At 64.9% G+C, this 49884-nt stretch carries 72 protein-coding genes and 1 tRNA gene (2 of these 73 running past the window's edge); 35 read left to right on the top strand and 38 right to left on the bottom strand.

Annotated features, from left to right (window positions below; all coding sequences use genetic code 11):
• The 5 genes from ACFPFG_RS11065 to ACFPFG_RS11045 form a co-directional block, all read left to right on the top strand.
• Positions 1-167, top strand: the 3' portion of a protein-coding gene (locus ACFPFG_RS11065; protein WP_183018847.1) for a DUF3311 domain-containing protein. 40 nt of this gene lie to the left of the window's left edge; the window shows 167 of its 207 coding nt (coding positions 41-207); its start codon lies beyond the left edge, outside the window; its stop codon occupies positions 165-167.
• 13 nt (positions 168-180) lie between these two features.
• A complete protein-coding gene (locus ACFPFG_RS11060; protein ID WP_380106529.1) occupies positions 181-1563 on the top strand; it encodes a sodium:solute symporter family protein in 1383 nt (460 codons plus the stop codon).
• Positions 1564-1576: 13 nt separating this feature from the next.
• On the top strand, positions 1577-3241 hold the full coding sequence (locus ACFPFG_RS11055) for an amidohydrolase (RefSeq protein WP_380106527.1): 1665 nt from the start codon (positions 1577-1579) through the stop codon (positions 3239-3241).
• A complete protein-coding gene (locus tag ACFPFG_RS11050) occupies positions 3238-4218 on the top strand; it encodes a CobW family GTP-binding protein (RefSeq protein WP_374620144.1) in 981 nt (326 codons plus the stop codon). Before ACFPFG_RS11055 ends, ACFPFG_RS11050 begins: the two co-directional genes overlap by 4 nt.
• 77 nt (positions 4219-4295) lie before the next feature.
• A tRNA-Gln gene (locus ACFPFG_RS11045) sits at positions 4296-4372 on the top strand.
• Positions 4373-4418: 46 nt separating this feature from the next.
• Here ACFPFG_RS11045 and ACFPFG_RS11040 read toward each other — a convergent pair.
• Entirely contained in the window at positions 4419-5405 is a 987-nt protein-coding gene (locus ACFPFG_RS11040) for an NAD-dependent epimerase/dehydratase family protein (RefSeq protein WP_380106524.1), read from the bottom strand.
• Positions 5406-5506: 101 nt separating this feature from the next.
• Here ACFPFG_RS11040 and ACFPFG_RS11035 point away from each other — a divergent pair, with 101 nt between their 5' ends.
• Positions 5507-6400, top strand: coding sequence for a LysR family transcriptional regulator (locus tag ACFPFG_RS11035; protein WP_380106522.1), 894 nt, complete (start codon positions 5507-5509; stop codon positions 6398-6400).
• A gap of 26 nt (positions 6401-6426) precedes the next feature.
• On the opposite strand, the gene ACFPFG_RS11030 is transcribed toward ACFPFG_RS11035, so the two are convergent.
• The 4 genes from ACFPFG_RS11030 to xsc form a co-directional block, all read right to left on the bottom strand.
• On the bottom strand, positions 6427-6732 hold the full coding sequence (locus ACFPFG_RS11030; protein ID WP_183018853.1) for a hypothetical protein: 306 nt from the start codon (positions 6730-6732) through the stop codon (positions 6427-6429).
• Between the two features lie 141 nt (positions 6733-6873).
• The gene (locus ACFPFG_RS11025) at positions 6874-7920 is read right to left on the bottom strand and encodes a YeiH family protein (RefSeq protein WP_183018854.1); all 1047 of its coding nucleotides are present in this window, start codon (positions 7918-7920) and stop codon (positions 6874-6876) included.
• Positions 7917-8891: a bifunctional enoyl-CoA hydratase/phosphate acetyltransferase gene (locus tag ACFPFG_RS11020; RefSeq protein ID WP_312379628.1), complete on the bottom strand. Its 975-nt coding sequence runs from the start codon at positions 8889-8891 to the stop codon at positions 7917-7919. The genes ACFPFG_RS11025 and ACFPFG_RS11020 overlap by 4 nt, the downstream gene beginning before the upstream one ends.
• A 223-nt stretch (positions 8892-9114) precedes the next feature.
• Positions 9115-10926, bottom strand: a complete 1812-nt coding sequence (xsc, locus tag ACFPFG_RS11015) for a sulfoacetaldehyde acetyltransferase (protein ID WP_380106519.1) — start codon at positions 10924-10926, stop codon at positions 9115-9117.
• 131 nt (positions 10927-11057) lie between these two features.
• Here xsc and ACFPFG_RS11010 point away from each other — a divergent pair, with 131 nt between their 5' ends.
• The 3 genes from ACFPFG_RS11010 to ACFPFG_RS11000 are packed head-to-tail and all read left to right on the top strand — an operon-like array spanning position 11058 to position 14536.
• A complete protein-coding gene (locus ACFPFG_RS11010) occupies positions 11058-11885 on the top strand; it encodes an IclR family transcriptional regulator (RefSeq protein WP_012203918.1) in 828 nt (275 codons plus the stop codon).
• A complete protein-coding gene (locus ACFPFG_RS11005; RefSeq protein WP_197957187.1) occupies positions 11878-12855 on the top strand; it encodes an AAA family ATPase in 978 nt (325 codons plus the stop codon). Before ACFPFG_RS11010 ends, ACFPFG_RS11005 begins: the two co-directional genes overlap by 8 nt.
• Complete coding sequence (locus ACFPFG_RS11000; protein WP_380106516.1) at positions 12845-14536, top strand: cobaltochelatase CobT-related protein; 1692 nt, start codon at positions 12845-12847, stop codon at positions 14534-14536. The genes ACFPFG_RS11005 and ACFPFG_RS11000 overlap by 11 nt, the downstream gene beginning before the upstream one ends.
• An 82-nt stretch (positions 14537-14618) precedes the next feature.
• Here ACFPFG_RS11000 and ACFPFG_RS10995 read toward each other — a convergent pair whose 3' ends face one another.
• The gene (locus tag ACFPFG_RS10995) at positions 14619-15383 is read right to left on the bottom strand and encodes an alpha/beta fold hydrolase (RefSeq protein WP_197957185.1); all 765 of its coding nucleotides are present in this window, start codon (positions 15381-15383) and stop codon (positions 14619-14621) included.
• 103 nt (positions 15384-15486) lie between these two features.
• On the opposite strand from ACFPFG_RS10995, the gene ACFPFG_RS10990 reads away from it, so the two are divergent.
• The 4 genes from ACFPFG_RS10990 to ACFPFG_RS10975 all read left to right on the top strand — a co-directional run bounded on the left by ACFPFG_RS10990 (position 15487) and on the right by ACFPFG_RS10975 (position 20671).
• On the top strand, positions 15487-15855 hold the full coding sequence (locus tag ACFPFG_RS10990; protein ID WP_183018859.1) for a DUF2946 family protein: 369 nt from the start codon (positions 15487-15489) through the stop codon (positions 15853-15855).
• A gap of 134 nt (positions 15856-15989) precedes the next feature.
• Positions 15990-16655, top strand: coding sequence for an SCO family protein (locus ACFPFG_RS10985; protein WP_183018860.1), 666 nt, complete (start codon positions 15990-15992; stop codon positions 16653-16655).
• The gene (locus tag ACFPFG_RS10980) at positions 16652-18694 is read left to right on the top strand and encodes a TonB-dependent receptor family protein (RefSeq protein ID WP_380106513.1); all 2043 of its coding nucleotides are present in this window, start codon (positions 16652-16654) and stop codon (positions 18692-18694) included. Before ACFPFG_RS10985 ends, ACFPFG_RS10980 begins: the two co-directional genes overlap by 4 nt.
• 138 nt (positions 18695-18832) lie before the next feature.
• Positions 18833-20671, top strand: coding sequence for a sensor domain-containing diguanylate cyclase (locus tag ACFPFG_RS10975; RefSeq protein WP_380106511.1), 1839 nt, complete (start codon positions 18833-18835; stop codon positions 20669-20671).
• A gap of 63 nt (positions 20672-20734) precedes the next feature.
• Here ACFPFG_RS10975 and ACFPFG_RS10970 read toward each other — a convergent pair whose 3' ends face one another.
• The 22 genes from ACFPFG_RS10970 to ACFPFG_RS10865 all read right to left on the bottom strand — a co-directional run bounded on the left by ACFPFG_RS10970 (position 20735) and on the right by ACFPFG_RS10865 (position 33569).
• A complete protein-coding gene (locus tag ACFPFG_RS10970) occupies positions 20735-21502 on the bottom strand; it encodes a hypothetical protein (protein WP_380106509.1) in 768 nt (255 codons plus the stop codon).
• Positions 21503-21524: 22 nt separating this feature from the next.
• Positions 21525-22052, bottom strand: a complete 528-nt coding sequence (locus ACFPFG_RS10965; RefSeq protein WP_465251920.1) for a low molecular weight protein-tyrosine-phosphatase — start codon at positions 22050-22052, stop codon at positions 21525-21527.
• Between the two features lie 24 nt (positions 22053-22076).
• Complete coding sequence (locus ACFPFG_RS10960) at positions 22077-23147, bottom strand: tyrosine-type recombinase/integrase (RefSeq protein ID WP_380106507.1); 1071 nt, start codon at positions 23145-23147, stop codon at positions 22077-22079.
• 1 nt (position 23148) lies between these two features.
• Positions 23149-23358, bottom strand: coding sequence for an excisionase (locus ACFPFG_RS10955; protein WP_380106505.1), 210 nt, complete (start codon positions 23356-23358; stop codon positions 23149-23151).
• Between the two features lie 445 nt (positions 23359-23803).
• Positions 23804-24601: a hypothetical protein gene (locus ACFPFG_RS10950; protein ID WP_380106504.1), complete on the bottom strand. Its 798-nt coding sequence runs from the start codon at positions 24599-24601 to the stop codon at positions 23804-23806.
• Positions 24598-24792 (bottom strand): hypothetical protein, encoded by a 195-nt coding sequence (locus ACFPFG_RS10945; RefSeq protein ID WP_380106502.1) that lies wholly within the window; start codon positions 24790-24792, stop codon positions 24598-24600. The genes ACFPFG_RS10950 and ACFPFG_RS10945 overlap by 4 nt, the downstream gene beginning before the upstream one ends.
• Positions 24782-25123, bottom strand: a complete 342-nt coding sequence (locus ACFPFG_RS10940) for a hypothetical protein (RefSeq protein WP_380106500.1) — start codon at positions 25121-25123, stop codon at positions 24782-24784. The genes ACFPFG_RS10945 and ACFPFG_RS10940 overlap by 11 nt, the downstream gene beginning before the upstream one ends.
• 36 nt (positions 25124-25159) lie before the next feature.
• Positions 25160-25573: a hypothetical protein gene (locus ACFPFG_RS10935; protein WP_380105560.1), complete on the bottom strand. Its 414-nt coding sequence runs from the start codon at positions 25571-25573 to the stop codon at positions 25160-25162.
• A 2-nt stretch (positions 25574-25575) separates the two neighbouring features.
• Positions 25576-25803, bottom strand: coding sequence for a hypothetical protein (locus ACFPFG_RS10930; protein WP_380105558.1), 228 nt, complete (start codon positions 25801-25803; stop codon positions 25576-25578).
• Entirely contained in the window at positions 25800-27320 is a 1521-nt protein-coding gene (locus ACFPFG_RS10925) for a hypothetical protein (protein WP_380106498.1), read from the bottom strand. The genes ACFPFG_RS10930 and ACFPFG_RS10925 overlap by 4 nt, the downstream gene beginning before the upstream one ends.
• Positions 27317-27919 (bottom strand): hypothetical protein, encoded by a 603-nt coding sequence (locus ACFPFG_RS10920; protein ID WP_380105554.1) that lies wholly within the window; start codon positions 27917-27919, stop codon positions 27317-27319. Before ACFPFG_RS10920 ends, ACFPFG_RS10925 begins: the two co-directional genes overlap by 4 nt.
• A 164-nt stretch (positions 27920-28083) precedes the next feature.
• Positions 28084-28575, bottom strand: coding sequence for a hypothetical protein (locus ACFPFG_RS10915; RefSeq protein ID WP_380106496.1), 492 nt, complete (start codon positions 28573-28575; stop codon positions 28084-28086).
• A gap of 7 nt (positions 28576-28582) precedes the next feature.
• On the bottom strand, positions 28583-29077 hold the full coding sequence (locus ACFPFG_RS10910; protein WP_380106495.1) for a siphovirus Gp157 family protein: 495 nt from the start codon (positions 29075-29077) through the stop codon (positions 28583-28585).
• A gap of 43 nt (positions 29078-29120) precedes the next feature.
• On the bottom strand, positions 29121-29792 hold the full coding sequence (locus ACFPFG_RS10905; RefSeq protein WP_380106494.1) for a hypothetical protein: 672 nt from the start codon (positions 29790-29792) through the stop codon (positions 29121-29123).
• A gap of 49 nt (positions 29793-29841) precedes the next feature.
• On the bottom strand, positions 29842-30492 hold the full coding sequence (locus tag ACFPFG_RS10900; protein WP_380106492.1) for an ATP-binding protein: 651 nt from the start codon (positions 30490-30492) through the stop codon (positions 29842-29844).
• Positions 30493-30691: 199 nt separating this feature from the next.
• Positions 30692-30991: a hypothetical protein gene (locus ACFPFG_RS10895; RefSeq protein ID WP_380106490.1), complete on the bottom strand. Its 300-nt coding sequence runs from the start codon at positions 30989-30991 to the stop codon at positions 30692-30694.
• Entirely contained in the window at positions 30988-31203 is a 216-nt protein-coding gene (locus ACFPFG_RS10890) for a hypothetical protein (RefSeq protein WP_380106488.1), read from the bottom strand. Before ACFPFG_RS10890 ends, ACFPFG_RS10895 begins: the two co-directional genes overlap by 4 nt.
• On the bottom strand, positions 31200-31565 hold the full coding sequence (locus tag ACFPFG_RS10885; protein ID WP_380106486.1) for a hypothetical protein: 366 nt from the start codon (positions 31563-31565) through the stop codon (positions 31200-31202). Before ACFPFG_RS10885 ends, ACFPFG_RS10890 begins: the two co-directional genes overlap by 4 nt.
• Positions 31562-31864, bottom strand: a complete 303-nt coding sequence (locus ACFPFG_RS10880) for a hypothetical protein (RefSeq protein WP_380106484.1) — start codon at positions 31862-31864, stop codon at positions 31562-31564. The genes ACFPFG_RS10885 and ACFPFG_RS10880 overlap by 4 nt, the downstream gene beginning before the upstream one ends.
• A gap of 67 nt (positions 31865-31931) precedes the next feature.
• Positions 31932-32993, bottom strand: coding sequence for a hypothetical protein (locus ACFPFG_RS10875; RefSeq protein WP_380105536.1), 1062 nt, complete (start codon positions 32991-32993; stop codon positions 31932-31934).
• Positions 32994-33007: 14 nt separating this feature from the next.
• Entirely contained in the window at positions 33008-33205 is a 198-nt protein-coding gene (locus tag ACFPFG_RS10870; RefSeq protein WP_312374907.1) for a hypothetical protein, read from the bottom strand.
• A complete protein-coding gene (locus ACFPFG_RS10865; RefSeq protein WP_312374908.1) occupies positions 33195-33569 on the bottom strand; it encodes a hypothetical protein in 375 nt (124 codons plus the stop codon). The genes ACFPFG_RS10870 and ACFPFG_RS10865 overlap by 11 nt, the downstream gene beginning before the upstream one ends.
• A 185-nt stretch (positions 33570-33754) precedes the next feature.
• Here ACFPFG_RS10865 and ACFPFG_RS10860 point away from each other — a divergent pair, with 185 nt between their 5' ends.
• Positions 33755-34153, top strand: a complete 399-nt coding sequence (locus ACFPFG_RS10860; protein WP_380106482.1) for a hypothetical protein — start codon at positions 33755-33757, stop codon at positions 34151-34153.
• 224 nt (positions 34154-34377) lie between these two features.
• On the opposite strand, the gene ACFPFG_RS10855 is transcribed toward ACFPFG_RS10860, so the two are convergent.
• The 9 genes from ACFPFG_RS10855 to ACFPFG_RS10815 all read right to left on the bottom strand — a co-directional run bounded on the left by ACFPFG_RS10855 (position 34378) and on the right by ACFPFG_RS10815 (position 39631).
• On the bottom strand, positions 34378-34575 hold the full coding sequence (locus ACFPFG_RS10855) for a hypothetical protein (RefSeq protein ID WP_380106480.1): 198 nt from the start codon (positions 34573-34575) through the stop codon (positions 34378-34380).
• Complete coding sequence (locus ACFPFG_RS10850) at positions 34572-34757, bottom strand: hypothetical protein (RefSeq protein ID WP_380106478.1); 186 nt, start codon at positions 34755-34757, stop codon at positions 34572-34574. Before ACFPFG_RS10850 ends, ACFPFG_RS10855 begins: the two co-directional genes overlap by 4 nt.
• An 88-nt stretch (positions 34758-34845) precedes the next feature.
• Positions 34846-35025: a hypothetical protein gene (locus ACFPFG_RS10845; protein WP_380106476.1), complete on the bottom strand. Its 180-nt coding sequence runs from the start codon at positions 35023-35025 to the stop codon at positions 34846-34848.
• Positions 35022-35342, bottom strand: a complete 321-nt coding sequence (locus ACFPFG_RS10840) for a hypothetical protein (protein WP_047219106.1) — start codon at positions 35340-35342, stop codon at positions 35022-35024. Before ACFPFG_RS10840 ends, ACFPFG_RS10845 begins: the two co-directional genes overlap by 4 nt.
• 907 nt (positions 35343-36249) lie before the next feature.
• Positions 36250-36882: an NYN domain-containing protein gene (locus tag ACFPFG_RS10835; RefSeq protein WP_016449467.1), complete on the bottom strand. Its 633-nt coding sequence runs from the start codon at positions 36880-36882 to the stop codon at positions 36250-36252.
• A gap of 162 nt (positions 36883-37044) precedes the next feature.
• Positions 37045-37245, bottom strand: coding sequence for a hypothetical protein (locus ACFPFG_RS10830; protein ID WP_380106474.1), 201 nt, complete (start codon positions 37243-37245; stop codon positions 37045-37047).
• Positions 37246-37330: 85 nt separating this feature from the next.
• Positions 37331-38056: an NYN domain-containing protein gene (locus ACFPFG_RS10825; protein WP_380106472.1), complete on the bottom strand. Its 726-nt coding sequence runs from the start codon at positions 38054-38056 to the stop codon at positions 37331-37333.
• Positions 38057-38402: 346 nt separating this feature from the next.
• Positions 38403-38966, bottom strand: coding sequence for a hypothetical protein (locus tag ACFPFG_RS10820; protein WP_267179295.1), 564 nt, complete (start codon positions 38964-38966; stop codon positions 38403-38405).
• A gap of 14 nt (positions 38967-38980) precedes the next feature.
• A complete protein-coding gene (locus tag ACFPFG_RS10815) occupies positions 38981-39631 on the bottom strand; it encodes a LexA family transcriptional regulator (RefSeq protein ID WP_012205934.1) in 651 nt (216 codons plus the stop codon).
• A 76-nt stretch (positions 39632-39707) separates the two neighbouring features.
• On the opposite strand from ACFPFG_RS10815, the gene ACFPFG_RS10810 reads away from it, so the two are divergent.
• The gene (locus tag ACFPFG_RS10810; protein WP_380106469.1) at positions 39708-39950 is read left to right on the top strand and encodes a hypothetical protein; all 243 of its coding nucleotides are present in this window, start codon (positions 39708-39710) and stop codon (positions 39948-39950) included.
• 851 nt (positions 39951-40801) lie between these two features.
• On the opposite strand, the gene ACFPFG_RS10805 is transcribed toward ACFPFG_RS10810, so the two are convergent.
• Positions 40802-41050, bottom strand: coding sequence for a hypothetical protein (locus ACFPFG_RS10805; protein ID WP_380106467.1), 249 nt, complete (start codon positions 41048-41050; stop codon positions 40802-40804).
• Positions 41051-41168: 118 nt separating this feature from the next.
• On the opposite strand from ACFPFG_RS10805, the gene ACFPFG_RS10800 reads away from it, so the two are divergent.
• The 20 genes from ACFPFG_RS10800 to ACFPFG_RS10705 all read left to right on the top strand — a co-directional run.
• On the top strand, positions 41169-41399 hold the full coding sequence (locus tag ACFPFG_RS10800; RefSeq protein WP_074923716.1) for a hypothetical protein: 231 nt from the start codon (positions 41169-41171) through the stop codon (positions 41397-41399).
• A gap of 27 nt (positions 41400-41426) precedes the next feature.
• Positions 41427-41642, top strand: a complete 216-nt coding sequence (locus tag ACFPFG_RS10795) for a hypothetical protein (RefSeq protein WP_252652698.1) — start codon at positions 41427-41429, stop codon at positions 41640-41642.
• 29 nt (positions 41643-41671) lie between these two features.
• Positions 41672-41836, top strand: a complete 165-nt coding sequence (locus tag ACFPFG_RS10790; protein ID WP_380106464.1) for a hypothetical protein — start codon at positions 41672-41674, stop codon at positions 41834-41836.
• A 142-nt stretch (positions 41837-41978) separates the two neighbouring features.
• On the top strand, positions 41979-42704 hold the full coding sequence (locus tag ACFPFG_RS10785; RefSeq protein ID WP_380106462.1) for a hypothetical protein: 726 nt from the start codon (positions 41979-41981) through the stop codon (positions 42702-42704).
• Positions 42701-43075, top strand: a complete 375-nt coding sequence (locus tag ACFPFG_RS10780) for a hypothetical protein (protein ID WP_380106460.1) — start codon at positions 42701-42703, stop codon at positions 43073-43075. The genes ACFPFG_RS10785 and ACFPFG_RS10780 overlap by 4 nt, the downstream gene beginning before the upstream one ends.
• Entirely contained in the window at positions 43053-44024 is a 972-nt protein-coding gene (locus tag ACFPFG_RS10775; RefSeq protein ID WP_380106458.1) for a DnaB-like helicase C-terminal domain-containing protein, read from the top strand. The genes ACFPFG_RS10780 and ACFPFG_RS10775 overlap by 23 nt, the downstream gene beginning before the upstream one ends.
• Positions 44021-44506 (top strand): hypothetical protein, encoded by a 486-nt coding sequence (locus tag ACFPFG_RS10770; protein ID WP_380106456.1) that lies wholly within the window; start codon positions 44021-44023, stop codon positions 44504-44506. Before ACFPFG_RS10775 ends, ACFPFG_RS10770 begins: the two co-directional genes overlap by 4 nt.
• Positions 44503-44706: a hypothetical protein gene (locus ACFPFG_RS10765; protein ID WP_380106454.1), complete on the top strand. Its 204-nt coding sequence runs from the start codon at positions 44503-44505 to the stop codon at positions 44704-44706. The genes ACFPFG_RS10770 and ACFPFG_RS10765 overlap by 4 nt, the downstream gene beginning before the upstream one ends.
• Complete coding sequence (locus ACFPFG_RS10760; RefSeq protein WP_380106453.1) at positions 44703-44882, top strand: ClpX C4-type zinc finger protein; 180 nt, start codon at positions 44703-44705, stop codon at positions 44880-44882. The genes ACFPFG_RS10765 and ACFPFG_RS10760 overlap by 4 nt, the downstream gene beginning before the upstream one ends.
• Positions 44879-45658, top strand: a complete 780-nt coding sequence (locus ACFPFG_RS10755; protein ID WP_380106451.1) for a hypothetical protein — start codon at positions 44879-44881, stop codon at positions 45656-45658. The genes ACFPFG_RS10760 and ACFPFG_RS10755 overlap by 4 nt, the downstream gene beginning before the upstream one ends.
• A complete protein-coding gene (locus tag ACFPFG_RS10750) occupies positions 45655-46053 on the top strand; it encodes a hypothetical protein (RefSeq protein WP_016449449.1) in 399 nt (132 codons plus the stop codon). The genes ACFPFG_RS10755 and ACFPFG_RS10750 overlap by 4 nt, the downstream gene beginning before the upstream one ends.
• Positions 46050-46487 carry a DUF3310 domain-containing protein gene (locus ACFPFG_RS10745; protein ID WP_380106449.1) on the top strand — a complete coding sequence of 146 codons (438 nt, stop codon included), beginning with the start codon at positions 46050-46052 and terminating at the stop codon, positions 46485-46487. The genes ACFPFG_RS10750 and ACFPFG_RS10745 overlap by 4 nt, the downstream gene beginning before the upstream one ends.
• Positions 46484-46822 (top strand): hypothetical protein, encoded by a 339-nt coding sequence (locus tag ACFPFG_RS10740; protein ID WP_380106447.1) that lies wholly within the window; start codon positions 46484-46486, stop codon positions 46820-46822. Before ACFPFG_RS10745 ends, ACFPFG_RS10740 begins: the two co-directional genes overlap by 4 nt.
• On the top strand, positions 46819-47151 hold the full coding sequence (locus ACFPFG_RS10735; protein WP_012203863.1) for a hypothetical protein: 333 nt from the start codon (positions 46819-46821) through the stop codon (positions 47149-47151). The genes ACFPFG_RS10740 and ACFPFG_RS10735 overlap by 4 nt, the downstream gene beginning before the upstream one ends.
• On the top strand, positions 47148-47732 hold the full coding sequence (locus ACFPFG_RS10730) for a recombination protein NinG (protein WP_380106445.1): 585 nt from the start codon (positions 47148-47150) through the stop codon (positions 47730-47732). Before ACFPFG_RS10735 ends, ACFPFG_RS10730 begins: the two co-directional genes overlap by 4 nt.
• Positions 47725-48090, top strand: coding sequence for a hypothetical protein (locus tag ACFPFG_RS10725; RefSeq protein WP_380106443.1), 366 nt, complete (start codon positions 47725-47727; stop codon positions 48088-48090). The genes ACFPFG_RS10730 and ACFPFG_RS10725 overlap by 8 nt, the downstream gene beginning before the upstream one ends.
• 351 nt (positions 48091-48441) lie before the next feature.
• On the top strand, positions 48442-48759 hold the full coding sequence (locus ACFPFG_RS10720) for a hypothetical protein (protein ID WP_380106441.1): 318 nt from the start codon (positions 48442-48444) through the stop codon (positions 48757-48759).
• 2 nt (positions 48760-48761) lie between these two features.
• Positions 48762-49019: a hypothetical protein gene (locus ACFPFG_RS10715; RefSeq protein WP_380106439.1), complete on the top strand. Its 258-nt coding sequence runs from the start codon at positions 48762-48764 to the stop codon at positions 49017-49019.
• A gap of 9 nt (positions 49020-49028) precedes the next feature.
• Positions 49029-49325: a hypothetical protein gene (locus tag ACFPFG_RS10710; protein ID WP_380106437.1), complete on the top strand. Its 297-nt coding sequence runs from the start codon at positions 49029-49031 to the stop codon at positions 49323-49325.
• Between the two features lie 18 nt (positions 49326-49343).
• Positions 49344-49884, top strand: partial view of a putative metallopeptidase gene (locus ACFPFG_RS10705; protein WP_380106435.1) — the 5' portion only. The gene runs 92 nt beyond the window's last position; 541 of the gene's 633 nt are visible here — the first part of the coding sequence; it begins with the start codon at positions 49344-49346; its stop codon lies off the right edge, out of view.

Here is a 49884-nt window from a genome sequence, read left to right as displayed (position 1 = left end):
CGGTGATCGGCCTGCTTCCCTGGGTCGCGTCGGTCGATCGCCATCTGCTCGGCGTGCCCTTCATCTACCTGTGGATCTTCGTGTGGTTCGTGCTGACCTCGTTGTGCATGCTCGTGTGCTGGCTGGTGTTCGACCGCCACGAAGCCGACGACGTGCAGTCGGCCTGAAGGGAGCGCTGCCATGACCACCGCAGTCTTTCTGGGCTTCATCGCACTGTCGCTGTACCTGGCCATCCGCTCGCGCACGGGCAAGGGTGCGCAAAGCGTGCATGACTTCTTCGTCGCCTCTCGCCAGTTCGGCGCCTACCTGGTGTTCTTCCTGGCTGCCGGCGAGATCTACAGCATCGGCACCATGGTCGGCTTTCCGGGCGGCATCTACGCCAAGGGGCCGACCTATGGCGTCTGGTTCCTGGGCTACATCCTGCTGGCCTATCCGCTGGGCTACTTCCTGGGCCCCATGATCTGGAAGGCAGGCCTGCGCCACAACGCCATCACCCTGCCGGACCTGTTCAAGGGCCACTTCGGCAGCCGCGCGCTGGAGCTGATCGTGGCCGGCTCGGCCATCCTGTTCCTGCTGCCCTGGGGCCAGCTGCAGTTCACGGGGCTGGTGGCGGCGCTCAAGGGGCTGGGCTGGAACTTCCAGCCGCTGCACCTGCTGCTGATCTCGGCGGGCCTGGCCTTCACCTACATCGCCATCTCGGGCGTGCGTGCCTCGGCCTACATCGCCATCCTCAAGGACATCCTCATGGTGGTGGCCATCATCGCCACGGGCGTGGCCGTGGGCTGGCATGCCGGGGTGGGCGATGTGTTCGCCGCCGCCAGCGCCAAGGTCAGCAACCACATGACCGATACGCAGCTGCGCTTTTCCATGAGCACCATGCTGTTCCAGGCGCTGGGCTTCTACATGATGCCGTTCGCCGTGCAGAACTTCTTCACGGCCAAGAGTTCGCACACCATCCGCCGCACCCAGATCGCCATGCCGCTGTACATGCTGATGTACCCGTTCCTGGTGCTGGCCTCGTACTACGCCATCAGCCAGAACCTGCAGCTGGCATCGCCCAACGAGGCCTTCTTCGCCGCTGCCGTGCGCCTGCTGCCCGACTGGCTGCTGGGGCTGGTGGCCGCAGGCGCCGCCCTGTCGGGCCTGCTGGTGCTGGCGGGCATCTGCCTGGCCATCGGCCCCATCGTGGCGCGCAACCTGCTGCCCGGCCTGCCCGAGGCCAAGCAAAAGCAGGGCGCCAAGGTGGTGATCGTCATCTACCTGCTGCTGTCCATCGTGATGACGCTGCTCACCCCCAACCTGATGCTGACCCTGATCAACACCACCTACTACGGCGTGACGCAGTTCTTCCCGGGAATGATGGCCATCCTGTTTGGCTGGCGCATCCGGCCTCTGGCCATTGCGCTGGGCGTCGTCTGCGGGCAGGCGCTGGCCATCGTGCTGTACCTGCAGCAACCGGACTTCGGCGGCATCAACCTGGGCTTCATCAGCCTGGCGCTGAACCTGCTGGTCACGGCCATCGTCCACTGCCTGCCGCGTGCGGCACACGTCAAGACCGCCTGAGGGAAACATCCCCATGAACCACGAAACCAGCGGGCGCGTGCGCATCTTCGCGGCGCGCACCATCCTTACCATGGACCCGGCCCGGCCGCAGGCCACCCACGTGGCCGTGCGGGGCAGCACGGTGCTGGCGGTGGGCGGGGAGGCCGAGATGGCCGCCTGGCCCGATGCCGAACGCATCGACCGCCTGCGCGGCAAGGTGCTCATGCCCGGCCTGATCGAGGCCCACAGCCACCTGATGGAAGGCGCCATGTGGGATGCGGTCTACCTGGGCTACTTTGACCGCCGCGATCCCGACGGGCGGCTGTGGCCCGGCCTGCGCACGCTGGAAGCCGTGCTGGCCCGCCTGGCCGAGGCCGAGCGCGCGCTGCCCGATGCGCAGGCCACGCTGCTGGCCTGGGGGTTCGATCCCATCCTCTTTGGCAGCAGCCGGCTGTCGGTGCGCGAGCTGGACCGTGTCTCCGCCACGCGGCCCATCGTCATCCTGCACGCCAGCGTGCACCTGATGAATGTGAACTCGGCCATGCTGGCGCTGGCCGGCATCGACGAGGACACCGACATCGACGGCATCCACAGGGACGCCGAAGGCCAGCCCACGGGCGAGCTTCAGGAGTTTGCCGCCATGTACCCCGTGCAGAAGGTGATCGGCAGCGCGCTCTCCCTGGCCGCAGCCGAGCAGCGCGAGGCGATCTGGAAGTTCGGCCGCGTGGCCCAGCTCGCGGGCGTGACCACGGCCACCGACCTGGTCAGCGATCTCTCGGCCCAGGGCCTGGCCGCGCTGCGCGAGGTGACGGGCGACGCGGCCTATCCGCTGCGCATCGTCCCGGCCTTTGCGCCGCAGCGCAACCCGGAAGGCGGCGCCGCGCGCGTGCACGCCGCTGCGGCGTCCTCGGCCAGCGACAAGCTGCAGTTCGGCCCCGTCAAGTTCATCGTGGACGGCTCCATCCAGGGCTTCACCGCGCGCCTGCGCGCCCCCGGCTACGCGGGCGGGCAGCCCAACGGCCTGTGGCTGATTCCGCCGTCGCAGCTGCCCGCGCTGTTCGAGCCCTTCCACCTGGCCGGGCTGCAACTGCATATCCACACCAACGGAGACGAGGCCACCGAGGTGGTGCTGGATGTGATCGAGGACCTGCTGGCCAGGCACCCGCGCGCCGACCATCGCCACACCCTGCAGCACTGCCAGCTGGCCGACAGCGCCCAGCTGGAACGCGCTGCGCGCCTGGGGCTGTGCGTCAACTTCTTCTCCAACCATCTCTATTACTGGGGCGATGCCCATGCCGGGCAGACCGTGGGCATCGAGTGGGCGTCACGCATGAATGCGGCGGGCACGGCACGGCGCCTGGGCATGGACTTTTCCATGCATTCCGATGCGCCCATCACCCCCATCAATCCCTTGTTCACCGCCTGGTGCGCCGTGCAGCGCGAAACCGCTTCAGGCCGCGTGCTGGGCGAGGCCGAGCGCCTTTCGGTGGACGATGCCTTGCACGCCATCACCATGGGCGCGGCGCGCACCCTCAGGCAGGAGCAGCGCGTGGGCAGCATCGAGCCCGGCAAGCTGGCGGACTTCGCCGTGCTGGAGGACGATCCCCGCACGGTGGCGCCCGCCGCCCTCAAGGACGTGAAGGTCTGGGGCACCGTGCTGGGCGGGCGCATCTTCCCCGCGCCCGGGTCCCGGCCATGAGCACGCCGGCCGCCGCGGCGCAGCGGGCGCCCATTCCCATGGTCGTCGTGGGCGGCTACCTGGGCGCAGGCAAGACCACCTTGCTCAACCGGCTGCTGGAGCGCGCCGATGGCCTGCGCGTGGCCGTGCTGGTCAACGACTTCGGCGAAATCAACATCGACGCCGCCCTGATCCGCACGCGCAGCAGCGACGTGCTGCAGCTGGAGAACGGCTGCATCTGCTGCTCCATCGGCGGGCGGCTGGCCGAGGCCCTGGCCGCCGTGGGCGCGCGGCCCGACCGCCCGGACCTGCTGGTCATCGAGTGCAGCGGCGTCTCCGATCCCGTGCGCATCGCCCAGGTCGGCATGCTCGACCCCGCGCTGCAGCTCAACGCCATCCTGGTGGTCGTGGATGCCCAGGGCCTCGATGAGCAACTGCGCGACCCGCTGGTCGGAGACATGGTTCGCCGCCAGATCTCCGGTGCGACGGCGCTGGTGCTGACCAAGACGGATCTGGCCGGCGCATATGCCACCGAAAAGGTGGCCGCGCGCGTGGCTGGCATGGCGCCCGGTGCCGTGGTGCTGGCGGCCCGCCATGGCCAGATACCCCTGGCCGTGTTCCTTGATGCGGCTGCCGCGCCACGCCGCCCGCAAGGCCTGCTGCAAGCGGGGGGCTCCTGGAAAAGCCAGGCCGGGGATACGGCCTGCTTGGCCGATGTGGGCAGCTTTTCCTACGCAACGCGTCGCTGCTTTGACCGGCAGCGATTGCGGCAGGCTCTGCGTACGCTGCCTGTCCCGCTGTTGCGGGCCAAGGGCATCGTGCGGCTGGGCGGGCAGGACAGCGCCCAGGAAATCCACGTGGTGGGTGGGCGCTTGCGCATTGCCAGCCTGCCTGGGGCCGGGGTCTCGGAGTCCGTGTTCGTCTTCATCGGTTGTTTCACGGCGATGGGGCGGGAGGCAATACTTCGCTGTCTTGAGGGAGCCCTGGCTGCGCAATGAAGACATCTTTGGCTGAGTCGAAATTTTTGGAGTTTTGGATTTCGGGCCAAAAAAACGTATTAGAATTTACGTCTTCTAGGGGAGTCGCCAAGTTGGTAAAGGCACCGGATTTTGATTCCGGCATGCGAGGGTTCGAGTCCTTCCTCCCCTGCCAGATAGACAAAGGCCCTGACAGTTCTGCTGTCAGGGCCTTTTTGTTTTCAGGCCGTGGCCTGCTGCGGGCTGGCGTTCACACCTGAGCCCGCACCCGCCATGGCGGCGTCCAGCGTGGCGCGTATGCCCTGGGCGTAGGGCGTCTTGGCGATGGGGCCCAGCAGGGCGTGCAGGGCCGAGTCGTCCATGATCAGCGGATCGGTCAGCAGGTAGTGCATCTCGGCCAGTTCGCGCATCAAGGGGCTGAACAGGCCGGCCAGGCGCAGCGCGGTCCTTCCCGCGACGCGCAGTTTCAGCGGCCTGCCGCTCAGGCGTTCGATCTCCAAGACGATGTCGCGCTGCGTGGTCACCCCCGCGCCAGCCAGGTGCCAGACCCTGCCGAATGCCTGCGGCGTGTCGATGATGCGCGCGACGACGGGGCCCACGTCAGGCACGTAGACAAACTCGTGCGGACGGTCCAGCGGGCCGATCATGCCGGCCCGGCCGCCATGGGCCGCCGCCTCGAAGGCACCGTGCAGCAGGCTGTTGTGCACCCCGGGGCCGTAGAAGTCGGGCAGGCGCAACACGGTGGCCTCGATGCGGCCCTGCGCATGGGCCTGCAGCAGCAGGTCCTCCTGGGCTTTGCGCATGCGGCCCTTGAAGGTATGGGGCTCGCGCGGATGGTCTTCTTCCACGGCAAGGGTGCGGGCCTTGCCGTAGGGATAGACGGTGCCGATCAGCACGACGCGGCGCACGCCCGCGGCAATGGCGCCTTCCAGCGTCTTGCGCATCAGCTCGGGATGCAATTCAAACTGCCAGTAGTTCACGCCCACCAGGTAGACCAGCGTGTCCACGCCGTGGGCGGCAGCCTCGATGGAGCCGGCGCTGTCCGGGTTCCAGGTGGCGATCTCGGCCAGGGGATCGGCGCCGAAGGTCTGGTGCAGGCTGGCTGCGTTGCGGCCGACCACGCGATAGGCGCGGCCCTGTTGTCTGAGCGCGGCGGCCAGGCTCTGGCCGATGGCGCCTGCAGCGCCGAAAAGTGCAATGGATGGCATGGGGCGGGTCCTGTGGTGACCACGCCAGTGTCCGCAACACGCTGCAAAAGGAAAATTGCCTAGAATCTTCTGGTGTCCATGCATAAATGAATGGATCAGAGATGTCGGAACCCCACTGGGAGTGGTATCGCAGCTTTTTGCAGGTGCTGGAGTCCGGGTCGCTGTCGGCGGCGGGCCGGGCCATGGGCTTGGCGCAGCCTACCGTGGGCCGGCACATTGACGGGCTGGAGTCGGCGCTGGGCCTGCAACTGTTCACCCGTTCGTCCGATGGCTTCGCGCCCACGGAAGCGGCCTACGAGCTTCAGCCCTATGCCGCCAGCATGGCAGCGACGGCGGCCGCGCTGCGCCGCGTGGCGGCCAGCCATGGCTCGGGCGTGCGTGGCACGGTGCGGCTGACGGCCAGCGAGGTGGTGGGGGTGGAGGTGCTGCCGCCTGTGCTTGCGCAATTGCGCGCGGCGCACCCTGAGCTGGCCATCGAACTGGTGCTGTCCAACGCGGTGGACGACCTGCTGCGCCGCGAGGCCGATGTGGCCGTGCGCATGTTCCGGCCGCAGCAGGAGGCGCTGGTGGTACGCCATATCGGCGCCATCGAGCTGGGGCTGCATGCCCATGAGAGCTATCTGGCCAGACATGGCGTGCCGGATTCGCTGGAGGACCTGGCCGGGCATTCGCTCATCGGCTTCGACCATGAGAACGCCTTCATCCGCAGGTTTCAGCAGCAGTTTCCGATGTTCACGCGCGAGGCCATGGCGCTGCGCTCGGACAGCGACCTGGCACAGCTGGGCGCCATCCGCGCCGGCTTTGGCATCGGCATCTGCCAGTCGGCGCTGGCGGCCAGGGACCCGGGCCTGGTGCGGGTGCTGCCGCAGGCATTCTCATGGAAGCTCGATACCTGGGTGGCCATGCATGAGGACCTGCGCAAGAGCGAGCGCTGCGCCGTGGTCTTCAAGGCTGTGGCCCAGGCGCTGACGGCCTATGCCAGAGGCGGTGCCTGACGCGCGGCACCCAGGGGAACTTGTGTTCAGCCGGCGTGCAGCAGGCAGGAGCGAGCGAGATGGCGCAGCGTGGACTTTCTGCGCTGGGTGGCGACAAAGGCCTGGCAGTTGTGGGCGGTGTAGGCGGCCATGACCACGGTCAGGCTGACGACGGCCCACAGCGGAATGGGCAGCAGGGAATCCAGCAGCACCGCGCACACGGCCAGCATCACCAGGCAGGGCAGCAGCCGCAGCAGGGCGGCTTGCCGGGGTTGCTGCCTGCGCAGCAGGGTGAGGACTTGGGTGGCGGTAAGCCTGCGGAATCTGCCGGCTTGCTTGCGAAAAACGTTCACGGCGCGGTGGGTCGTTGAGGTGGATCAAAAATTTGTGTGCGAATGTATCATCCTGGTGCATGCCCATCAAGCGATGTGTGGCGGCGCCATGACAAAGGCCCGCGCAAGGCGGGCCTCTACCAGCGAGGGCCTGTGCAGGCGTCAGCGCATCTCGATCTCGATGGCGATCAGCACAAAGGCCGCCATCCACAGCGTCTCCACCACCAGCAGTGCAAAAGGCCGCCAGCCGGCCTGCGCCAGTTGCTGGAACGAGGTCTTCAGGCCCAGGGCCGCAATGGCCAGCACCAGGCAGTTGCGCGAGAGGTCGCTCAACTGGTGCTGCAGGCCCGGCGGCACCCAGCCCAGCGAGTTGATGGCCACCAGCGCGACGAACACCCACAGGAACCAGGGCACCAGGCCCGGCTTCTTGCCGTGGTGCTGCTCGGCCGCAGCCTCGCGCTGGCGCTTGAACAGGGCCGAGACCATGACCACCACCACGGCCAGCATGGACACGCGGAACAGCTTGACGATGGTGGCGTAGTCGCCCGTGGCCTGGTCGATGGTGTAGCCCGCGCCCACCACCTGGGCCACGTCGTGGATGGTGCCGCCGATGAACAGGCCCGCCAGCTCGGGCGGCAGGTGCAGGGCGCGCGCCACCAGCGGGTACAGCACCATGGCGGCCGTGGACAGCACCGTGACCGTGACCACCACGGTGAGCGTGAAGCGGTCGCTGTCCTTGTCGCGCGGCAGCACCGACGAGATGGCCAGCGCGGCCGAGGCGCCGCAGATGGCCACCGCGCCGCCCGACAGCACGCCCTGCGGGCGCGTCAGGCCCAGGCGCCGGCCCAGCAGCGTGCCGCACAGCAGCGTGGTGACCACGGCGGCGATGACGATCAGCGCCGTGGTCCAGCCCAGGCCCGCGATCTGCGTGGCTGTGATGCGCGCGCCCAGCAGGCCCACGCCCAGGCGCAGCACGCCGCGTGCGCAGAACTCGATGCCGGGCTTGGCGCGCGCGTCCTGGCTCAGGAAGTGGAAGGCCACGCCGAAGAACAGCGCGAACAGCAGCTGCGGCCCGCCGTGCAGGGTGGAGACGAAGGTGGCTGCCAGCGCAATCACGCCCGACAGGCCCGTGCCGGGCAGGAGCTTCAGCCATTGCAGCATGCGCGGCACGGACGGCTGTGCTGCCAAAGGGGCTTGGACCTGGCTCATGGCTGCTCCTTGCCGCCCGCCGCATCGGCCAGCACGGCCAGCGCGCAGGAGGCGATGCGGCTGGCCACCGAGTCCGAACGGCTGGTCAGCACGATGGGCACGCGCATGCCCAGCACCAGGCCCGCGCATTCGGCGTCGGCCATGTAGACCAGCTGCTTGTAGATCATGTTGCCTGCCTCCAGGCTGGGCACCAGCAGCACGTCGGGCTGGCCGGCCACATCGGAGACGATGCCCTTGTGATGCGCCGAGCGCAGCGAGATGGCGTTGTCGTAGGCCAGCGGCCCGTCGAGGATGGCGCCGCTGATCTGCCCCCGGTCGGCCATCTTGCACAGCGCGGCCGCGTCGATGGTGCCGGGGATGGCGGGATTGACCGTCTCCACCGCCGAGAGCACGGCCACGCGCGGCCGGGCAATGCCGATGGCACGGGCCAGGTCGATGGCGTTCTGCGCAATATCGCGCTTGTCCATCAGCGTGGGGAAGATGTTGACCACGCAGTCGGTCATCAGCAGCGGGCGCTCGAAGCCCGGCAGGTCCATCACGAACACATGGCTGGCGCGGCGGCTGCCGCGCAGGCCGGCCTCGCGCGCCACGGCGGCGCCCAGCAATTCGTCACTGTGCAGGCTGCCCTTCATCAGCGCGCGGGCCTGGCCGCTGCCGCACAGCGCCGCCGCCTGGGCCGCCGCCGCGCGTGGATCGTCGGCTGTGGAGTGGATGGACGCTCCCGCCAGATCCAGCCCGGCTGCCTGGGCCGATGCCCGGATGCGTGCCTCGGGACCGACCAGCAGCGGCGTGATCAGGCCGGCATGCGCGGCCTGCATGGCCGCCTGCAGCGAGCCTGCATCGCGGGGATAGGCCACGGCCACCGGAATGGGGCCTTGCGCCTTGGCCTGGTCCAGCAAGTGCTGGAGATGGGGACGGGGCGTGGCGGGCGCATCATCGGCGGCCACGGCGAGTGAAAGTGGGGGGACCATGAAAGCTCCTGCGGGAAAGTACAGGGCCCGGCGCGAGCAACGCAGGGAATCTGGGAATCGGCTTTCGAGGGCCTTGCGCTTCACCCAGGCGCATGAAACCGGCGCGGCCCATCCCAGGGACACCGAGGAAGGGCCGCCCCGCACCGAGGGTGTCGTCCCCCTCCCCCGCGCAGCGGGTAGAGAGGGGGAAGGCGCGCAGCGCCTCAGGGGGTGTCAGTCTGCGTCAGACGAAATCTTTGTACTTTTCCAGGAAGCGCACGGGCTTGGCCAGCGCATCGCGGCGGAACGGGTCGCCCAGTTCGCGCGTGCACATCACCTCGATCACGCAGGTCTTGCCGTGGTTCATCTGCAGGTCGATGGCCTTTTGCAGCGCCGGGCCCACGTCCTCGATCTGGTCGACCACGATGCTCTCGGCACCCATGGCGCTGGCAATCGCCGCGAAGCTCTCGCTTTCCAGCTCGCCGGCCACGAAGCGGCGGTTGTAGAAATCCACCTGGTTCTTCTTCTCCGCGCCCCACTGGCGGTTGTGGAAGACCACGGCCGTGACGGGAATGTCATGGCGCACGGCGGTCATGATCTCCACCATGCTCATGCCCCAGGCGCCGTCGCCGGCGTAGGCGATGGCCGGGCGGTCGGGCGCCGCGCACTTGGCGCCGATGATGGTGGGCAGGGCATAGCCGCAGTTGCCGAAGCTCATGGGCGCGAAGAAGCTGCGCGGCTCGTCGAAGCGCAGGTAGCTGTTGGCCACGGAGTTGATGTTGCCGATGTCGGTGGAGACCATCACGCGCGGCGGCATGGCCTTTTCCAGCTCGCGCAGCACCTGGCGCGGGTGCAGGTACTGGCCGCCCGTGGGCGTGCGCTCGCCCTTGGCCTCTTCGATCATGTCCAGGCTGTAGGGGTCGCGCTCATGCGTCCACTCGTCCAGCTCCTTCTCCCAGGCCGCCTTCTCGGTGGCGATGGTGTCGGCGCGCGCGGCCTTGGTGGCGTCGCAGGCCAGGGTCTGGCCCTGCAGGCGGCGGCCCAGCTCGCGCGCCACGGCCTTGGCGTCGCCGTGGATGCCGACCGAGATCTTCTTGACCAGGCCCAGGTTGGTGTGGTCGGCCTCGACCTGGATGATCCTGGCGTTCTTGGGCCAGTAGTCCATGCCGTGCTGGGGCAGGGTGCCGAAGGGGCCCATGCGCGAGCCCAGCGCGATCACCACGTCGGCCTGGGCGATGAGCTTCATCGCGGCCTTGGAGCCCTGGTAGCCCAGCGGGCCGGCCCACAGCGGGTGCTTGGCGGGGAAGGCGTCATTGCGCAGGTAGCCCGTGACCACGGGGGCGCCCAGGCGCTCGGCCAGCTGCCTGCACTCCTCGACCGCATCGCCCATGACCACGCCGCCGCCGGCCAGGATCACGGGGAACTTGGCCATGGCCAGCAGTTCCGTGGCGGCCTGCAGGCTGTTTTCGCCGCCCGAGCCGCGCTCCACGCGCATGGGCTTGGGGATTTCGCACTGCACTTCGCCGTAGAAGTAGTCGCGCGGAATGTTCAGCTGGGTGGGGCCCATCTCGGAGATAGCGCGGTCAAAGCAGCGGGCCGTGAACTCGGCCATGCGCTTGGGGTTGCAGACATGGCCCTGGTACTTGGTGAACTCCTGGAACATGGGCAGCTGGTTGGCTTCCTGAAAGCCCCCCAGGCCCATGCCCATGGTGCCGGTCTCGGGCGTGATCATGACCACGGGGCTGTGGGCCCAGTAGGCGGCCGCGATGGCGGTCACGCAGTTGCTGATGCCGGGGCCGTTCTGCCCGATCACCACGCCATGGCGGCCCGAGACGCGCGCATAGCCATCGGCCATGTGGGCCGCGCCCTGCTCGTGCACCACGGGGATCAGGCGGATGCCGGCGGGCGCGAAGATGTCCATGGCATCCATGAAGGCCGAGCCCATGATGCCGAACATCTCCGTGACGCCGTTGGCCACGCAGGTCTCCACAAAGGCTTCGGAAGGGGTCATCTTCTGGACGCCTTCGACCACCGTACGATTGTTGGCTGCAGTCATGTTGTCTCCTTGAAAATGGAACTTTAAGTTCCGAAAAAAGAAATCACGGCGCAAGTCTAGGACTGAGTTTGCCCGGATGTCAAACAAATTTCTTTTTTCGGAACAAATTGACTCGAAAAATTGAAAAACATATGATGACCAACACCATGAACACCCGTGACCCCATCCCTGCCCGTATCGATGGCGACACGCCCAACCTGCGGCTGTTCGCGCTGCTGGAGGCGATTGCGCAGAAGAACGAGCCCTTCACGCTGCAGACCATGGTCGAGGAGACAGGCCTGCCCAAGCCCACCATGCACCGCATGCTCCAGCAGCTCGAGGGCGCGGGCATCCTGCAGCGCGAGGGCAATGGCCGGCACTACGGCACGGGCCGGCGGCTGATGCGGCTGGCCGAGAGCGTGCTGCTCAACAACACCACGCATGGCGCGCGCCATGCGGTGCTGGCCCAGCTGGTGCGCGACATCGGCGAGAGCTGCAACATCACCGCCTTCTCGGGCAGCGAGGTGCTCTACCTGGACCGGGTGGAGACGCCCGCGCCGCTGCGCTTTTATCTGCACCCGGGCTCGCGCGTGCCGGCCCATTGCTCGGCCACGGGCAAGCTGTTCCTGAGCCAGATGGCGCCCGCGCAGCGCAGGCGGCTGCTGTCGGCCGTGCCGCTGGAGGGCTTCACGGCCAACACGCTGACGGCCTTCGACGCGCTGGACGCCGAACTGGACCAGGTGCGCGCCCAGGGCCATGCCTTCGACAACGAGGAGTTCCTTCCCGGCCTGCTGTGCCTGGGCGTGCTCGTGCCCTCCATCCAGGGCGGCCCCTCGAACATGGGGCTGGCCGTGCAGGCGCCCATCATGCGTTTCACCCGCGAACGGGCGCTGTCCTTTCTTCCCCAACTGCGCGCAGCGGCCGAGGCGATTGCGCGCATCAACGACGAAGTCCCCCCGGGAGCCCCTGACGATGACTGAGCTGACCCTGATGCATCCCACGAGCACACTTGGCGTGCGCGAGACCTTCGGCCTGGACACCGACATGCAGGTGCCGGCCTTTGCCGAGCGCAGCGAGCATGTGCCGGCCGTGGACCCGGCCTACCGCTTCAACCCGCAGGCCACGCTGGCCATCCTGGCCGGCTTTGCGCACAACCGGCGCGTGGTCATCCAGGGGCTGCACGGCACGGGCAAGTCCACCCATATCGAGCAGGTGGCGGCGCGACTGAACTGGCCCTGCGTGCGCGTCAACCTCGACGGCCACATCAGCCGGCTGGACCTGGTGGGCAAGGACGCCATCGTGCTGCAGGAGGGCCGCCAGGTCACGCAGTTCCAGGAAGGCATCCTGCCCTGGGCGCTGCAGCGGCCCGTGGCCCTGGTCTTCGATGAATACGACGCGGGCCGGCCCGACGTGATGTTCGTCATCCAGCGCGTGCTCGAACGCGAGGGCAGCTTCACCCTGCTGGACCAAAAGCGCGTGCTCCAGCCGCATGCGCAGTTCCGCCTCTTCGCCACCATGAACACCCTGGGCCAGGGCAACCTCAGCGGCCTGTACCACGGCACGCAGATGCTCAACCACGCCCAGCTCGACCGCTGGAACCTGGTCACCAGCCTGGACTACCTGGCGCCGGCCGAGGAAGCCGCCATCGTGCTGGCGCGCGTGCCGCAGTTGGCCACGCCGCAGGGGCGCGAGCAGGTGGCCGCCATGGTGGCGCTGGCCGCGCTCACGCGCAAGGGCTTTGCGGTGGGCGACCTGTCGCTGCTGATGTCGCCGCGCACCGTCATCACCTGGGCCGAGAACGCGCAGATCTTCCATGACCTGCGGCTGGCCTTCGAGCTGTCCTTCCTCAACAAGTGCGAGCCGGCCGAGCGGGCCATCGTGGCCGAGTATTTCCAGCGCTGCTTCGGCCAGGAACTGGCGCTGCGCGACGAGCCCGCCCATGCCTGCTGAGGCATCCCCTTCGCTGGCGCGCATGGAGGCCTGGGGCGGGCCGCTCTTGCGCGCCATGGCGGGCGATGCCTCGCTGCAGTGGAGCGGGCAGACGCTGTACCGGGGCACGGCGCCCGTGGTGCTGGCAGCGGCCCACCAATCCGATGTGCCGGCCCGATTGGCCGACCAGCGCGGCCTGCTCGACGGTGCCAGCCTGCGCCTTCGCCTGAGCGATGCCGCGCTGCACGCGCGCCACCTGCCCGGCGACCCGGTGGAGCGGCTGGTGTTCGAGCTGCTGGAGCAGTTGCGCGTGGAAAGCCTGGCGCCCGAGGAATGGCCGGGCGCACGCGCCAACCTGCATGCGCGCTTTGTGCACTGGAGCCAGGCCTTTGCCGATTCGGGCCTGACCGAAAGCAGCCTGGGCATTTTGCTGTTCACCGTGGCGCTGACCGCCTGGAGCCGCCTGAGCGGACATGAGCCGCCCGATGCCCTGGCCGACCTGGCCGAGGCCACGCGCGCCGGCCTGTCGGCGCAACTGGGCGCGCAGTGGGCCCTGCTGCGCCGCCACCGGCAGGACCAGCAGGCCTTCATTGCGCCGGCCCTGGCCATCAGCCGCTGGGTGGGCCAGGCCGTGCGGTCAGCCCAGGAAGAGGCGCCGCGCGGCGCTGGCGGGCCGCGCCGGCGCGGCCGCTTCGCGCTGCCGCTGCACTTTGAATCGCAAAGCCTGGATGCGCCGCCCGTGGCGCTCAGCGGCGACAGCCGCGCCTGGGCCGGATCGGCCCACAGCTACCGCGTGTTCACGCGCGCCTATGACCGCGAGGCGCAGGCGGCCGAGCTGATCCGCGCAGCGCAACTGGCCGAGTTCCGCGGGCAGATGGATGAGGAACTGGCGCGCAGCGGCTTGCATGCGGGCCGGCTGGCCCGCCACCTGCAGCAGCGCCTGGCCGTGCCGCGCCACGACGGCTGGCAGTTCGGCCTGGAGGATGGACACCTGGATGGAAGCCGGCTGGCGCAACTGGTCAGCGATCCGCAGCAGCGCGCCATCTTCAGGAACGAGCTGCCGCGCCCCGTCAGCGATGCGGCCGTGGCCCTCCTGCTGGACTGCTCGGGCTCGATGAAGGCACATGCGCGCCAGTTGTCCCTGCTGGTGGACCTGCTGGGTCGCGCGCTGTCCATGGCCGGCGTGCCGGTGGACGTGCTGGGCTTTTCCACCCAGGCCTGGAACGGCGGCCGCGCCCGCCGCGACTGGCAGCGCGCGGGCCAGCCCCACATTCCGGGCCGGCTCAACGAGCGGCTGCACATCGTCTTCAAGGACGCCGCCAAACCCTGGCGCCACGCCCGCCACGGCATTGCCGCGCTGCGCAGGCCCGACCTCTTTCGCGAGGGCGTGGACGGCGAGGCCGTGGAATGGGCCTGCGAGCGGCTGCTGGCGCAGCCCGCGCAGCGCCGCATCCTGCTCGTCATCTCGGACGGCTGCCCCATGGACACGGCCACGCACCAGGCCAACGACGAGCACTACCTGGACCAGCACCTGCGCCAGGTCATCGCCCGGCACGAGCGCGCGGGCGACGTGCAGATCCGCGCGCTGGGCGTGGGGCTGGACCTGGGCGTGTTCTACCGGCGCAGGCTGGCGGTGGACCTGCGCGAGCAGATCGATGAAGCCCTGCTGATGGACGTGGCGGAGTTGATCTGTCGGCCGTGATGCCGGCCGTGGTGCCTTCCGTGATGCCCTCCACGATAGCGACTTCGCTCAGCGCCCATCCGCCCGGGGTGGGACTGCAGATCTAGCGGATCTGCGCGACAAAGTCGCTCACCAACTGCGCAAACTCCACGGGCAGTTCCACGGCACTCAAATGCGCGGCGGGCAGCGACACCAGCTGCGCGCCCGGAATCTGCGCCTGCATGTCCTCGGACAGGGCAGGCGGCGTGGCCTCATCGCGACTGCCCGCAATGAGCAGCGCAGGGCAGGCGATGCGCCGATTGCTCTCGCGAAAATCGATGCCGCCCACGGCCGCACAGGCCGCCGCATAGGGCTTGGCCGCCAAAGCCTCCAGCCCTGCGCGCAAGGCGGCCACGCGGGCCGCCTGCCCGGTACGGAACTCGGGGGTGAACCAGCGCTGCATGGCGCCGTCGGCAATCACCGCCACGCCCTGGTCGTGCACGGTGGCAATGCGCGCCTGCCAGCCTGCGCGCGCGGCCTCGTCGTAGTAGCTGGCCGAATTGGCGATGGTGATGCTGCGCACCAGCGCCGGATGGCGCACGGCCAGGGCCTGGGCCGTCATGCCGCCCATGGACAGGCCCACGAAGTGCACCGGCCCCTGGCCCAGCGCCTCGATCACGCCGGCTGCGTCGTCTGCCAGGTCGTTCATGTCGAAGGCCTCGCCGATGGCGGGCGAGCGGCCGTGGCCCCGGTGGTCGTAGCGCACCACGGTGAAGCGGTCTTCCAGCGCCTGGGCAACGCCGTCCCACATCTGGAGGTCACAACCGAGCGCGTGGCTCAGAACGAGGGCCGGGCCTTGGCCCTGCTGCACAACATGGAGTTTCGACATGGCGGTCACTGCTTGGGGAAAAGGCGATTATGGGATGGCCCATGCGGGCATGCGGCTACGGATACCACGCATATCCGGCATCTCAGCCCCATAATCCCCAGCCATGCACGCCCTGCGCAACTCCGTCTCACTGGCCCGCCTGGTCATGGCGTGGTTCGCGTTGACGCTGGGCATGGCGGTGGCATCGCCCCTGGTGCATCCCCAGGCCATGGAGCTGGTCTGCACGGCAGGCGGCAGCGTCAAGCTGGTGGTGGTCAATGGCCAAGAGGGGCAGGCGGTGTCTGCCCAGCATTCGCTGGACTGCCCTCTGTGCCTGGCGGTGACGCCGCCGCCCGCGCATGTCTCCCCCTCCTGGGCGCAACCGCAGCCGCTGGGCCGCGCGCTGCAGCCCATCGTCTCCGCACGCATTGCCTCCCTGGTCGGCGCGCCGCTGCCGCCGCGCGGGCCTCCCTTGCCGTTGTCGATCGCCTGAGGCATTGGCTGCCGTCCAGCGCTGTCCAGCGTGGTCTGGAGCTTTCTGGCCGCTTGCCTGTCTCAGAACATTGCCGCACCGGCCGGGCGCAGCCTTGGCGCTGCGGCTCCGCCAAGATTCCATGCAGGGAAGCCATGTTCCGTTCCGATTGCCATGCGGTGCCGCAGCGCGCCGCCGATTTTTCTTCGACCCTCCCATCCGTTGCTCCCGTTGCCCTGTCTCGCCGTGCCTGCCTTGGCGGCGGCCTGGCCGCACTGGCGCTGCTGGCCGGCTGCAAGCCCGCCACCGTACCGTTCAAGGGCATCGACCTCACCGGCGCGCAGTACGGCCGGGACTTCCGCCTGCGCGATGCCGATGGACGCGAGCGCACGCTGGCCGACTTCAAGGGCCAGGCCCTGATGGTCTTTTTCGGCTTCACCCAATGCCCCGATGTCTGCCCCACGGCGCTGACGCGCGCGCTGGAGATCCGCCAGTTGCTGGGGGCCGATGGCACGCGGCTGGCCGTGGCCTTCATCACCATCGATCCCGAGCGCGATACGGCCCAGGTGCTCAAGGCCTATGTGGGCGCCTTCGACCCCGGCTTTGTCGCGCTGCGCGGTGACGAGGCGCAGACGGCCGAGGTCGCCAGGGAATTCAAGGTCTTCTACAAGAAGGTGCCCACGGGTGCGTCCTACACCATGGACCACTCGGCCATCACCTATGTCTTCGATCCCGAGGGCCGGCTGCGCGTGGCGTTCCGCCATGAGCAGGACGCGCAGGACTGCGCGGCCGATCTGCGCCAGATCCTGGGGGCTGCATGAAGAGCTTTGCACTTTCTCTGGCCGGCGCCGCAGGCCTTTGCGCGGCATCCTCCGCCCTGGCCCAGGCAGAACCTGTTCTTGCGGATGTGGAGGTGCGCGCCAGTGGCGCCGCCGCCACGCCCGAGGCGCGTGCCGCCCAGGCCGTGCAGGCTGCGCGCGATGAACTGTCGCAGCGCGCAGGCGGCACGGCCGTCATCGATGCAGCCAGCTACGCGGCCGGGCGCGCCAGCACCGCCGCCGATGCACTGGCCTACGCGCCCGGCGTGCTCGCACAGACGCGCCACGGCCCGGAGACGCGGCTGTCCATCCGCGGCTCGGGCGTGCAGCGCGGCTACCTGATGCGCGGCATACAGCTCTACCAGGACGGCATACCGCTGAACCAGGCCGATGGCGCGGCGGACTTCCAGTCCATCGACCCCATGGCGGCCCAGCATGTCGAGGTCTGGCGCGGCGCCAATGCGCTGGAGTACGGCGCCAGCAGCCTGGGCGGCGCGATCAACTTTGTCTCGCCCACCGGGTTGACGGCGCCTGCCGCATCGCTGCGGCTGCAGGCCGGATCGTTCGGCCAGCGGCAGGCACAGGCCCAGCTGGCGGGTCGTGGCGATCGGGTGGATGGCCTGCTGAACATCGGCCGCAGCGAGCAGGACGGCTGGCGCGAACAGTCGGCCTGGCGCACGCAGCGCCTGTCCGGCAATGTGGGCCTGCAGCTCACTGATACGCTGGAGCTGCGCGCCTTCCTGTCCCATGTGGATGCCGACATGCAGATGCCCGGCAGCCTCACGCGCGCGGCCATGCTGGCCAATCCGCGCCAGGCCGCGCCCGGCTATGTGGCGCAGGACGCCGGCAACAACTATCGCCAGACGCGCGGCGCCCTGCGCATGGACTGGCAGCCGCGCGAAGGCCTGCGCTGGACCACTTCGCTGTTCGCCGCGCAGCGCGACCGCTTCCACCCCATGACCATGGGCATCGTCCAGCAGGACATGCGCGACACGGGCCTGGACTCGCGCCTGGTGGCCGAGCTGGGGCAGGGCGGTGGCCTCACGCGCAGGCTGGTGCTGGGCTTTTCCAGCGCGCAGCTCGATGGCGATGAATGGCGCTACACCAATGCGGGCGGCGCGGCCGGCACGTCCACGGGGCGCACGCGCGTGAAGGCGCAGCAGGACGTGGTCTATGGCGAATACAGCCATGGCCTGAGCACCCGCTGGACGCTGCAGGCCGGCCTGCAGTTCGTGCGCGCCCAGCGCCGCCAGGACAATCTGCTGGCGCCCGCCGCCAGCTACGACGTGGATTTCAGCCACACCTCGCCCAAGCTGGGCCTGCTGTTCGCGGCCACGCCCACGTCGCAGTGGTACGCCAACATCAGCGGCAGCTTCGAGGCACCACCCATTGGCGAGCTGGTCTACCAGCCTTCGCTGCCGCTGGGGCGCGCGCAAAGCGCAACCACGGTGGAGGCCGGCTGGCGCGGCCACGGCGAGGCCCTGGCCTGGGACGCCGCGCTCTACCACTCGCGCGTGCGCAGCGAACTGCTGGCGCTGACCGACGCCAGCGGCGCGGCCCTGGGCACCACCAATGCCGACCGCACCATCCACCAGGGGCTGGAGCTGTCCATGCAGGCACGGCTTGCGCCGCGCTGGTCGCTGCGCACCCAGTACCTCTACAGCGACCTGCGCTTTGACAACGACGCCGTCTACGGCCGCCGCCGCCTGGCCGGCATCCCGCCGCACCTGCTGCGGGCCGAGCTGCAGTGGAAGGCCACGCAGCAGGTCACGGTCGCGCCCGGCCTGGAGTGGCTGCCCTCGCGCACCTGGGTGGACCATGCCAACACCGTGGCCTCCGATGGCTATGCGCTGCTCAACCTGCGCTTGAGCGGGGCGCTGGGCGATGGCTGGAGCTGGTTCGTCGAAGGCCGCAACCTGACCGACCGGCGCTATGCCGCGACCACGGCCGTACAGGCCAATGTGCGCGGCGTGGACGGTGCCTACTACTTTCCCGGAGATGGCCGGGCCGTTTACGCAGGCCTGAGCTGGCGCATGCCCTGAGGGGCCGGGCGCAGCGGCGAAAGGCGCCGCTGCCATGGCGTGCGACCTGGCATGGCGCGCTCCTGCCTTGTGCTAAAAATGGGCCGGTCCATCCACCCCGATGCCCATCCAGCCCGAAGGAAAGGCACACCCGGCGCCATGAAGAGGCTTCTTTCCGACAAGGTGCTCCGGCGCCTGGTGCTCGGCAACCTGCTGGTGGCCGGCCTGCTGGGCCTGGCCACCTGGTTGAGCCTGCGTGCCAACCACCAGGCCGACCTGGACCTGGGCGTTGCCGTCACCCGGAACCAGGCGCGCAGCCTGAGCCTGGAGCTGAACGCCGAGATGCGGCTGGTGGACAACGCCCTGGCCACCGTCGCGGGCCGCTACCGCAGCCGGAGTCTGGAGGGCGCGGACGTGGCGGCGCTGGCCCTCTATGAAATCCTGCAGGAGCAGCGCGCCCTCGTTCCCTTCGTCACGGCGCTGCGCGTCACCGACGCCAATGGCCAGGTCCTGCAGACCGCCAACGAGGATGAGCCGGCGTTCTCCGTGGCCGATCGAAGCTACTTCGACCGCGCGCGCAACACCGACCGCATGGTGGTCTCCGACCCGCTGGTCAGCCACTCCTTCAAGAAATGGGCCATCGTGCTGGCGCGGCGGCTGCAATCCGGCGACGGGGATTTCCAGGGCATCGTCTACGCGGTCGTCGCGGCCGAGCATTTCCAGTCGCTGTTCCGCCGCCAGGCCTTCGGGCCCGACAGCGCCATTGCGCTGCGTTCGGACAAGGATCTGCTGGTGGCCCGCTACGCGGCAGGCGATCCCCAGCCCATGGCCGGCATCGGCGGCTCGGAAGTCTCGGGCGAGTACCACCGGGCCCTGGCCGATGACCGGGAGCTTGGCTGGTACATCACGCCCACGCTGCTCGATGGCGTGGAGCGCATCACGGCCTACCAGCGCCTGGCCGGCTATCCGCTGACCGTCTTCACCGGCCTGGGCACGGAAAGCTACCTGGCGGGGTGGCGTGCATCGGCCTGGCGTGCCTGGGCGCTCACCGGCCTGAGCATCGCGCTGATCGCGCTGGGTTCGGTCAGCCTCTATCTGCTGCAGCAGCGCGAACGCGTGGCGCGCATCCGGCTCGCCGAACTGCTGCGCCAGCAGGAACTGTTCATGGACAACGACCTCATCGGCATGGCGCGCCTGCGCGAGCGCCGGCTGCTGTGGACCAACCAGGCCATGCAGCGCATGCTCAAGCGCCCGGCCGGCGAGCTGCAGGGCACCTCGGCCCGCATCCTCTACCCGGACGAGGAAACCTACGAACGCTCCGGCGAACTGGCCTATGGCGCACTGCGCTCCGGCGGAAAATGCCACACCCAGATGCAGTTGCAGACCCGCGATGGCAGCCTGCTCTGGGTCGATGTCAGCGGCGCGGGCCTGGCCGATGGCGAATCGATATGGGTCTTCGTGGACATCGACGCCCTCAAGCGCGGCGAGCAGGCGGCCCAGCACCAGGCATTGCACGACGTGCTGACCGGCCTGGCCAACCGCCGCGCGTTGCAGGCGCGGCTGCAGCGCGCGCTGGCCCAGGCCAGCGGCCCCGGCCAGCTGGCCGTCTGCTTCATGGACCTGGACGGCTTCAAGCAGGTCAACGATACCGAAGGACACGATGCCGGCGATGAAGTGCTGCGCATCATTGCCCGCCGCCTCACCACCCAGGCCCGCGAAACCGACTGCGTCGCCCGCCTGGGCGGAGACGAATTCGTGCTGCTGCTGGACAAACTGGCCTCCGCCGAAGACGCCTTGCAGATCATGCAGCGCTGCCTGGCCTCCATCTGCCAGCCCATCCGCCTGCATGGCGGCGCCACCGTGCAGGTCGGCGCCAGCATGGGCGTTGCCCTCAATGCCGCCCGGGAAGATGCCACCCAGCTCCTGCAGCGCGCCGACGAGGCCATGTACGCGGCCAAGCGCGCGGGCAAGGGGCGGATCGTGCTGGCGGGTGGGTAGGACTATGGAGGCCGTGCCGCTGCTGTGATTGGGGCAGTTGCCGGGGCAGGTGGTGCCTTGGGCTCAACAAGGCAAGACCTCGAATGCCGAACCAAAAGACGACGCAAGGCCGTTGATGGCCCGTGTGCACACGCGTGCCCGGTTGAATGCGATGTCGCACAGCAGCGCGATGGCAAAGGCCAGATAGGCCATGTAGGCCAGGCCGATGTAGGTGCCAAACACAATGGTGTGCAGCCAGTCCTGTGCGAACAGATACAGCATGGCAGTCACCGCCGAGGCGGTCACCAGCACGATGGCGGGCAGTGCCAGCTGCAGCCCCGCCCGCCTGCGTCGCGCCGTCACGCCGGTCAGGGCCAGAAACACCAGCGCATTGGACGCAGTGAAGATCCTGAACTCCCGCACCAGGCTGGCCGTGGTCTGGTGGTAGGCCGACTCGATGAATTCCACCAGCCGGGCTCGCATCTGGATCAGCGATGCCAGCTGGTTGGCTTGGCGTTGCTGCGCGTAGACGGCCTTGCGCTTGCGGCATTCGCAGTCGGCGCGGCGCATGTCGGTCATGACCGAAGCCAGCTTGTCGGGGATGCCTGCCTCGATCTCGCGCCGCACTGCGGCGATCTCGCTCTCTGTCCTGCCAAGCGCCTTCTGGGCCAGGCCCGCCATGCGCGAGCCTGTCAGCGTATCCAGCTGGGTGCCCAGCCTGCGCTCGATCTCGATGCGGATGATCTCCTTGCCCAGGTTCTCGACCAGCAATGGCGAGGAAAACGACAGGGCGAAGGCTGCGCCGAACACAAGCGTGCCCAGGATGCCGAAGCAAAGAATGAGGATTCGCATGCGCAAGCGGTGCCGTGGCTTGTCAACCCTTGCGCGGCGCCATGCCCAGCGTGGCCAGCAGCCCCGCGCAGGCATCCTCCACCAGGTCCAGCACGTCCTCGAAACCCCGGTCGCCGCCGTAGTAGGGGTCGGGCACTTCGCGTGCCGCGTGTTCGGTGCAGAAGTCCGTCAGCCGATGCACCTTGTGCCATTCGCCCTCGGGGCAGATCCGGTGCGCTGCAGATTCGTTGGCGCCGTCCATCACCAGCACCTGGTCGAATGCCCTGAAATCCTCTGCCCGAAGCTGCCGCGCGCGCTGCTGCGACAGGTCATAGCCGCGCCGGGCGGCATGGGCCTGGGAGCGGCGGTCGGGCGCCTCGCCCACGTGGTAGCCGTGCGTGCCCGCAGAGTCCACTTCGATGCGGCCTGCCAGGCCCGCGTCGGCCACCATTTTCTCGAGCACGCCGTGGGCCGTGGGGCTGCGGCAGATGTTGCCTGTGCAGACCAAGAGGATTCTTTTCCTCTCTGTAGAACCTCCTGTGTTACCTAATTGTTCCCTAATTTGTTCCATATCCCCTCCTGTGGATAAGAGGCGCTACGACACCTTCACGCGCACCGGCTCAATGCCGCGCGGATCTGCGTAAATCGCAGCCGCACTCTCCGATTTGTGGCCCAGCAGTGCTTTGGTATCCACGTTGCCCTGGGCCATGTACGTGCGCTTGGACAGGGAGCGTATCTCATGGAATGTAGGCGCGTTCTCGCCCGTGATCCCTGCGAGATCGCGCGCTTCCGTGAATGCCTTGGTGATGCGGTCCACGAATACCGCGCTGCCAGCCTCCACGCCTGCACGGTATGTCTTTCGGTGATGCACTACATACTTGCTGACCACGTTTGATCGGCATGCAGACAATGCATCCAGCAGCGTCATGCCCATCGCATCCATCCTCAGAGACAATGGGATCTCCAGCCAAATGCCTGTCTTCGCGCGGTTGATCGTCAGAAACTCCTTGCCAATTGCTTTGCGCTCCAGCTTGGAAACAGTATCTCGATCCATGCCGGAGATCAGGGCCAACAGCATGGCGCCAGGCAGCCAAGGCGCCACCTCTGGCGCCTTGTCCAGAATCTGGCGGAACTGGTCAAGCGTCAGGCGGCTTCTGGCTGTCTTGGCCACCGGCTTGGAAGTTGGCTCCACAGGGTTTTCATCCATCCACCCTAGCGTGCGGCCACGGCTGCAGACGGCGTACAGCCGAGCCCTCAGCGCCTGCGCAGAACGCTTCCTGCCTGCTTCTGCCTCATCCTCGATGAACTTCGCGCAGTGAGCCACCGAAAGGCCGCCGCATGCGATCTGCCCCAGGCCTTCGCGGATCTTCTTGTCAAGAGATCGGTTGCTTTTTGCCGTGTTGTAGACCGGGCTGACTGGCATCTTGTCGAGCAAGTCGGCGATCGTGTTGTCCTTTCCTTGGATGCGCTCCAGTAGTGCCGGCTTGTCCGAAAGCACAAAAGCAAGCGCTTCGTTCGCCTCGCGCTTGGCTTGAGCGATGGAGACGCGGCCTATCGCAAGGTCTTTGCCCGTCGCCGGGTTGCGCCATGTGAAGTACCCGGGCCGCGGCTCGCGCAGGCCGGCAGGCCAGTCCCTGCGCACTCTATCCCTTGGCCTTGCAGCCATCTCATGCCGCCTTTCTCACGCGATCCAGTAGCGTTTGCCGCTGGTTATGGTCGATAGGGCGTGCGTCTTCTTGCACGTAGTAGCACTTCCCCACCTTGACCGGCTTCGGCTCGATCTTCCCATCTCGCACCAGTCGGCGCAGCGTCCAAAGGCTTGGGATGGGGTCAAAGTGCCGCGCAGCCCAGTCCAAGAGTTTGATTCGTTTGCTCATGGTTTGCTCATGAAAAAGCCCCGACTAGCGGGGCTGGGGTTGGCGATGACGGCGCATCAAGTTTGTCGATAGCGGCCAATCCTCAGGACGAGGTGGGGCGAAAAGATCATCGATCTCGTCCACCTTGTGTCCGCAGCGCGTGCACTCTTTGTAGGAGTGCCAGACCCTTGACCATGCCGGGTAGCCTGATGCGGTGGTGATTTCTTTGCATCCGAAGATGCGGCACCAGAGCTTGCGTTCTGCCATGTCATCCCCTCAAATGAAAGAACCCGCTGGTGCGGGCCCTGGTTGCTGGTCCTGTGGCTCTTGCCACCTGTCGCGCTTGTCGCCGCGCTCGCGGGCTCGTTTGCTCATCAAATCACTCCATATCTGCCAAGCAACACCAGCACGTCGATAAGCGAAATGACTGCGAAATAGACGGCAATGCCGATGAGTAGTGCGTAGATCATGACGATCCTCCGGTGATGCCCGGCAGCGGGCCGGCGGCTTTGGATGTGAGCGCGGCGCGGCCCTCCTCGGTGAGGTGCAGGCGCGTGACATGCACGGGGCCGTCTGCAACCACCTCGCGGCTGGCGATGAGCGATACCGGCCGATCTTGCAAATTCGCGGTTTTGTCAACCAGCGTTCCTTGCAGATTCGGCGATTTGTCAACCAGGCCGGCATCGTACTGATCGGTGATCGCCACGAACCACGCCTCGGCCTCGGCCATGTCGTTGAAGTGCAGGCTGACCGTGGCGGCGCCGTCTACGCTGCTGGTCATCGCGCCGACACGGTAGCTCAGCGGCAGCGGCTTGCGCGCCTCCAGCTCTGCCAATTGCTGGGTGGCCTGAGCATGCATCTGGGCCTGCATGCGGTGCTGCTGGGCCAGTTGGTCGGCGCGGAGCTTGTGCTCTGCCGTGGCGCGGGCCTCGGCCACGAGTTGCGCCTCCAGCTCTGCGATGCGGGCGTATGGGTCGAAGGTGTCCGGCCTCTTGCTGTCTGCATAGCGCTCGGTGATGGCGCGGATTTCGGGGTGATGCTGGATGCTTCCCAGGGCCAGTTCCGCCGTCATGTGCGGCTTGCTGGCGTGATGCACGGCCCAGCGCTCCACGAACTCCAGCGTCTCGCGCATGGCCTCGTTGTCGGCCTGCAGGCGGCGCAGCTCCGCGGCGGCTGGCTGGAGCCATGCCGCGTAGCCGCAGAAGCCTTCCTCAAGGCCTCGGGCCAAGCGCTCCACGTCGGAGGGTGTTGGTGCTGTGGTCACGGGGTCTGTCCTTTCTCCAGCACCCTGAGGCGGGCGCGCAGGTTCCGGTTGTCGTTGAGCATGAAGCGCAGGGCCTCGGCAGACTCGCGAGCCGTGCGCTTGTGCAGCTCGCAGTGGTTTGCCCACATGGGGTCGTCGGCCGCGCGCTGTAGCGTGTCTGCGAGCTCCAGGACCTTCACCTTATTCGCCATGTGGTCCTTTCTGCTGCGCCTGGGCGCGCTCTGGGTGGTGGAGAGCGATGCGAACGGCCCACTTGCCGCCCATGGCAGAGAAGATGTCCCAGCCATGCCAGTCTGGCAAGGTGATGTCCGTCCATCCCGTTTCGATGGGGTGTAGGTGCACCGACCCCTCATGCGTTGTGATTGAGAGGCCCGGCACGCCGTCCACCTCCATGAGGCAGCCGACCGCCGTGCGCTTCGTGTTCATGCTCAGGTCAATCAGCACCACTGTGTCGCTCTGGTAAACGACGACAGCATGCGAAATCACGGCAGCTCCCTGCCGCTCAATGTGCAGCTTGGTCATGTGCTCTCCTTGTGCCCAGTGGGGCGCGCGGGTTCGTTACCAGACACGGAAGCCTCCAGACTTCTCGGCCCAGTCAGCAAATGCGCGCGTTTCCTCAACGAAGTCGCGGCGCACGGGCAGGGTGTAAAGGCGGGTGCGGTCGTCACGCATGCGCTGCTGTTCGCTGGCCGGCATCTTTTCCCACTCGGCATACAGGCTGTCCTGCAGGTCGGCCACCCAGCGAGCGATCTGCGCCATCTGCTTCGCCTCGGAGGCCGAGACCCGGGCGCCATCGTTTGTGGAAACGCACAGTCCATCCTTGCGATTCCGCGCGACGTACTGCCCAGGCACGAAGGCCTTGCCATAGCCCAGGGGCAGGCCAACGCCGGCATCCAACATCCACGGCCACGAGAATCCGCCGGCGTTGAAGTCGCCTGCCGCCTTGTTTCGCGGGTTCAGGGTGTATCCCATGCTCACGTCCCCTTGGCTGCTGCCTGGGCTGCGGCCTTGCGGTTCTTGGGCTGCCGTGCTTCAGCGGCCGCACGGCGCCACCCTTTCGCGCGAGCGTGGTCTTTCCCGTGATCGCCGTTGTCGGGTGGACAGGGCAGGCCGTCTGCGAACATCTTCCTGCCCTCGGCGTCCAGGCCGCCCTCCTTCTGGACCTTCTTGTGCAGGGCCTTGTGTCCGAGGCTGCGGCTCATTGGTCACCGCCTTCCTTGGCCTGGGCTGCGGCTGCGCATGCTGCGGCGGCCGTGTCGCCCTGGCCGCGCGCCAGCACCTTGCGGTCGGGGTTGATGAGCTGAGCGCCGTACATCGGCTTGTCCGTGATCCACGCCATCCAGCCTGTCTGCCGCGTGTACGCCAGCTCGAAGTAGGCGTAGGGGTTGGCATCCAGCAATGCGGCGTGCACGTCCAGCAGGGCCTGCACGGGCGCCAGTGCATCCACTGCAGGCGCAGCAGGTGCTGCCAGAGCGCCCTTGAGCTGATCGCACAGTGGCACAACGATGTGTGCGATACGCTCGCGCAGTTGCCCGGCGCCGTGGTACTTGATCGCGCAGTCGCGCAGGTCGTTGACCAGGCGCGCGGTCTGGTGGTCCTTCCAGGGCGCAGCAGGTGCCTGGGGCGCTGCTGCCAACTCGCCGAGCGCAGAACGAACAATCCGCCTCAGCTCGTCTGCGGTCATCGCTTGATAGCCATCGCCGTCAAAGCCTGTTTGGCGCAACACTATCGCGTCGATTGCATCATCGGTTGCGCCTCGGGCTTCGGGCGTTTCCTGTGCTGGGGCCTGGGGTGCTGCTGCCAGCAGAGCGACAGCGGCGGAGATGACGGCTTCGAATGCATCTTCGATGCTCGGACACGGCACACCACGGCCGGCCTGCCATTGCGCCTCGCCAAACGCATTCAGCAGTGCGCCCAGCTTTTGCCGCGCCAGGCTGTCAAGTTGATCGCCGTCCACGGCTGCAGGCGCTTCCAGGGCGGGCGCTGCCGGGGCAGACTGCACTACCGCGCGCGCGGCTGACAAACCATCGGCCCATGTGTTGGGGCACTCGTATCCCGTCCAACTCGGCTCCGAAAGATCGTCAATTGCTGCCAGTGTTGCAGCCCGGTCGATGGCCGGCCCAGCCACAGCGGCAGGCCGATCGGCGCGCATCTCGTGCGCAACACCCTCTGTCGGCTGATCTGCAGCGATGGTGGCTGCATCGATCAGCCCGATCCCTTGAGCCCAGGCCGGGCCATTGTCGATGGCGAACTGCTGCAGAACGAAGCTGCTGCCATCCAGCCAACTCGAAAGCACCAGGTCGTCAGGGCGCCGTCCATGGCACAGCAGAGCGATAGCGTCACCGAATCGCTGGAGGTAGGTCGTGGGCTTGCGCCAACCCTCGCCCTGAGGCGCCACAGCGGGAGGCGCTTCCAGGGCGGGCGCTGCCAGTGCTTTGATGCGATCTGCCACGGAGCGCGCGCAATCCTGCATTTCAGAATGGCTGTCGTAGATAGCGCTGTGCTGCAGGTCGGACGCGCAGAGCAGTAGGGAATCATCCTTGTCGCCCTGGGGCGCCACAGCGGCAGGAGCTGCCCCGGCGAGGCCTGCGGCAAACACGTCCCGGCCATACGCCAGCAGTGCTGCGCGGTCTGCGCCGGTGACGAAGTTCAGGGAGTGGGGCGCCATCAGCGACGTCAGGTGCAGGTCGTCGCCGGGCTGGATCTTTGTTGCTGTCATGCTGCTTGCTCCGTGGTGTCGGCGGGGTTGAGGAAGTCGGCGGGGAGCAGGACGCCCAGCTCGTTTGCGGGCCGCCAGCAGAGCGGCTTGCACGTCGCAATCACTGCGTTCAGGACATCGAATGCCTCGCGCAGCTCATCCGGGACCTCGCCGTCTTCTGGCAGGTCGTCCATGAAGTGCTCATTGGGGTCGATGGGCTGCGCGTGCACTGGCTTGCATTGCACGAGGCGAACGTCTGCTGGATTTAGTTCGTGCTCCTCCAGCCAGTCGCTCAGGTCATCGAGGTCGAAGAAGTAGCGATCGCTGTCGAAGACGCACAGCGGCAACAGCTCCTCAGAAAGAGGCGCCTTCGGCATGGCCTGCCACTTGGTCTCGTTCTTTTCAGCGTGGCACGCCTCGCAGTAGGAGCGGTTTTCGACCGGGCCGTGCTCGGGGTTGGCTTCGCAAAGCCTGTGGGTCGATCCACAGTAGCGCGCCATGTGCTCGTCGTTGCCCCAGAACCTACCGCCGCGCGAAACCCAGCCGGTGACGGTCTGAATGCTTGCGGCTTCGGGGGAGCTGGCCAGGATCATTTCGGGCTGTTGCTTCGTTGCTGTCATGAGGCTTCCTTGTTGAGCAGCCGCCAATGCGCTGCAGTGGTTTGGATGACGTGGCCTGCGCGCTGCAGCAACTGCTGGCAGGCCGGGGGTGGGGTCGGGGTCATGGGGCGGAAACAGGAAAGCCCTCGCGGCATGCACCGGGAGGGCTTCGGGGGAGGGGAGTGTCAGGCTCTGACGTCGAGCCGGTTTTTGATCGCCGTTACCTTCTGGTGGTACTCGTTGGCCGCGTACACGCGCTCCAATGCGTCACGAAGCTCTCGCCGCGTGCACTGCTGCTGCATCTCATTGCAGATGCGTAGGGCCTCGTAGATAGCGTCGTACTCTGGCTTGGATGCTCCCCAGGTCTGTGCGCGGTCATGACGGGCGCTGATGGAGCGCATTGCGTCCTGTGCAGCCACCATCGCAGCTTCTGCATCTGGGAAGTAGTCGCTCGCCAGGAACCTGCCCCAGTTGATCCGCAGCGTCAGCGTGTGCCACGTCGATTCGTCGGCAGTGCCTTCGATCAGCGTGGTGGCGAGACCGAGCGGGACAAGCTGTAGCTGAGTCTCGTCTGCCTTGCCGAATCGGATGTTGATGGGCAACTGGATGTGCCCAGCACCACGAACAGGGCGCCGCTGCTTCTTGGCCGCGCGGCGCTGGGCTCTGTTGAGTTGCATGGGGGCCTCAGCTGATGACGAGTCGATCTTTGCGGATGATTTGAGCCCCGCTGACCGGCTGGCCTGCCTTGATGGCAGCCTTGATCTTGGTCTTGCTGGGTTCTGGCGGCTTTGGCTCATTGCAAAGCTCTGGCGGGAACTGATAGCCATCAGACAGCACAACAACCTCATCGCGCCCAAAGTACAGCTTTGCGCCGAACAGGCCGTTTTCATGCTTGACCTCGGTGATGCCGGTAGCCTGCATGCAGTCAGCCATGTATGCCTTGAAGCGGACAAGGCGATCTTCCCGGGCCCTCAGCTTCTCCTGCATCTGCTTGAGCATCGCCTTGGCTGCAGCGATGTTCACTTCTTCATCCTTTGCATAGGCCACGCACGCCACGGCCTTCTGCTCGAACAGGGCCACACTGCCTGCGTAGGATTCGGAAATCTCTCCTGTGTCTGGGTCAATCTCCCCCATGGCCTCGCGCACTTGCTGCGCTGCATCGAACAGAGTGATGTTCATGATTTCTCCAAAAGAAGAGGGCGCCGAAGCGCCCCCTTACGCATCAATAGGGAAAGTCGTCATCGCTCGGGGCAAAACCAGCGTTGGCTGGATGCCCAGCAGGCGGACCGCCGTTTTGCGCATGTCCGGCGCTTTGGCGTGGCGCTGGGCGGTTCTTCAGCGGGCGATCTGCCAGCATGGAAGCCAACGCATCCAGCTTCTTCGCTTGCGTTGCGCGGTCCAGGATCTCGGAGGCAGTGAAGCCGGTAGCCGCCTCGAATGGCGCGACAAGCTCCAGGCGCCATCCTGTTTCGCCAGTCTTTTGGCCATCGCGCATCTTTTCGTATTCCGTGTTGACCAGCACCAAGCCGATAGGCTTGCCAACGAGATCGGGGAACACGTCTGCTTCTTCCTTGTAGCGCTGCTTCGCCTCGTAGTCGTAGCGCTCGACCTCAGCCCGGCCCTCAGACAGGGATTTCAGCTTCATGCAGGCCATGATGGCGTTCACGGCCTTGAAGCCGCCCAGGTACTCGTTTTGGGCATTCATCGTCCAGATGTCGAAGCGCGTGGTCTGCTTCGAATCTGTCTCGAATGTGAAGCCGATGCCGTGCGTTCCCTTCTTCGTGCTCACCAGCTTTTCGGCCCTGGTGAACTTGCCCTTGTACTTCCCCGTTTCGGACAGGTAGTTGCTGACGTTCTCGGCTTCACGAGCTGCTGATGTGTCGAGTTGGTACATTGCGCTTGGTCCTTTGCTTGGTGGCGCTTGGAAAAGAAAAACCGCCCTGTTAGGCGGTTTCGGTGGAGCCGTAGAACTCGCATATCTTTGAGTCCACATCGGCGAGATCGTTGGGTATGTGGTGGTCTTGGAACATGCCCATTGGGGACTTGCAGCAGTCCTGGCCGTTGGTCTGGGTGGCAAATAGGTACTGCCCGTTGATCAGCTCGGTGCGCAGGACGATCGTGAAATAGCCCTCTGGGACAATCATGCTGTCCACCATCTTCCCGACCGTCTTCATCCTCACCTGCCCGGTCTCGTCGGTCTGGGTGTGCGTCATGATGTAGACGCGCCGGTGTTCGGCCAGCTTTCCAGCGGTTTGGAATACGCTCCAGGCGTTCTTGGCGATGTCCGTGAATTTGTCGTAGCCGCGCTCGTTGCTTCGGGAGATCAGCTCGTTGATCAGCACAGCCTGATAGTCGTCAATCACGACGATTTCCTTTGTGCTGCCCTCCAGGATGCGCAGGATCTTTTCAGGGCTGTCGGTGCGAATTACGCTCCCTTGCGGATTCTCTTTGCTGCAAGGCTTCCAGCCGCCTGCGCGGAACGGCAGAGGTTTATTGATGCACTGGATCAGCAGCGTCTTATCTGGGTCCAGGTTGCGCAGGCTCGTTGACTTCCCGCTGCCCGAGTTGCCGAGGATCATTGTTGCAATGGACATGGTTTTTTCCTTGAGTTGCTTGGGGTGCTTGGTCGTGCTCCATTTGTCGGCAGGAGGCTTCCTCTGCCATGGATTCAGCGAGGTCGTAGTGATAGGCCATGGTGATCTCGGTTGCGCTAGAAGGCGCCGGAGTTGATGGCGGCCAGGGCCAGCGTCAATGCGCTGATCCCGAGCCACAGGAAGAGATAGAGCAGGGCGTTCATGGAGCCTCCGCGCTGGCCTTGGCGATCAACTCGTCCAGCCTTTGGACGGAGCCCAGCGGGTAGCCGAAGTAGTTGCCATCCCGCACGAACGCCTGGAACTCCTTGAGCAGATCGAGCATTTCGGGCGCTGCGGCGATCAGCGCCCGGTTCCGTGGGGCAATTGACTCGCCCACCATGTGCCCGCCGTATGCTTCAACATGGTCCGAGCCGCTCATCTCGGGCACAGGGTGATCGGCCACCACGGCGCCATAGTGCTTCCCAATGCGCCACGGGCCGGGGGTGTGTTTGTTCGTCATGCTTTTTCTCCCATGAATTTCTTGAGGGCCTTTTCGGCGAGGTCCACTTCCCAGAAGTGGCTCCAGGAGACGGGCCCAGGGCTGCTCTGGTAGCCGGACACGCCCGCGCTGTTCTTCACGATGGCCAGCAGGGCCTGGAGCGCGTGCGCCAGCCCGCCGTTGATCTCAGCCATGCGCAGCAGCTCGTCGGTGTTGGGGTGCTCGCGCTTCATGAGCTGGGCTCCTTCTCGCGGGCGCGCAGCATGGCGTCGGCGGTCTTGATGGCGGCCATGGCGTTCACCCATTGCTTTTTCTGATCCGCCGCTTCAGCGACCTTTTGTTGGTGGAATTTCACAAGGCGCTGGGATTCGTAGGCCATCGCGGCGGCACACATAACCGGATCAGAGATCGGGTGGTAGTCGGATGCTGGCCACGAGCCAGAGTGACCGCCGCAGATCACCTCATCTCCAGTGATCTGGACGTACTCCGTGTGGAATCCGCCGCCATTGCCCTCGGCCGACACGCGGACGAGCGTCCCGCGCTGCATGTAGTAGCCGCCCACTGTGACGGGCTGGGGGTTGATGAGGTGTTTCATTCGAGACCTTTCAGGCATTCAAGATGGCCGTCTTGCCAGACCGGGGTGAGGCCCTCGCAGGCACGGGCCGCGCCGCGCGCGATGCGCTGTTCCTGCGCCGTGGGCTGGGGCTCCTGGGCTTCGGCCTGGCTGCAGCCGACTGTGGCCAGCGCAACGAGCACAACCAGCACAGCGAGCAGCCAGCCGCCGGGCACGCCATCGGCGTCTGGCTCATGCACCGGGCCGGGCCGCGAGCACTCGCGCAGGTAGCGGGCGTCGGGATCGGGGTTGAAGGGCTCGGAAGGGGTCACTCGTTGCATTGCGGTGGCTCCTGAAAAGCGAAACCCGCCGGGAGGTGCGGGTTCTGGGGGAGTTGGATGGGCGGGGTCATGGGGACTCCTCGGGTTGCAGCAGACCGTGCTCAACGATGCGTAGCGCGCCGATGGCGGCCGCGAGCGGGATCTGGCCCACGTATTCGTTGATGCAGTTGTTGAGGTCTTGCACCAGCTCGCCAATTTCTGGGTATGGCCTGCCACCAAAATTCGGTCTGGCTACCTTCGCTTCGGCGTTTTCTGCGGCCAAAGATCGGCGCGCCAGGAGCCATACGCACTGCACGTCACTCAGGCCAGCGTTCGATGGGTGGGGGTCATGCACCAGGCGCCCGTCATTCATCACGACCATGTGTGGCGTACCGCGCGGGGAAGTGCCGGACACAAGGTAGTCGGCCTCAAATGAGCGGTTGCCTGGGATCATCACTGCGCTGTAGCCCTGAGACGCGGCGAACGACTCGAACAGCTCCCAGCACTGCTGTGGGCTGCCGCTGGCCGCGAAATCCGGCACCTGGTCGATGCGCAGGCCCAGCATGAAAGCCATAGAACACTGCATGCAGTTGCCAGACCCCGCCACCTGCTTATATCGAATGTTTTCAGGAATATCGGAGCTACGGAATGGGATTCCAGCGTGGTGCAGGCCATCTCTTGCATGGACAGGAGCGGAGCAGCGACGACAGTTGTACGGGTCGGTGCAGCCGTCCAAAGAAGCTGTTCTAGATTCCATCGTCATCTCCTCAGATTGCATCGGCGCAGTGCTGGAGCGCCTGGAGTCCATTGCCAAGATGGCCGCCTGCAATTCCTCCCAGGGCTCCATAAGGTCAGAACAGCGCTCAAGATGTCCTTTGTCCTCGCAGCGCCCCAGCCAAAATGCCATTGCGTTCCACTCTTTTGCCGGGAGTGAAACTGTTTCTACGTCCCCCTCCGATATTGCCGATGCCTCGGGATACTTTTCGAGAGCCGCCCTTGCTGCATCCACGCGAGGCTGTATTGCTTCTGCACAGCCCTCCCATGCCGGATCGCGCTTCGCAGCATCGCGCATATTTCCTTGGGCTATGAACATGTCCGTGAGCAACTGCCTCAAGGCCTCGCGCAGTTCTGCAACTTCAGGGTTCTTCATGGGTATCTCCAAAATCAGATAGCGTCAGCGCTGAACTCCAGCGCCTGGGGTTGTTGGGCGAGCGCGGCGCGCAGGGCTTCGGGGGCTAGCGGCGCGGCAGGGGTGAGGCTGGCCACCAGGGCGAGCAGCCGCGCGATCTCGGCCTGCTGCTCGCCGATCAGGTACTCGGCAATGGCTGGGTTCGCCGCGGCGCGGGCGGGGTCAACCTGCATGGCGAGCCTCCTGTTCCAGCGCGGCGGCCACGCCCTCGCTGCAGTGCTCGAGCGCGAAGTCCACCAGCGCGGTGTGCAGCTCGGATGCCTGGGCCTGGCCCACCATCACCTTGGCGAACACGCTGCGCACAGGCTCGTTGTCACAGTCCAGGGCATGCAGCAGCAGCTCGTCGGGCGACCAGCCGCCGTTCGGTCCGGGGATGCGGCAGGCGAACCAGTCGCTGGGCTGCTGCAGCACCAGCGCGGCGCGGATCTGGCGCTCGGCCTGCGCCGCCCAGAACTCGCTGGCGGCCTCGTCGTCGCCCTGGCGCTTGGCGTGGGCTGCCTCAGCCATCGAGGCAAGGCATTGGGGGCGGGCGTTCATGCTGGCTCCTTCACGGGTTTGCCTGCCCACGAGAACGTCTCGTCTTGGCCGTCGCTATCCCTGAGAGGCCTCAGCGCGTGGTCAGCCACGCAGCCGAATTCCGCCAACCGGCTTCCGCCACATGAAAGATCAACTTTGACCAGATTGGAGAACCGAACTATCCATTCGTCGCTACGGTTGACTTCATGATGGCGATAGCCACAAGGCAGCAGGAATCCGCCTTTGCATGGGGCCTTTTTGATGACCTCCACGATGCGCCCACAAATATCATCCCGGCCCTTTGCTTCTCGGATGATTACAGCCAAGTCGCCGGGCTTGCAGTTCAATGCCATAAGTCCTCCAATGAAAAAGGCCCTGCATTGCAGAGCCTGGGTATAAAGAGCCGCGTGTTGCGCGTCACGTCGCTTGCGATCAATCCGACGCGCGCGGCTGAAAAGAGAGCCGTGTTCGCGCTTCAATCCCAGCATCCGACTTGCTGGGCGGTGGGAAGCGCGCGGCTGGAAACCATCACAGAGGAATGCTCCTACTCCGTAACCCCCGGCCTTTCGACGTGGGCTCGTGACCTTCAGAACATCCCTCTGTGATGGCCCTGGCTATTCGCTTCAGCCAGGGCGCTGTCTGATGAAGCCCGTGATGTGGGCGATCCGTGGGGGTTACATGGCAGCCTCCCTTGTCTATCCCTGAGCGTTCTGGCTGCTCAGGTTTCGCCGTGACGACGCCATCACATCTACCCACGACAGAACTGCCGTTCTGTCCCGAGGGGCTCATGGGCAGATGTGATGGGCCCTGGGCTTGCCAGGGCGGGGGATCACTTCGATCCGAGGACTGAGTCGATGTAGTTCCTGCAGTCGTCCAAGTCGCCAGTGCCGCCCACGCGCAGTACATGCGCCGCGAACTGCTCTTGGTGATTGGCTGAGCTCATGTTTGCCATGGCCCACACGAGGCGGTCGGCATCGTCTTGCTTCGGCGCGGCAATCGGCATCTCCTGGATCGAATCGCCTTTCATGCCGCCCTCCTGTGATCTGAGGACAAGAAGTGAGGGATCTGCTCGAGATCCAGTTCTTCGTCATCCTCTTCTTCGCGCGCCTGAGGCGAAGCGGAGATTGCTGGACCGAGGTGGCCCAGCATCCGGGCCCGCTCTGTGTGCTGATCACGCGCGGCAAGTGCGAGCATTTGCATGATGTTCATGTGCCTCTCCTGTGTTCGTTCTGGAAACAGAAACGGCCTCCCTGGTAAGCCGCTTTGTTTTGCCCAGATGTCGCTCTGGGCGGGCGGGTCAGAGCTGCTGCTTCGCCTTGCGCCGCACCTCGGGGTCAGTGTCGAGGCGCTGGGGCTTGCCGATGGCCTGCTGCTGCCGCTCTTTCGGGAAGAGCGCGTCGAATGCGTCCAGCACTGCCGCCTTGTAGTTAGCGCGCTGGGCATGCTTGCGCTTTTCATTGAGCTTGGTGACCGTCATGCGGCCTCCAGCATCTTGGTGAACATGCCCCGGCCATGGTTCTTGCCGCCGCACCGGCATTCGCAAGTGCCGCTGTGTTTGCCATTCAGGCACTTGGCATTGCACTCGTGCAGAGAGGGCCGAGCCTTGTATTCGATGCGGCGCGTGACCGGCATCAGGGCGCCGGACTGCGACCGGCCTACCCACATCTGATACCCGTCGTAGCGGAAGCCCTTCACGCCGGGCCAGCGGGCGGCGAATTCCTTGTTTGGCATGCCGGTGATGGCGGACAGCTTTTCAGCTTCGCCCGTGATGTCGCTGAAGTAGTGGAATGCCATGGTGGTGCTCCTTGTGAACAAACCTCAGCCCTGCACGCAAGACTGAGGTTTGATACCTGTTGACGTACAGGGTGGACGGCTGGCATCTCCCGGTCTCCCGGCTCCAGCACGCGTTTTTGATCTAGCCCCAGCTGGGCCCGGCTCGCGAGTGTTGGTTCTCGCGCCACCTGTCTTTTGCTTCTGCCGACAGATCACAGGGGCAGGGCCTTGCGGCCTGTTCATCCTTCTGGGCTGGTGTGATTTGGAGAGGCGGGCCGGACGCAACCCCGGCGATACAGCTGCGCAGTCTCCCGACTCGACGGACCCAGGGTGAGCGGCTTCTGCCCTCCTATTTCCTGCGCTGCTGGCGTGGTGCCGATTTCCTACACCGCCGCCTCTCCAAATCACACCAGGAGAGCTACAGAGAGATGCGGGCCGGTGCTGATCCCCGGCTTCACATGTACCGTCGCATGTCGGAAGAGCCGACCTACCCTCTGCGGATGCGTACCCACGCCCTAGCACCATTCGGATCGCGCCAGGATTGAGCGTCCATGCGTACACCCATGCCCGTCAGCCCGGGCCTTCCGCATCTCTCTGTAGCCCTCGGTTGTTAAAGACCAGTCAGCGCCAGGCCGATCCCGTGACACCCGCCGCCGCAACACGCACGCCCCTTGAGGCTCGACCTGCCCTCTGCTTCCTGTCGGGCTTCCCGGCTCCGTATCGCTTGCCGAGGTCGTTTCGCGTTTGTTGCTGCGATGGGATGTACTGTACCGATATCGGTATGAGGCGTCAATACCGAAATCGGTACGTGGCGGATATTTTTTTGCCCCTGCGTTTTGCGCTGCCGCCCAGACGCAAAAAAGCCCCGTCGCGCGGGGCTTGTGTTGGAGTGGGGCGGCTCAGTTGGCCAATGGCGCCGGGGTGGTGCCTACCAATCGCTGGGCTTGTGGATGGATGTTCCTGGGATAGTGTCTGGAAACTGCGAAGAGGATAGGGCTGAGGTGCTCACGGCCCTGATGAAGTTTGAAGCCTTGATCAGCTCTTTGGACATCGACCGCTTTCCCGGAGCGATGACGCCAACAACTTTTTTGGGATGGTGGTTTCTGACAAGCCGTATGGACTCTGCCAGATCGCTGTCGCCAGAGATCACTATCGCGCAGTCAAACTTGTCCAGCCAAGCGTCGTTCAGAAGATGCACCGCTAGGTTCACGTCGGAGCCTTTTTCTGTGGTCTCCAGCACTCTTGCATGCTTCGCTCCGTTGATCGGCGTGACTAGGCGCTTGGTCACCTCGTAAGTCCGGAACAGTCCTTTGATGACCTGCGTCTCTGGGCACACATGCCTGAGGGCACGCAAGTAGGCCTGCTGATGGTGGGGCTTGTCTGGATCTGCTGGGGTTCCCGACACAAAGGCGGTGAAGTACTTGATTGTGTCGATCTGGTTGTGAGGGTCCAGCAAGTGCTCGCACATGGCGCGGATGTTGAGCCACTTGTAGGGCGTCCCCTTGAGGGCGCCAAAGTAGAGATTAAAGCCATCTACGTACACGCTTGTACGGTAAGTCATCAACTCTCCCCACAAAAAGCAAGGGCCCCAGAAGGGGCCCCGCAGCCCATGTCTAAGACATGGGGGTTGTAGCCTCGTATTTTACACAGAATCCTTGCCGACTCAAGACCCGTCTGCAAGCATCCCCCGGACGCGCGCCGCGCCCCGACGTGTTGACGCCAGCTACTCGCGGCCCAGCTCGGCCAGCGTGTCCTGCAGCGTCTTGATGAGCCGCTCAACGTCCTCGGGCGGCATCTCGATCCAGGTCGTGGAGACGGGAAGGCCGGCCGATGTCTTCGCCGTGTGCTTGAGGCCGATCAGCGTCTTGCCGCCCTCGGTGCGCGTGCGGACGCTGGTGAACTGGAGCAGGGGTGCTGGAGTCATGGCGCCATCGTGGCATGAAAAAGCCCGCTCGGTGCGGGCATTGTCTTTGCAATCAATTGCAAAAATGGGCGACTAGTTTTTGCTTCTAATCTTTTTTGAGATGAGCCAAAGCCTCTTTGGCCTCGGCTTCTGCGTGGGCCTGTTGCTCAGCGCCCTGTTTCACTGCCTTGGAGATTTCCTGAAGCGGACGCGGATCGATATCTATCACGCGATCACTATGCTCGTACATTGAATCTTTTACACGATGCCCCAGGTGCACCAAATACAGCTGGGTGCCCTCGCGACGCGCAAATTTCATGCACGGAACAAAATCACTATCACCAGTGACCAGCACGATAATCTGAACTTGTTTCTTCAGGGATAAGGCGGCGATGTCCATGCCAATCCGCATGTCCACGCCTTTTTGCGTGATTGCTGGCTTCAGATCTTCCGCTGAAATCGTCAGCTGTTTTCCTTGGGCCCTGTCCAGCCTCCTGGCGTTGACAGTCCAGCCGTTGAAGCTGAGCTCCCCAAGACGCACAGCGAACATGGGCAGCCTGCTGAGCAGCGAAAACAATTTTTTGGAGCGCCCTACAATTTCTTGCTTGCCGAACTCCAGGCTTCCGCCCTCCAGCGGTTTTTCCGCTGAAGCCTCTAGAGGCATGGAGTCGTAGTAGTAGACGCGATGCAGCCTGCTAGCCTCGAGCTCTGGAGACCCTGCGATGCGCTTGACGAGCTCATCGAAGGTTTCTGCGGTGGCTGGATTGGGGGCTGTGCCTAGCTTTCGCTTGGCGAAGCCGCCATCAATGAGGACAGCGTAGCAAGTGTTCATGTCTCGCAAAAAAAATTGGCCGCCGAACAGGTCGAAGGTCGAGGCCTTCTGTTACATGTCACCTGTGGGCAGCCGTTTTTATGTGTGGCGGATCTTAGCTAGAAATTTCTGTGGACAGTGTGGATAAGTTAAATTTAAACCACTTTTTTTGTGTAACGAGCGCGCCGAGACAAGTTCGCGCGGGCCGCCTGGAACTACATCCCATGGACTACAGGATTGACTGCTTCAGCCTTGATAAGTTCCTGGCGCGGCGGACGTCTCAGCTGGCATCCTACAGCCGTACCCCTGTGCATCAACGTCAACTTTCCCCGCTACAACCTCGCGGCGTCGGTCCTGCGCTCAGCACCTACAGCTTGCTGGCGTCCTGTGCCAGGCGCACTTGGTAGACGATGTTCAGCGTTGGCGACGCCTCATCCACTGCGGCCAGGAACATGCTGACGTTGCCGCCTGGTCGCTTCCAGTTGCAGCTATATCCTTTTGTGATGGTCCCGGAAAAATGTTCGCAGCTCAATGGGTCGCCGTACTTTGATGTCAACGCTTCGCGGATCTGCTTTCCAGCAAGCTCCGCCTCTGAGTAGACCTTCTTCTCGCCAAGACCTAGGGTCACTTGGTGGAGCCGATCATTCAGGAAGTAGTACTTGGCGTTGAACTTTGTGTTGGCCACGACCACACCTTGCCGCTCCAGCAGCTTTGATGCGCCGTTGTACAGCGACTCGGGGGCTTGCTCAGCATCCACAACTTCTGCCGATGTCGCTTTGACTTCCTGTGGCGTCATTCCGTACACTGCGCCGCCCCAAAGCTCTAGCCCAGAGACTGGCGCGGCAACGGCAGGCGCGACCTGCTCAGGCGCCGGCTTTTCGCCGCACGCGACAAGGGTCGCACATGCTGCAGCAATCAACGCCCACTTCATCCCTCTCTCCTTCTTCAGAGCTTGGTTCCCATCCATATCGCGCGACCCTGGATTAAGGCTTCGGCCTTTCCGTCAACCACGATGTCTGGATGCTCGTCTTTGTCCGCATTGTCAGATACGGCATGCCATACATCGCTTACCCTCTGGAAGCGCTTCACGAGCATGTCCCCGTCCCAGGAGAACGCGTAGATACTGCCATTGCGCGGCTCTTTATCTGCCCGGTTCAGCAGCAAGATGGAGCCATCTCTGATGGTCGGCTCCATGCTGGTCCCCACCACATTGACCACTGCTGCGTTCAGTGGACTGACGCCTGCGGCGCGAAGGAAGTCTCGACGGAACTGAAGGGCGCTCAGGTGCTCGACAACGCCGTTTGACCGACCTGGCCCAGCGCCCACCTCGACGCTCAGGCGCGATATCTGGATGTAGTCATCCTCATCATCCACCTGCCCACGAAGCAGGGTGTCTATGTCGACGCGGAAGTAGTCGGCGAACTTCTGCAGCGACTCCATCCGGACCCCGGTTTCTCCGTTCTTGATCCGTCCAAGCGTGCCTTGCCCGATGTCGTAGCCATCCCGCTTCATTTCAGCCCGAAGCCCAGCGATGGACTTCTCGCCGAAGAGCATGGCGGCGTTCGCCGCGAGGGTTTCGTTGTTCGCTCCTTGCATGCGCGCGATTCTTTGCGCTTGATGTACCGATATCGGTATGTTAGAGTTGTACCGAAATCGGTTTATAGCTCTATCCATGAACACACCCATCACCACCTATTTGCAAGAGAAGTTGACCGAGGTCGGTACAGCTGGCTTCGAGCAGCTGGCCGCTGACACGGGAGTCAAGGTCAGCTTCATCCGCAAGTTCTTCTACGGCGGACGCGAAAACCCTCGCGTCATGACCATCCAGCCGCTCCTGGATCACTTTCAGGCCCAGGACCGCCGTGCGGCCCGCCGCCGCGCCCCCGCCCAGCCCAAGGAGGCCAGCAATGTTTGAGCCACACAAGTCTTTCGTGATCGATCTGTGCAAGGCGATGGGCCTGAGTACGGACCACCTGGTGTCGTTCCGCATCTCCCAAGGTGAGGACGGAACACTCATCCCGCGCGTCCGGGCCGAGTACGTGATGCCGCATGAGTTCGGCGAGCCTGCCCAGAGGGTTCTGCGCGAGTTCTCCCTGGTGGCTACTCCGGTTTCGTCCCAGGTAGTCGGGACCGTGGATAGATCTGTGTCCCTGTCAACGCTATTTGAAACGACCCATCGGGTAGTTGATTCACGGGACCCTGCCCACATCGAAGGGAGCGCTGATCGTCCATCCACTGAGACCAGCCCTCTGAAAACAACTGGCGAATTTCGGTCTGAGTGACCGCAACCCTGTACTCGTTGCCCTCCATGTCGAACATCAAAACCGTCCCGCGCTGCGTTACGCGCCTCTCTGTATTGCTCATGGCCGAGGCCCTTTCTGTGAATGGTGTGTGGAATCTTCATTCTAGAGAGGCGTCCTCGGCCGCCCAGCCCAAGGAGCAGGCCCATGGCTGAGCCGCAGTATCGCTTTGGTGGACCCATTCCCGAGGGCGCGCGCCGGCTGAAGGAGCGCCGCGAAGCCAGGGAGCAAGGCGCTCTGTGGCGTGAGGCTGAGGCGCGGCGCGCCGACGCCAAGGCTCCCCTGAACAGTTGCGCAGGAGCATTCGCGCACATGACTGCGACGGAGGTGAGCGAGGCGCTGGCCAGCGACACGCAAAAGAAGCTGGCCGAGCAAGTGCGCTCGCTCAAGGTGTCTCTGGAAGCCGAGTGGGAGTCCCGTGGCGTTGACATGTCCGCGCTGTACCACCCGGCATATGGCGGGATCGTCAGGCCGAAGTTGCTGGCTGTTGATCGTCTGGGGATGCTTGCTTCTGAGTGCGGCGCGACTGCAAATCCGCAATCGCAATCTCCAGGGACGAATCGTGAATGTCCTCGAGCGTCAGCTTGTCCCTCGGGATGCTGTGCTCGTACGTCAGATCCAGATCGACCCATCCATATGCAGTCTTCAACGTCCGCTGAACACGGATCTGTTTCCCGATGACTGCCACCTCGAATTTCTCCGCTTTGTCGCTCATGTTCGCCCTCCTTGGCGATGTTGGTAACGGTTTGGAAGCCACCAGCATAGCCCAGCGAGTGGCGGGCACCTTTTCCTGAATTCAACCCAACAAGAACTGCCTGGAGGGCAACAAAACCATGTCGTACAGCAACCGCCGCCTCATCCGTAAGCCCCACGCACTCCTGCGCCTCAATGAAGAAGAGATGCGCGAATTCGAATGGCTGGTCCAAGAAGAGGGCGGCGGCGCGCCGGCCGAGATTTATCGCAATGCGCTGCTGGAGCTGATTCGTGAGCGTCGTCATGCGGCAAATCCTATGTCCGCAAAGCGTGTTGACAGCAATGCATTCACCCGCCTGGCCGCCGTCTAGGCCAGCCCCAAACCACACGGAGACCACATGCAGCCACCGCCGCACACAGAGGACCGCATAGACCTCGAAGGCTTTGCAGAAGAAGACATTGCAGCTATCGAAACTGTAGCTGCAGAGCGCGGCATCTCGTTTGACGACGCCGTCAAACAGCTGCTGCTGGAAGACATCAAGAAGCGCCGCGAGAAGGCCAAGAAGGGCGTCCTGGCGCGCCTGTTCGGTTTCTCCTCCGCCAATAAACGGTAACCCCAGAGTAACTGCAAAGCAGCAATCCCATGAAGCCCACCGCATTCCACATCCCCACTCGCCCCGTGATGGCCGGCACCAAGCCTCACAAGCCCACCGTCCCGACCGCGATCAACCAGATCCGCGTGGTCAGCGGCGCAAAGAGCCGCATTGACAACGACCGCCGCCGGGCAAATCGCCTGGCCTCGATATGAAAGGGCCCAACAAAAAAGCCTGCGGCTGTTAGGCGGCAGGCGATCTTTGTGTCTGGTCTCGGTTGCACCCGGGATTCAGACGAGTTTGAAAAGCACATGCGCATTTTATGGCCTCACCGGGCCAGCGCACAAGAGGAAATTGATGGCACGCATCCGCACCATAAAACCGGAATTCTTCACAAGCGAGGACATCGTGTCTTTGTCGCCGCTGGCACGCCTCTTTTACGTGTCACTGTGGTGTGAAGCAGACCGCGAAGGGCGCTTCGAGTGGAAGCCCAAGACGTTCAAGCTGCGCTATCTGCCCGGCGACGATTGCGACGTTGACGCCCTCGGCCAGGAGCTGATCGACGCCGGCCTGATCGGCCTGTATGAAGTCGATGGAAAGCTGTACGCCGAGATCCCGACCTTCGCCAAGCACCAGATCATCAACAACCGAGAGGCTGCAAGCGAAATTCCGGCTCGGAAGTCCACCCCGTCAGGCACGCGTGAAGCACGCGTGAAAGCGGAAGGGAAGGAAGGAAAGGAAGGAAAGGATGGACGCGTGCCGTCATCTGCCGATGCCAACACGCCAGCCGACACCAAGCCTCCGGCCCTGGTGACATCGATCCCCCTGATCGACAAAACCGAACACCCGATCACCGAGGCAATGGCTGCGGAGTGGGCTGAGGCATACCCCGCTGTCGACGTGACCCAGCAGCTGCGGGAGATGCGGGCTTGGTGCCTGGCCAACCCGAAGAACCGCAAGACTGCGACAGGTATCGCCCGCTTCGTGACGACTTGGCTGGGCCGGGAGCAGGACAAGGCCCCGAGGGTCAACGGCGGCGGCCAGAAGCCCGGCTCCGATGGCGTGGGAAGGAGCTTCGTGTGATCGGCCATACCCCACTGCTGAAGATGCGCCGCGACGGCGTGCTGCCGAACGACGTGATCCGCGTTGTCGACAGCGCCCACGGCTTCGACCGCGAGTGCGCCCGCTGCTGGAACACCTGCCCGAACCCCATCACAGGTCAGTTGATGCCCCATGTGCTGCTGGAGCAAGAAGACGTGCCGGAGCGCGTCGACTTCCGCTTTTGCATCAGCCTGAAAGTCCATCTGGAGGCCAAGCGCGATGCCGGCCGAGCCCAGCGCCTCTTCAAAGCAATCCGTGACGCACAGCCCGATTCGCTGATCTGCGTCATGCCCGAACACATCTGGTTTTTCTCGAAGGAGCAAGGCGGCAATGGCAAACGTATTCACGCCTGACGACGTAGATTTCGCGGCCTATGAGCACGAGACGGACGCGCAGCAGAAGGTCCGCCCAGCATCGGCCTGGGTCCAGGAGCTGATCGACCGCATCCGCAATCCCATCCGCGCCAAGCAGGCCCTCATGCCCTGGCGAAAAACCGCCGAGTTGCTGCAGTTCCGCCCGGGCGAGGTGACGCTGTGGGGCGGCGCGAACGGCAACGGCAAGTCGCTGGTGACCGGACAAGTCGCGCTGTCGCTGTGCGGCCAGGGCGAGCGCGTGGCAATCGCCTCGTTCGAGATGAAGCCCATCAAGACGCTGGAGCGCATGGGCCGGCAGTGGTCGGGCACGAACCCTGCTCACCCGGCCTATGCGGGCAACGCGGACGGCCAGCGCATCTTGATCGACACCTACGAGCAGTTCCGCGACTGGACCGACGACAAGTTGTGGCTTTACGACCAGCAGGGCACCGTGACCACCACCCAGGTCTGTGCTGTGGTCCGCTATGCAGCCGTCGAGCTGGGCGTCACGCATTTCATGGTCGACAGCCTCATGAAATGCGTGCAGGGCGAGGACGACTACAACGGCCAGAAGGCCTTCGTGGACGAACTCACCGCCATCGCCCGCGACCACGGCCTGCACATCCACCTGATCCACCACATCAAGAAGCCGGCGAGCGAGGACCACAAGCCCAGCAAGTACGACATGAAGGGCTCGGGCGCCATCACTGACCAGGTGGACAACGTGATCGCCGTCTGGCGCAACAAGCCAAAGGAGCGCAAGCGCGAAGAGGGCTTGCTGACCGACGAGGCCGACGTGAAAGAGCCCGACTGCCTGCTGATCTGCGACAAGCAGCGCAACGGCGAGTGGGAGGGCTCCATCGGCCTCTGGTTCGAGCGCGACAGCCAGCAATTCGTCGCATCGCATGGCGACGAGCCCCTGATTCTCTACACGCCGGAGGTTGCATGACGCCCGAGAAGCAAAAGCAAAAGCTCGCCGGCCAGACGGCCATCGCGCAGAAGGTGTTCCAGGCCGTGCCCATCGCCGAGGCCTGGACCGTCGCCCAGATCTCGCAAGCCCTGCATCGCACGACCGGCGCCCGCCTGGACCGCCACACGCTGCAAGGCTGCCTGCGCGCCCTGGCCGACTCCGACCTCATCCGCTCCACGGAGCACGGATCGCTGCACCAGCGCGTCGCTGTTTCCGCCGCTCAATCCACCCCGCCCAAGACCAAGGAATCGACCGTGACCCAGCCCGCCAAGCCCGCCACTCCCCAACAAGCCGCGCCCGCGTCGGCCATCGATGTGCTGGGCTGCCTGGCCCAGAAGATGCGCGCCCTGGCGGATGAAGTGGACGCCGCCGCGCTGGCCCTGGAGGAAGAGCAAAGCCGAACCACGGGCGAGGCCGCAAAGCTGAAGCAGCTCAAGGCCCTGCTGAAGGAAATCGCATGACCACCTGCAGCACCTGCGTGCACTGGCAACGCAAAGAGACCGACCCAGGCATGCGCCGCCTCGGCTACGCCCAGTGCATGAAGCGCACCAAGGGCCACACGTACAGCTCAACTGCGCCGGCCTGCGAACAGCACAAGGCAGTAACTCAAGAGCAGGCCACCAAGCGGGCCGAGTGGATCAACAAAGGAGTGGGGCAATGAGGATCGATTTGAAAGAGGGCGAGAAGCTCTACATCTGCGACTTCTGCGGCATGTCGTCCGAGGCTGACGCGCATTTCATAGTGGCTCGAAACGGTGCCACTTGCATCTGCGAAGAGTGCGCCAAGAGCGCCGCGCAGTTCATCAACGAGACCAAGGCATCGAAGGAGGCAGCATGAGCAAGACACAGAGCGAGGCGCTGAGGCTGGCGCTCGAGTTTGAAATTTGCGAGGACTTCGACATCAACCCATCGATCATCGATGCAGCCGCAGCGGCCGCCGAGCTGCGCCGCCTGTACGCAGAGAACATCGCGCACAAGGCCGATGTCATGAGCTTCCACTACGCCATGAAAGACGCCGGATGGCACCCTGGCCGCACCGATGACCTGCTGACCGACATCATCCGCGCCAAGGGCAAGGAGCTGATTCAGGTGCACGCAGAGAACAAGGCCCTGCGTGGCTTGGCCGCTACCTGCTACGCCGGCTTGGGCGCTGAATGCAACCTCCCCGAGAACTGGCTGGATGCTCTGAAAGCGGCGGCTGACGGTGAGCCCTTCGAAACCGAGGGCCTGCTGCCGTTCAATGCAGCCGAGGCGCGCGACGAGACCATCCGGCAGTTGGAGGCACAGATCAAGGCCCTGCGCGAAGTGCTGCAGGCCGTCGAGATGGATGTGGTCTACGTGGGCAGCGGTGAGAACGTGATCAGCGATGCGACGCGCGCCAAGGTCGAGGCGGTGCTTGGGAAGTTCGGAGCGCCTCAGGCAGTTACCCAGCCAGTTGGCGATGATCGTGAGGCGTTCGAGGCCTGGGCCAAAAGCCAGCCCATGATCCTTGATCTAAGCCCACGAGGTGATGGCTACGCGGGCGCGTTTGCGCAGACGACATGGATGGGCTGGAAGGCTCGTGGGGCAGTTCTGGCGCCCCAGGCAGCAGCCAAGAATGGAGGCGCAGCATGAGCACCGAACGCGAAATGCTCGAAGCAGCGGCACGGGCCATGGGCATGCACGTCCTGGCAGAAAGCGAGCCGTGGCCGTCCGAGTGCGAGGGATGGTTTTTCAAGGAAGTGGATGGTCAGGCCTATCTGTGGAATCTCGACGGCCCGGCGAGGCCGTGGAACCCGCGACACTCCAAGGAGCAATCCATGGACTTGATGGCCGCCCTGCGCATCAGCGTGGAGCACAACGACCCCTACGACCGCCATCCCTGGGTCTGCGCCAGCGTGTGGACGGACGGCGATTCTTCGGCGCAGCAGTACCTCGAAGACGTCCCCGACGAGTCCCAGCGTGCCGACCGCATGCGCCTGGCCATCCTGCGCTGTGCTGCGGATCAAGCGCCGAAGGAGCAAGCATGAGCGCCCTCAACACCCAAGCAGGCGGCACCCACTACAAGGACTGCCCCATCCAGCCCATCCAGTACATCCACGCCAACGGGCTTGATTTCTTCCAGGGCAACATCGTGAAGTACGCCACCCGGCACAAGGCCAAGAACGGTGCCGAGGATCTGCGCAAGGTCATCCACTACGCCCAGCTTGCACTGGAGCTGCAGTACGGCATCAAGCCCGCTGACGAGCTCGCAGACATGGTTCGGGCCGGGAAGGGGGCCACGTCCTGGAAAGACCCGGGCTGCTGGTGCGAGGCGTGCGATCTGGCCGCGAACGGCCCTTTCCGCTCGCGTATGAGCCTGTGTCCGGCCTGCGGCGACAAGCGCTGCAAACGGTCCAAGGACCACCGGGAGAACTGCAGCAACCCAGCGCAAGCCCAGGCGGGGAAGGGGGCTCAGGCATGAGCGACCGCGCGCCCATCGATCCACAGGTGGCCGTGGACTACATGCTCCAGACCGCGCCCCGCTACGCCGCTGCGAAAGCAAAGCGCGTGCAGCTGGAGGAGTTCCGCAAGAGCAAGAAGGCCATCCTGATGCAGCAGTCCGAAGGGAAGACCGTGGCGGACCGCGAGGCCTCTGCATACGCCCACCCGGAGTACATCGAGCTGCTGAATGGCCTGGAAGCTGCCGTGGAGGCCGAAGAACTCTTCCGCTGGAAGATGAAGGCGGCAGAGCTGCAGGTGGAGATTTGGCGCAGCCAGGAGGCAAGTAGCCGCGCAGAGGGGAGGGTGGTTCGATGAAAGCCGACCAACTGGCAGAGATCATTCTTCGCGCATCGACCCGCAACTTGGATGATGAAGTTCGGATCGTCGTTCACAACCCGGGGAAGGTTGGGCCGCGTTCTTCTGTCCCCCTTCAGGTGGCTGGATACGGGATGGATTGGGAGCGCGGCACGTTCGAGTTGATCCCGGCCATGCCTCTGACTCGCCTGACACCAGAGGATGTGGCCGCGATCCACAAGAGCGTCAGCGCAGGCTCATCCTGGCATGCATACCAGGCGCACAAGAAGCTGCACGAGCGCATTCAGCAGCTTGAGGCCGAGATTGCGGCACTGAAGGGAGGCCAATGACCTTCCGCCGCACACGTTGTGCCCACTGCCGCGCCAAGCTCACGCCAGAGCGCCCGAGCCAGATCGTCCACGCCGAATGCGCAGAGCCCTACGCCATCGCCAAGCGCGAGAAGGAAGAGCGAGCCCAGGCCAAGGCGGTGCGCATGGCCGCCAGGGTCGAGAAGGCTGAAACGCGTCGGCGCAAGGCAGCTCTGATGACTGCCCAAGACGCCCGCAGGATCGCCCAGCGCGCCACCAATGCATTCGTCCTGGCCCGTGACCATGGACTGCCCTGCATCTCATGCGGAAAGACTGGAGAGGGCGCATACCACGCAGGGCACTACAGGAGCTGTGGATCAGCCCCGCACCTGGCTCTTGATCTGCGCAACATCCACCGCCAATGCGCGCCCTGCAACCTACACCTGCACGGCAACCTCATCGAATACCGCAAGGGTCTGATCGCGCGCTTTGGCGAGGACTTTGTTCTGACCTTGGAAGCAGACGAGACGCCCCGCGCGTACAAGAAACACGATTACGAGGCAATCGCTGCAGAGCGCCGCGCCGCCACCCGAGAGCTGAAGAAAGGGGATCGCCATGGATGAACAGAACTACCTGGATCAGATGCTTAACGAGTGGCTCGCACGGTGGCACCGCTGGACCGCAGGCTACCGCTATCAGGCGCAGCCGGATGAGCGCGAGGATGAGCCCAGCATCTGGGAAGACCCAGCACGCAGCATCAACGAGCTGCAGTCATTCGAGGCGTCGATCTACGACATTCAGGAGCCGCACCGAACGTGCCTGATGATCCAAGCTCGAAACCTGGCATGCAGAGCAAATGTGTGGACAAGCCAGAGGCTGCCAGCCGATCCGAAAGAGCGGTTTGTATTGCTGCAGGAGGCCAGAAATCAACTCGCAGCCAAGATGATCAAAAAAGGGTTGCTGTCAGTTGACACAGCCTGAAAAATCGCTACTATCTGATCCGGGTGCGGTGGTGCGCCCAAAATTACCAAGGCCTCGATTGCTCACGCAGTCGGGGCTTTCTTGTTTCATCCCCTGATCCAGCCAGGGCCGCCCCCGAGAGGTATGACGGGGCGGTGATCTCCTCCGCAAGCGCGGCGGCGCTGGATAGTTCGCGAACGGCATTTCCCCTGTGGCATTGGCCATAAGTCCGAAGGGGCGACCAATTCAAGGCTCCGCTTGTGCGGGGCTTTTTCGTTTCCGCCGCCACCAGGTGCACCCGGCAAAGCATGCATTGCGCATGGGGTGCAAGGCCTGCGTGGCGGCTCCTGTTCCACCATCAAGGAGATCCACATGTCCCAGACAGAAGAAGCCGAAGGCGTTGTTTACCGCCATCTCGAAGATTCCATGGAGCGAATCATCCCGGCGCAGCCTCATGTGCTGGCACCTGACTTGGGCCAGAAGGTGGAGATCCTCCACGATGGCGTTCGTCGCCTGCTCTTCGTGAATGGGCACCTCATCGGCCAGCTGCTGAAGCTCGAAACGCCACGCGGCGTGGGCATGTTGGCCGGCGTCCTGGACATCAGCTTCGTGGCTTCCGAGATCGTGGAGCGCAAGGTGAGCCGCGATGAGTTCAACGCCCTCAAGTCCGAGGGCGTGGCGAGGAGCTGACGATGAAAGAGCGCATCGCCAAGCTCCTCGACTACATGACCAAGCAGCAGGCGCTGGCGCTGGGCTTCACCAACCATGGTGCGATTTACGGCATCCCCTGCTGGATTGGCGAGACCGACGCCAAGGGTCCGATGGTGGCTGCGAAGTGGGGTCCAGCCGAGTACCTGATCTCGCTGGGCCACTGGGTCACAGGCCTGACGCTCTCGATGCTGGGGCGCGAGCCCAATTTCCGCATCCAGATCGGCCGCGAGATCCGCTGAGGTGCTGCCATGGGCCAGCGACCACGCATCAGCGCGCTGCCGCTGAGGATCCAGAAGGCCGACTCCCGCAAGCTGCAGCAGGCCCCGCGCCTGGGTGCCACTGGCCGATCCAGGGGACGAGCCAGGCAAGAGGCTCGGCTGCGGATCTGGTTGCGGGATGGCCCGCGCTGCGCCTGCTGCGGCGGCAACCACGTCGCCGGCTTCGGAGTGGAGGTCGAGACCTTCGCCCGCGTCGGCGAAGACACCACATACCCCGACCTGCCAGAGACGGCAGAAGCACTCCAGCGCCTGAAAGACGGCGCCTGAACTGAGAAAGGGCCTGCCATGGCAACACCGGCAAAGGCAAAGCCGGCTGCTGTCATCGGCGCCCGGCCGTATCCACCCGCTGACCTGTGGCGCTACGTCCCGGCTGAAGGGGTGGCTGAATGGGTGCAGTCCGAGATCCTGGCCGAGGATGGCCGCATCCACAACCCGGATCACGCGCACCTGATTGACGCGGACCTGGTGTTTCTCTGGGCGCCCGGCGGATTCACCAAGGCCATGAAGACCGTGATCGGTCAGGCTGAGGAAGTGATGATCCGCGCCGGTGGCTGGCAAGGCGGGAGGCAGGAGCAGCAGTTCGTGGATTGGTTCGGTCGCGTGCCGGCCTTCATGATCACCCTGGACGCGAGCTACTGCGCCCAATGCTCGGATGCCGAGTGGTGTGCGCTGGTGGAGCATGAGCTGTACCACGTCGCCCAGGCGCTGGATGACTTCGGCGCACCCAAGTTCGGGAAGGACGGCAAGCCGAAGCTGAAGATTCGAGGTCACGACGTTGAGGAGTTCGTCGGCGTGGTCAAGCGCTACGGCCCTTCGGTCGATGTGA

The sequence above is a fragment of the Delftia deserti genome (genome assembly GCF_042653485.1).
GTDB lineage: Bacteria > Pseudomonadota > Gammaproteobacteria > Burkholderiales > Burkholderiaceae_C > Comamonas > Comamonas acidovorans.
Note: the sequence above shows the minus strand (reverse complement) of the source record. Positions and strands in the feature narration are given on the sequence as shown.

Bases quoted from the DNA above. Each gene is read 5' to 3' on its own strand.
- ACFPFG_RS11020 (WP_312379628.1), bottom strand. From the start codon at position 8,891: ATGGTCCCCCCACTTTCACTCGCCGTGGCCGCCGATGATGCGCCCGCC.
- ACFPFG_RS10805 (WP_380106467.1), bottom strand. From the start codon at position 41,050: ATGAGCGACAAAGCGGAGAAATTCGAGGTGGCAGTCATCGGGAAACAG.
- ACFPFG_RS10930 (WP_380105558.1), bottom strand. From the start codon at position 25,803: ATGAGCCGCAGCCTCGGACACAAGGCCCTGCACAAGAAGGTCCAGAAG.
- ACFPFG_RS10710 (WP_380106437.1), top strand. From the start codon at position 49,029: ATGGGCCAGCGACCACGCATCAGCGCGCTGCCGCTGAGGATCCAGAAG.
- ACFPFG_RS10995 (WP_197957185.1), bottom strand. From the start codon at position 15,383: ATGTCGAAACTCCATGTTGTGCAGCAGGGCCAAGGCCCGGCCCTCGTT.
- ACFPFG_RS10775 (WP_380106458.1), top strand. From the start codon at position 43,053: ATGGCAAACGTATTCACGCCTGACGACGTAGATTTCGCGGCCTATGAG.
- ACFPFG_RS10720 (WP_380106441.1), top strand. From the start codon at position 48,442: ATGTCCCAGACAGAAGAAGCCGAAGGCGTTGTTTACCGCCATCTCGAA.
- ACFPFG_RS10865 (WP_312374908.1), bottom strand. From the start codon at position 33,569: ATGAACGCCCGCCCCCAATGCCTTGCCTCGATGGCTGAGGCAGCCCAC.
- ACFPFG_RS11060 (WP_380106529.1), top strand. From the start codon at position 181: ATGACCACCGCAGTCTTTCTGGGCTTCATCGCACTGTCGCTGTACCTG.
- ACFPFG_RS10990 (WP_183018859.1), top strand. From the start codon at position 15,487: ATGCACGCCCTGCGCAACTCCGTCTCACTGGCCCGCCTGGTCATGGCG.
- ACFPFG_RS10955 (WP_380106505.1), bottom strand. From the start codon at position 23,358: ATGAGCAAACGAATCAAACTCTTGGACTGGGCTGCGCGGCACTTTGAC.
- ACFPFG_RS10845 (WP_380106476.1), bottom strand. From the start codon at position 35,025: ATGACGGTCACCAAGCTCAATGAAAAGCGCAAGCATGCCCAGCGCGCT.
- ACFPFG_RS10740 (WP_380106447.1), top strand. From the start codon at position 46,484: ATGAGCGACCGCGCGCCCATCGATCCACAGGTGGCCGTGGACTACATG.
- ACFPFG_RS10960 (WP_380106507.1), bottom strand. From the start codon at position 23,147: ATGGCTGCAAGGCCAAGGGATAGAGTGCGCAGGGACTGGCCTGCCGGC.
- ACFPFG_RS10795 (WP_252652698.1), top strand. From the start codon at position 41,427: ATGCAGCCACCGCCGCACACAGAGGACCGCATAGACCTCGAAGGCTTT.
- ACFPFG_RS10915 (WP_380106496.1), bottom strand. From the start codon at position 28,575: ATGCAACTCAACAGAGCCCAGCGCCGCGCGGCCAAGAAGCAGCGGCGC.
- ACFPFG_RS10985 (WP_183018860.1), top strand. From the start codon at position 15,990: ATGTTCCGTTCCGATTGCCATGCGGTGCCGCAGCGCGCCGCCGATTTT.
- ACFPFG_RS10820 (WP_267179295.1), bottom strand. From the start codon at position 38,966: ATGAAGTGGGCGTTGATTGCTGCAGCATGTGCGACCCTTGTCGCGTGC.
- ACFPFG_RS10850 (WP_380106478.1), bottom strand. From the start codon at position 34,757: ATGAACATCATGCAAATGCTCGCACTTGCCGCGCGTGATCAGCACACA.
- ACFPFG_RS10890 (WP_380106488.1), bottom strand. From the start codon at position 31,203: ATGAAGCGCGAGCACCCCAACACCGACGAGCTGCTGCGCATGGCTGAG.
- ACFPFG_RS10900 (WP_380106492.1), bottom strand. From the start codon at position 30,492: ATGTCCATTGCAACAATGATCCTCGGCAACTCGGGCAGCGGGAAGTCA.
- ACFPFG_RS10725 (WP_380106443.1), top strand. From the start codon at position 47,725: ATGGATGAACAGAACTACCTGGATCAGATGCTTAACGAGTGGCTCGCA.
- ACFPFG_RS10750 (WP_016449449.1), top strand. From the start codon at position 45,655: ATGAGCACCGAACGCGAAATGCTCGAAGCAGCGGCACGGGCCATGGGC.
- ACFPFG_RS10935 (WP_380105560.1), bottom strand. From the start codon at position 25,573: ATGGGATACACCCTGAACCCGCGAAACAAGGCGGCAGGCGACTTCAAC.
- ACFPFG_RS10945 (WP_380106502.1), bottom strand. From the start codon at position 24,792: ATGGCGAATAAGGTGAAGGTCCTGGAGCTCGCAGACACGCTACAGCGC.
- ACFPFG_RS11055 (WP_380106527.1), top strand. From the start codon at position 1,577: ATGAACCACGAAACCAGCGGGCGCGTGCGCATCTTCGCGGCGCGCACC.
- ACFPFG_RS10730 (WP_380106445.1), top strand. From the start codon at position 47,148: ATGACCTTCCGCCGCACACGTTGTGCCCACTGCCGCGCCAAGCTCACG.
- ACFPFG_RS10940 (WP_380106500.1), bottom strand. From the start codon at position 25,123: ATGACCAAGCTGCACATTGAGCGGCAGGGAGCTGCCGTGATTTCGCAT.
- ACFPFG_RS10765 (WP_380106454.1), top strand. From the start codon at position 44,503: ATGACCACCTGCAGCACCTGCGTGCACTGGCAACGCAAAGAGACCGAC.
- ACFPFG_RS10925 (WP_380106498.1), bottom strand. From the start codon at position 27,320: ATGACAGCAACAAAGATCCAGCCCGGCGACGACCTGCACCTGACGTCG.
- ACFPFG_RS10755 (WP_380106451.1), top strand. From the start codon at position 44,879: ATGAGCAAGACACAGAGCGAGGCGCTGAGGCTGGCGCTCGAGTTTGAA.
- ACFPFG_RS10885 (WP_380106486.1), bottom strand. From the start codon at position 31,565: ATGAAACACCTCATCAACCCCCAGCCCGTCACAGTGGGCGGCTACTAC.
- ACFPFG_RS10840 (WP_047219106.1), bottom strand. From the start codon at position 35,342: ATGGCATTCCACTACTTCAGCGACATCACGGGCGAAGCTGAAAAGCTG.
- ACFPFG_RS10970 (WP_380106509.1), bottom strand. From the start codon at position 21,502: ATGCGAATCCTCATTCTTTGCTTCGGCATCCTGGGCACGCTTGTGTTC.
- ACFPFG_RS11035 (WP_380106522.1), top strand. From the start codon at position 5,507: ATGTCGGAACCCCACTGGGAGTGGTATCGCAGCTTTTTGCAGGTGCTG.
- ACFPFG_RS10980 (WP_380106513.1), top strand. From the start codon at position 16,652: ATGAAGAGCTTTGCACTTTCTCTGGCCGGCGCCGCAGGCCTTTGCGCG.
- ACFPFG_RS11040 (WP_380106524.1), bottom strand. From the start codon at position 5,405: ATGCCATCCATTGCACTTTTCGGCGCTGCAGGCGCCATCGGCCAGAGC.
- ACFPFG_RS10815 (WP_012205934.1), bottom strand. From the start codon at position 39,631: ATGCAAGGAGCGAACAACGAAACCCTCGCGGCGAACGCCGCCATGCTC.
- ACFPFG_RS11010 (WP_012203918.1), top strand. From the start codon at position 11,058: ATGATGACCAACACCATGAACACCCGTGACCCCATCCCTGCCCGTATC.
- ACFPFG_RS10830 (WP_380106474.1), bottom strand. From the start codon at position 37,245: ATGACTCCAGCACCCCTGCTCCAGTTCACCAGCGTCCGCACGCGCACC.
- ACFPFG_RS10785 (WP_380106462.1), top strand. From the start codon at position 41,979: ATGGCACGCATCCGCACCATAAAACCGGAATTCTTCACAAGCGAGGAC.
- ACFPFG_RS10870 (WP_312374907.1), bottom strand. From the start codon at position 33,205: ATGCAGGTTGACCCCGCCCGCGCCGCGGCGAACCCAGCCATTGCCGAG.
- ACFPFG_RS10975 (WP_380106511.1), top strand. From the start codon at position 18,833: ATGAAGAGGCTTCTTTCCGACAAGGTGCTCCGGCGCCTGGTGCTCGGC.
- ACFPFG_RS10920 (WP_380105554.1), bottom strand. From the start codon at position 27,919: ATGACAGCAACGAAGCAACAGCCCGAAATGATCCTGGCCAGCTCCCCC.
- ACFPFG_RS11025 (WP_183018854.1), bottom strand. From the start codon at position 7,920: ATGAGCCAGGTCCAAGCCCCTTTGGCAGCACAGCCGTCCGTGCCGCGC.
- ACFPFG_RS10760 (WP_380106453.1), top strand. From the start codon at position 44,703: ATGAGGATCGATTTGAAAGAGGGCGAGAAGCTCTACATCTGCGACTTC.
- ACFPFG_RS10715 (WP_380106439.1), top strand. From the start codon at position 48,762: ATGAAAGAGCGCATCGCCAAGCTCCTCGACTACATGACCAAGCAGCAG.
- ACFPFG_RS10860 (WP_380106482.1), top strand. From the start codon at position 33,755: ATGATGGCGATAGCCACAAGGCAGCAGGAATCCGCCTTTGCATGGGGC.
- ACFPFG_RS10800 (WP_074923716.1), top strand. From the start codon at position 41,169: ATGTCGTACAGCAACCGCCGCCTCATCCGTAAGCCCCACGCACTCCTG.
- ACFPFG_RS10770 (WP_380106456.1), top strand. From the start codon at position 44,021: ATGACGCCCGAGAAGCAAAAGCAAAAGCTCGCCGGCCAGACGGCCATC.
- ACFPFG_RS10895 (WP_380106490.1), bottom strand. From the start codon at position 30,991: ATGACGAACAAACACACCCCCGGCCCGTGGCGCATTGGGAAGCACTAT.
- ACFPFG_RS11000 (WP_380106516.1), top strand. From the start codon at position 12,845: ATGCCTGCTGAGGCATCCCCTTCGCTGGCGCGCATGGAGGCCTGGGGC.
- ACFPFG_RS11005 (WP_197957187.1), top strand. From the start codon at position 11,878: ATGACTGAGCTGACCCTGATGCATCCCACGAGCACACTTGGCGTGCGC.
- ACFPFG_RS10875 (WP_380105536.1), bottom strand. From the start codon at position 32,993: ATGAAGAACCCTGAAGTTGCAGAACTGCGCGAGGCCTTGAGGCAGTTG.
- ACFPFG_RS10965 (WP_465251920.1), bottom strand. From the start codon at position 22,052: ATGGAACAAATTAGGGAACAATTAGGTAACACAGGAGGTTCTACAGAG.
- xsc (WP_380106519.1), bottom strand. From the start codon at position 10,926: ATGACTGCAGCCAACAATCGTACGGTGGTCGAAGGCGTCCAGAAGATG.
- ACFPFG_RS10810 (WP_380106469.1), top strand. From the start codon at position 39,708: ATGAACACACCCATCACCACCTATTTGCAAGAGAAGTTGACCGAGGTC.
- ACFPFG_RS11050 (WP_374620144.1), top strand. From the start codon at position 3,238: ATGAGCACGCCGGCCGCCGCGGCGCAGCGGGCGCCCATTCCCATGGTC.
- ACFPFG_RS10735 (WP_012203863.1), top strand. From the start codon at position 46,819: ATGAAAGCCGACCAACTGGCAGAGATCATTCTTCGCGCATCGACCCGC.
- ACFPFG_RS10835 (WP_016449467.1), bottom strand. From the start codon at position 36,882: ATGACTTACCGTACAAGCGTGTACGTAGATGGCTTTAATCTCTACTTT.
- ACFPFG_RS10880 (WP_380106484.1), bottom strand. From the start codon at position 31,864: ATGCAACGAGTGACCCCTTCCGAGCCCTTCAACCCCGATCCCGACGCC.
- ACFPFG_RS10745 (WP_380106449.1), top strand. From the start codon at position 46,050: ATGAGCGCCCTCAACACCCAAGCAGGCGGCACCCACTACAAGGACTGC.
- ACFPFG_RS10910 (WP_380106495.1), bottom strand. From the start codon at position 29,077: ATGAACATCACTCTGTTCGATGCAGCGCAGCAAGTGCGCGAGGCCATG.
- ACFPFG_RS10825 (WP_380106472.1), bottom strand. From the start codon at position 38,056: ATGAACACTTGCTACGCTGTCCTCATTGATGGCGGCTTCGCCAAGCGA.
- ACFPFG_RS10905 (WP_380106494.1), bottom strand. From the start codon at position 29,792: ATGTACCAACTCGACACATCAGCAGCTCGTGAAGCCGAGAACGTCAGC.
- ACFPFG_RS10855 (WP_380106480.1), bottom strand. From the start codon at position 34,575: ATGAAAGGCGATTCGATCCAGGAGATGCCGATTGCCGCGCCGAAGCAA.
- ACFPFG_RS10790 (WP_380106464.1), top strand. From the start codon at position 41,672: ATGAAGCCCACCGCATTCCACATCCCCACTCGCCCCGTGATGGCCGGC.